This window comes from Streptomyces hypolithicus, from assembly GCF_052934925.1.
In genome coordinates this window covers 3,745,083-3,802,753 of record NZ_CM128811.1, presented here as the reverse complement: position 1 = coordinate 3,802,753, position 57,671 = coordinate 3,745,083, and the positions used below count along the sequence as shown (strand labels likewise).

General features: G+C 69.5%; 40 protein-coding genes, 3 rRNA genes and 2 pseudogenes (2 of these 45 cut by a window edge). 18 read left to right on the top strand and 27 right to left on the bottom strand.

The genetic code is table 11. The annotated features are described in order from the left end of the window. Positions 1–297: the 3' portion of a carbohydrate ABC transporter permease gene (locus ACU6WZ_RS17930; RefSeq protein ID WP_447029051.1), read on the top strand. The gene continues 1,077 nt to the left of window position 1, outside the view; the window shows 297 of its 1,374 coding nt (coding positions 1,078–1,374); its start codon lies off the left edge, out of view; the stop codon is at positions 295–297. Then, on the top strand, positions 294–1,187 hold the full coding sequence (locus ACU6WZ_RS17925) for a carbohydrate ABC transporter permease (protein ID WP_447029050.1): 894 nt from the start codon (positions 294–296) through the stop codon (positions 1,185–1,187). The genes ACU6WZ_RS17930 and ACU6WZ_RS17925 overlap by 4 nt, the downstream gene beginning before the upstream one ends. A 44-nt stretch (positions 1,188–1,231) precedes the next feature. Here the strand turns inward: ACU6WZ_RS17925 and ACU6WZ_RS17920 are convergent. Then, positions 1,232–1,342: pseudogene (locus ACU6WZ_RS17920) on the bottom strand (TetR family transcriptional regulator); the annotation flags it as partial. A 106-nt stretch (positions 1,343–1,448) separates the two neighbouring features. Between ACU6WZ_RS17920 and ACU6WZ_RS17915 the strand changes: the two are divergent. Beyond that, positions 1,449–2,696 carry a glycosyltransferase 87 family protein gene (locus ACU6WZ_RS17915; protein WP_447029049.1) on the top strand — a complete coding sequence of 416 codons (1,248 nt, stop codon included), beginning with the start codon at positions 1,449–1,451 and terminating at the stop codon, positions 2,694–2,696. A gap of 122 nt (positions 2,697–2,818) precedes the next feature. On the opposite strand, the gene ACU6WZ_RS17910 is transcribed toward ACU6WZ_RS17915, so the two are convergent. From ACU6WZ_RS17910 to ACU6WZ_RS17900, 3 genes are all read right to left on the bottom strand, one after another. Then, positions 2,819–7,777: an NAD-glutamate dehydrogenase gene (locus ACU6WZ_RS17910; protein ID WP_447029048.1), complete on the bottom strand. Its 4,959-nt coding sequence runs from the start codon at positions 7,775–7,777 to the stop codon at positions 2,819–2,821. Positions 7,778–8,148: 371 nt separating this feature from the next. After that, positions 8,149–8,826, bottom strand: coding sequence for an HAD family hydrolase (locus ACU6WZ_RS17905; protein WP_447034107.1), 678 nt, complete (start codon positions 8,824–8,826; stop codon positions 8,149–8,151). 74 nt (positions 8,827–8,900) lie between these two features. Continuing rightward, the gene (locus ACU6WZ_RS17900) at positions 8,901–9,407 is read right to left on the bottom strand and encodes a DUF6912 family protein (protein ID WP_447029047.1); all 507 of its coding nucleotides are present in this window, start codon (positions 9,405–9,407) and stop codon (positions 8,901–8,903) included. Positions 9,408–9,686: 279 nt separating this feature from the next. On the opposite strand from ACU6WZ_RS17900, the gene ACU6WZ_RS17895 reads away from it, so the two are divergent. Beyond that, complete coding sequence (locus tag ACU6WZ_RS17895) at positions 9,687–10,139, top strand: Rv3235 family protein (protein WP_447029046.1); 453 nt, start codon at positions 9,687–9,689, stop codon at positions 10,137–10,139. A gap of 221 nt (positions 10,140–10,360) precedes the next feature. Here the strand turns inward: ACU6WZ_RS17895 and secA are convergent, their stop codons facing one another. Continuing rightward, a complete protein-coding gene (gene secA, locus ACU6WZ_RS17890) occupies positions 10,361–13,201 on the bottom strand; it encodes a preprotein translocase subunit SecA (RefSeq protein WP_447029045.1) in 2,841 nt (946 codons plus the stop codon). A gap of 239 nt (positions 13,202–13,440) precedes the next feature. Here secA and ACU6WZ_RS17885 point away from each other — a divergent pair, with 239 nt between their 5' ends. Beyond that, positions 13,441–14,052 carry a GNAT family N-acetyltransferase gene (locus ACU6WZ_RS17885; RefSeq protein ID WP_447029044.1) on the top strand — a complete coding sequence of 204 codons (612 nt, stop codon included), beginning with the start codon at positions 13,441–13,443 and terminating at the stop codon, positions 14,050–14,052. Between the two features lie 50 nt (positions 14,053–14,102). Then, on the top strand, positions 14,103–15,275 hold the full coding sequence (locus ACU6WZ_RS17880; RefSeq protein ID WP_447029043.1) for a winged helix-turn-helix domain-containing protein: 1,173 nt from the start codon (positions 14,103–14,105) through the stop codon (positions 15,273–15,275). A gap of 21 nt (positions 15,276–15,296) precedes the next feature. Here the strand turns inward: ACU6WZ_RS17880 and ACU6WZ_RS17875 are convergent, their stop codons facing one another. The 7 genes from ACU6WZ_RS17875 to mtnA all read right to left on the bottom strand — a co-directional run bounded on the left by ACU6WZ_RS17875 (position 15,297) and on the right by mtnA (position 23,905). Further along, positions 15,297–16,052 carry a response regulator gene (locus ACU6WZ_RS17875; protein WP_447029042.1) on the bottom strand — a complete coding sequence of 252 codons (756 nt, stop codon included), beginning with the start codon at positions 16,050–16,052 and terminating at the stop codon, positions 15,297–15,299. A 221-nt stretch (positions 16,053–16,273) separates the two neighbouring features. Continuing rightward, positions 16,274–16,966 (bottom strand): ribosome hibernation-promoting factor, HPF/YfiA family, encoded by a 693-nt coding sequence (gene hpf, locus ACU6WZ_RS17870; RefSeq protein WP_447029041.1) that lies wholly within the window; start codon positions 16,964–16,966, stop codon positions 16,274–16,276. Positions 16,967–17,320: 354 nt separating this feature from the next. Then, complete coding sequence (locus tag ACU6WZ_RS17865) at positions 17,321–18,049, bottom strand: ComF family protein (protein WP_447029040.1); 729 nt, start codon at positions 18,047–18,049, stop codon at positions 17,321–17,323. Positions 18,050–18,133: 84 nt separating this feature from the next. After that, complete coding sequence (locus ACU6WZ_RS17860) at positions 18,134–19,930, bottom strand: LpqB family beta-propeller domain-containing protein (protein WP_447029039.1); 1,797 nt, start codon at positions 19,928–19,930, stop codon at positions 18,134–18,136. A gap of 115 nt (positions 19,931–20,045) precedes the next feature. Beyond that, complete coding sequence (gene mtrB, locus ACU6WZ_RS17855; RefSeq protein ID WP_447029038.1) at positions 20,046–22,055, bottom strand: MtrAB system histidine kinase MtrB; 2,010 nt, start codon at positions 22,053–22,055, stop codon at positions 20,046–20,048. A 1-nt stretch (position 22,056) separates the two neighbouring features. Continuing rightward, on the bottom strand, positions 22,057–22,746 hold the full coding sequence (mtrA, locus tag ACU6WZ_RS17850; RefSeq protein ID WP_187281934.1) for a two-component system response regulator MtrA: 690 nt from the start codon (positions 22,744–22,746) through the stop codon (positions 22,057–22,059). 4 nt (positions 22,747–22,750) lie between these two features. After that, a complete protein-coding gene (gene mtnA, locus ACU6WZ_RS17845; RefSeq protein ID WP_447029037.1) occupies positions 22,751–23,905 on the bottom strand; it encodes an S-methyl-5-thioribose-1-phosphate isomerase in 1,155 nt (384 codons plus the stop codon). A gap of 140 nt (positions 23,906–24,045) precedes the next feature. Between mtnA and ACU6WZ_RS17840 the strand changes: the two genes are divergently transcribed. From ACU6WZ_RS17840 to ACU6WZ_RS17820, 5 genes are read left to right on the top strand one after another with little or no spacing between them, the layout of a single operon-like run. Further along, positions 24,046–25,305 (top strand): DUF7847 domain-containing protein, encoded by a 1,260-nt coding sequence (locus ACU6WZ_RS17840; protein ID WP_447029036.1) that lies wholly within the window; start codon positions 24,046–24,048, stop codon positions 25,303–25,305. A gap of 4 nt (positions 25,306–25,309) precedes the next feature. Beyond that, a complete protein-coding gene (locus tag ACU6WZ_RS17835) occupies positions 25,310–25,999 on the top strand; it encodes a DUF4129 domain-containing protein (protein WP_447029035.1) in 690 nt (229 codons plus the stop codon). Next, positions 25,996–27,186: a DUF4350 domain-containing protein gene (locus ACU6WZ_RS17830; protein ID WP_447029034.1), complete on the top strand. Its 1,191-nt coding sequence runs from the start codon at positions 25,996–25,998 to the stop codon at positions 27,184–27,186. Before ACU6WZ_RS17835 ends, ACU6WZ_RS17830 begins: the two co-directional genes overlap by 4 nt. Then, on the top strand, positions 27,183–28,157 hold the full coding sequence (locus ACU6WZ_RS17825; RefSeq protein ID WP_447029033.1) for an AAA family ATPase: 975 nt from the start codon (positions 27,183–27,185) through the stop codon (positions 28,155–28,157). Before ACU6WZ_RS17830 ends, ACU6WZ_RS17825 begins: the two co-directional genes overlap by 4 nt. Positions 28,158–28,167: 10 nt before the next feature. Further along, complete coding sequence (locus ACU6WZ_RS17820) at positions 28,168–29,478, top strand: DUF58 domain-containing protein (protein WP_447034105.1); 1,311 nt, start codon at positions 28,168–28,170, stop codon at positions 29,476–29,478. Positions 29,479–29,587: 109 nt separating this feature from the next. On the opposite strand, the gene rrf is transcribed toward ACU6WZ_RS17820, so the two are convergent. The 4 genes from rrf to ACU6WZ_RS17800 all read right to left on the bottom strand — a co-directional run bounded on the left by rrf (position 29,588) and on the right by ACU6WZ_RS17800 (position 36,347). After that, positions 29,588–29,704, bottom strand: a 5S ribosomal RNA gene (gene rrf, locus ACU6WZ_RS17815). A 74-nt stretch (positions 29,705–29,778) separates the two neighbouring features. Continuing rightward, positions 29,779–32,902: ribosomal RNA gene (locus ACU6WZ_RS17810) — 23S ribosomal RNA — on the bottom strand. Between the two features lie 301 nt (positions 32,903–33,203). Then, positions 33,204–34,743, bottom strand: a 16S ribosomal RNA gene (locus tag ACU6WZ_RS17805). The 16S, 23S and 5S rRNA genes sit together here, the layout of an rRNA operon. Before the next feature lie 596 nt (positions 34,744–35,339). Then, positions 35,340–36,347 (bottom strand): stage II sporulation protein M, encoded by a 1,008-nt coding sequence (locus ACU6WZ_RS17800; RefSeq protein WP_447029032.1) that lies wholly within the window; start codon positions 36,345–36,347, stop codon positions 35,340–35,342. Between the two features lie 121 nt (positions 36,348–36,468). Between ACU6WZ_RS17800 and ACU6WZ_RS17795 the strand changes: the two genes are divergently transcribed. After that, on the top strand, positions 36,469–37,419 hold the full coding sequence (locus ACU6WZ_RS17795; RefSeq protein WP_447029031.1) for an RDD family protein: 951 nt from the start codon (positions 36,469–36,471) through the stop codon (positions 37,417–37,419). 322 nt (positions 37,420–37,741) lie between these two features. Here ACU6WZ_RS17795 and ACU6WZ_RS17790 read toward each other — a convergent pair whose 3' ends face one another. Continuing rightward, on the bottom strand, positions 37,742–38,356 hold the full coding sequence (locus ACU6WZ_RS17790; RefSeq protein WP_447029030.1) for a hypothetical protein: 615 nt from the start codon (positions 38,354–38,356) through the stop codon (positions 37,742–37,744). A 96-nt stretch (positions 38,357–38,452) separates the two neighbouring features. Beyond that, positions 38,453–39,910, bottom strand: coding sequence for an adenosylhomocysteinase (gene ahcY / locus ACU6WZ_RS17785; RefSeq protein ID WP_447029029.1), 1,458 nt, complete (start codon positions 39,908–39,910; stop codon positions 38,453–38,455). 447 nt (positions 39,911–40,357) lie between these two features. Between ahcY and ACU6WZ_RS17780 the strand changes: the two are divergent. Beyond that, positions 40,358–40,519, top strand: a pseudogene (locus ACU6WZ_RS17780) (PTS fructose transporter subunit IIB); the annotation flags it as partial. After that, the gene (locus tag ACU6WZ_RS17775) at positions 40,443–40,886 is read left to right on the top strand and encodes a S26 family signal peptidase (protein WP_447029028.1); all 444 of its coding nucleotides are present in this window, start codon (positions 40,443–40,445) and stop codon (positions 40,884–40,886) included. The pseudogene ACU6WZ_RS17780 and the gene ACU6WZ_RS17775, both read left to right, overlap by 77 nt. 73 nt (positions 40,887–40,959) lie before the next feature. Here the strand turns inward: ACU6WZ_RS17775 and ACU6WZ_RS17770 are convergent, their stop codons facing one another. The 6 genes from ACU6WZ_RS17770 to ACU6WZ_RS17745 form a co-directional block, all read right to left on the bottom strand. Beyond that, positions 40,960–41,928 (bottom strand): cation diffusion facilitator family transporter, encoded by a 969-nt coding sequence (locus tag ACU6WZ_RS17770; protein WP_447029027.1) that lies wholly within the window; start codon positions 41,926–41,928, stop codon positions 40,960–40,962. A 109-nt stretch (positions 41,929–42,037) separates the two neighbouring features. Beyond that, positions 42,038–43,213, bottom strand: a complete 1,176-nt coding sequence (manA, locus tag ACU6WZ_RS17765; protein ID WP_447029026.1) for a mannose-6-phosphate isomerase, class I — start codon at positions 43,211–43,213, stop codon at positions 42,038–42,040. 96 nt (positions 43,214–43,309) lie between these two features. After that, on the bottom strand, positions 43,310–44,443 hold the full coding sequence (locus ACU6WZ_RS17760) for an SIS domain-containing protein (protein ID WP_447029025.1): 1,134 nt from the start codon (positions 44,441–44,443) through the stop codon (positions 43,310–43,312). A 76-nt stretch (positions 44,444–44,519) separates the two neighbouring features. Beyond that, a complete protein-coding gene (locus tag ACU6WZ_RS17755) occupies positions 44,520–44,702 on the bottom strand; it encodes a Trm112 family protein (RefSeq protein WP_447029024.1) in 183 nt (60 codons plus the stop codon). A gap of 399 nt (positions 44,703–45,101) precedes the next feature. Next, the gene (locus ACU6WZ_RS17750) at positions 45,102–46,472 is read right to left on the bottom strand and encodes a phosphomannomutase/phosphoglucomutase (RefSeq protein WP_447029023.1); all 1,371 of its coding nucleotides are present in this window, start codon (positions 46,470–46,472) and stop codon (positions 45,102–45,104) included. A gap of 290 nt (positions 46,473–46,762) precedes the next feature. Further along, a complete protein-coding gene (locus ACU6WZ_RS17745; protein ID WP_447034104.1) occupies positions 46,763–47,206 on the bottom strand; it encodes a DUF3499 domain-containing protein in 444 nt (147 codons plus the stop codon). A gap of 262 nt (positions 47,207–47,468) precedes the next feature. On the opposite strand from ACU6WZ_RS17745, the gene ACU6WZ_RS17740 reads away from it, so the two are divergent. Then, positions 47,469–47,927, top strand: coding sequence for a metallopeptidase family protein (locus ACU6WZ_RS17740; protein ID WP_447034102.1), 459 nt, complete (start codon positions 47,469–47,471; stop codon positions 47,925–47,927). A 37-nt stretch (positions 47,928–47,964) separates the two neighbouring features. Here the strand turns inward: ACU6WZ_RS17740 and ACU6WZ_RS17735 are convergent, their stop codons facing one another. The 3 genes from ACU6WZ_RS17735 to ACU6WZ_RS17725 all read right to left on the bottom strand — a co-directional run bounded on the left by ACU6WZ_RS17735 (position 47,965) and on the right by ACU6WZ_RS17725 (position 54,242). Next, positions 47,965–49,521: a DUF5719 family protein gene (locus ACU6WZ_RS17735; protein WP_447029022.1), complete on the bottom strand. Its 1,557-nt coding sequence runs from the start codon at positions 49,519–49,521 to the stop codon at positions 47,965–47,967. After that, complete coding sequence (locus ACU6WZ_RS17730) at positions 49,518–53,315, bottom strand: glycosyltransferase (RefSeq protein WP_447029021.1); 3,798 nt, start codon at positions 53,313–53,315, stop codon at positions 49,518–49,520. The genes ACU6WZ_RS17735 and ACU6WZ_RS17730 overlap by 4 nt, the downstream gene beginning before the upstream one ends. A gap of 663 nt (positions 53,316–53,978) precedes the next feature. Next, the gene (locus ACU6WZ_RS17725) at positions 53,979–54,242 is read right to left on the bottom strand and encodes a WhiB family transcriptional regulator (RefSeq protein WP_447029020.1); all 264 of its coding nucleotides are present in this window, start codon (positions 54,240–54,242) and stop codon (positions 53,979–53,981) included. A gap of 650 nt (positions 54,243–54,892) precedes the next feature. Between ACU6WZ_RS17725 and ACU6WZ_RS17720 the strand changes: the two genes are divergently transcribed. The 3 genes from ACU6WZ_RS17720 to ACU6WZ_RS17710 form a co-directional block, all read left to right on the top strand. Continuing rightward, a complete protein-coding gene (locus ACU6WZ_RS17720) occupies positions 54,893–55,411 on the top strand; it encodes a cysteine dioxygenase (protein ID WP_447029019.1) in 519 nt (172 codons plus the stop codon). Between the two features lie 65 nt (positions 55,412–55,476). Continuing rightward, the gene (gene cofD / locus ACU6WZ_RS17715) at positions 55,477–56,433 is read left to right on the top strand and encodes a 2-phospho-L-lactate transferase (protein ID WP_447029018.1); all 957 of its coding nucleotides are present in this window, start codon (positions 55,477–55,479) and stop codon (positions 56,431–56,433) included. Beyond that, positions 56,430–57,671, top strand: partial view of a coenzyme F420-0:L-glutamate ligase gene (locus tag ACU6WZ_RS17710; RefSeq protein ID WP_447029017.1) — the 5' portion only. It continues 129 nt past the right edge of the window; only the first 1,242 of its 1,371 coding nucleotides appear in the window; the start codon lies at positions 56,430–56,432; its stop codon lies off the right edge, out of view. The genes cofD and ACU6WZ_RS17710 overlap by 4 nt, the downstream gene beginning before the upstream one ends.

The following is a 57,671-nucleotide window of genomic DNA, read 5'->3' as shown; positions in this document are numbered from 1 at the left end:
GCCAACGAGTGGCAGGTCTTCCGCCGCATCACGGTGCCGCTGCTGGCCCCCGTACTCTCGGTGGTCATGGTCACGCTGATGATCAACGTCCTGAAGATCTTCGACCTGGTGTTCATCATCGCGCCGGGCTCGTCCCAGGACGACGCGAACGTCCTGGCACTCCAGCTCTACCGATCGTCGTTCGGTACGGACGCGGACCTCGGCGTGGGGAGCGCCATCGCCGTGCTCCTGCTGCTGCTCGTCGTCCCGGTGATGCTCTTCAACATTCGCCGGATGCGACGGGAGGCCCGCCGATGACCACCACGAGCACCACGGGCGGAGACGGGGTCAAGGCGAAGCAGTCGCTTCCCGCACGGATCGCGGCATTCGCGGGCGGCGGTGCGATGCGGGTCTTCCTGATCCTGGTCGCGCTGTTCTGGCTGATGCCGACGGTGGGGCTGCTGTTCTCGTCGCTGCGCAGTGCCACCGACATCGCCGAGAGCGGCTGGTGGGAGATCTTCTCGGCGCCCTCCCAGCTCACCTTCGACAACTACGCGAGCCTTCTCGACAACGGCACGATCGTCGACTCCCTGCTCAGCACCATCATGATCACGGTCCCGGCGACCGTGCTGGTCGTGGTGATCGGCTCGCTGGCCGGGTACGCCTTCGCCTGGATGGACTTCCCGGGCCGCGACTGGTGGTTCCTGGTCGTCGTCGGCCTGCTGGTGGTCCCGGTGCAGGTCGCCCTGGTCCCGGTGTCCGAACTCTTCGGCAAGATCGGCATCTTCGAGACGACGGCGGGCGTGGTGCTCTTCCACGTCGCCTTCGGCCTGCCCTTCGCGATCTTCCTGCTCCGCAACTTCTTCGCGGAGATCCCCAAGGAGCTCCTGGAGGCGGCGCGGCTCGACGGGGCCGGCGAGATCCGGCTGTTCACAAGGGTCGCGATGCCACTGGGCGGACCGGCCATCGCCTCGCTCGGCATCTTCCAGTTCCTCTGGGTCTGGAACGACATGCTGGTTGCGCTGATCTTCGCCGACTCGGCGAACCCGCCGATCACGGTGGCGTTGCAGCGTCAGGTCCGGCAGTTCGGCAACAACATCGACATCCTGGCTCCCGGCGCCTTCATCTCGATGATCATCCCGCTGATCGTGTTCTTCGCGTTCCAGCGGCAGTTCGTGTCCGGCGTCATGGCGGGCGCCGTCAAGTAGACCGGCCGGCCCCGTGGCGCGCACAGCTGTGCACGCCACGGGGTTTGCTGTCCGTCGAGCAGCGCCGACTTGATCGCGTCGGCGATCTCGGGGTGCCGGGCTGCCTCGACCAGCAGATCGGGTACGGCCCGCGAGGCGACGGGGTGACTCAGGGCGGGCCCGCTAAAGACGTCGTCGATGCCTACGAGTCCGATGAGTCGCACGCGGCGGGGGGGCGCCAAAGGGAATAAATGGCACAAAAAGCGGCTACAGAAGACGGCGATGACAACCCACCAGATCGCGGCCGCCGACGCGAACACCGCCCCGGCCGTCCGCTCCGCGACCACCGCGCGCCGCCGTCTCCTCACGCTCGGCGGCGCCTGGCTGGCCACCCGCCTGGCCATGCTCGCCCTGCTCACGCTGCCCCTCGGCCGCATGTTCGACCAGTCGGACATCGGCCGGGAGGTCCACCGGCTGTACTTCGGCTGGTACGAGCAGCTCACCCGGGGCGCCTTCCCGCTCGACGACCCCACCTGGCAGTACCCGCCCGGCGCCGCACTGGTGATCCTGGCGCCGGGCGCCCTGCCCTGGGTCACCTACTTCCAGGCGTTCCTGGGGCTCACCCTCGTCGCTGACGCCCTCGCCACCTGGGCTCTCGCCCGCGCCGGGTCGCGTCCCGGCCGCAGCCGGGCCGGGACCTGGCTCTGGGTGGGCGGGCTGCCGCTGCTCCTGCATCTGCCCCTGGTCCGTTACGACGTCCAGGTCACCGCACTCGCCGTCCTCGCCCTGCTCGCCCTGCGCTCCCGCCCCCGCCTGGGCGGCGCCCTCGCCGGCGTCGGCGCGATGGTGAAGGTCTGGCCGGCCCTCACCCTGCTGGGCGCCCCTCGCGGACGTACCACCCGCGATGCCTGGACAGCCGCCGCCGGGAGCGCCGGCGTCCTGCTCGCCGTCCTCGCCCTGGCCTTCTCGCACCCGTTCGGCTTCCTGAGGCAGCAGGGCGAGCGGGGTGTCCAGATCGAATCGACGGCCGGCACCGCGCTGTCGCTCGCGCGGCTCGCGGGCTGGCCGGGCAGGGTCGAGTACCGGTACGGCGCCATGGAGTTCACCGGCCCGTACGTGACGCCCCTCGCCCACGCCTCGCTCGTCCTGACGGCCGCCGCCTTCTGCTGGCTGCTGCTCTGGCGGATCCGGGCCCGCCGCTGGACGGCCGCCACCCCCTTCGACGCCGCACTGGGGGCCGTGCTCCTCTTCACCGTCACCAGCCGTGTGATCAGCCCGCAGTATCTGGTCTGGCTCCTGGGCCTGGCCGCCGTCTGCCTCACCTCGCGCGCCACCACCCAGCGCCCGGTCGCCATGCTCCTGGTTCCCGCGGCGGTGCTCAGCGCGCTCGCCTATCCGGTGCTGTACGGGGACGTGGTGACGGGCACGCCGCTGGGCTGCGCCCTGATGGCCGCACGCAACACCCTGCTCGTCGCCGCCGCCCTGCTGTCCTGCCGCCGGCTCTGGACCACCTCGGTGCGGCGCACGTGAAGGGGCGTCCCGCACGTGAGGGAGGGCGTCCCGAACGTGAAGGGGGCATCGTCCGGCATGTGAAGGGGGGCGCCGCGCACCGGATCCGGTGCGGGACGCCCCCCTTCACGTACTGATCAGTTTCAGACGCGCGTACGCAGCATCGTCCGCATCGTCCGCATCGCGACCGACAGGTTCGCCAGGTCGAAGGCGTCCGAACCCTGGATTTCCTCCAGCGTGGTCCGCGCACGGGTGAGGATCGCCGCGTTCTTCTCCTCCCACGCCTTGAACCGCTCCTCCGGCGTGGAACTCCCGTTGCCGACGGACAGCACGTCCTGGGTCAGGCCGGCGTGCGCCGCGTACAGGTCCTCGCGGATGGACGCACGGGCCATGGACTGCCAGCGGTCGGCCCGCGGCAGCTCGATGATCCGGTCCATCAGCCCGGTGATGGAGAGCCGGTCGGCGAGGTCGTAGTACACCTCGGCGACATCCATGGCGGGCTTCGAGGTCCGCTCGGCGATCGCGACGATGTCGAGCGTCGGGAACGCCGACGAGAACCCGGCGACCCGCAGGGCGAGCTCCTCCGGGACGCCCTCCCCGGTCAGCTCGTCCAGGATGCCCTGGTACCACTCCAGGTCCGCGCCGCGCAGCAGCTTCGGCAGCTCGCCCCAGACCCCCGCGACACCCTCTCTGAAGAACGCGATGGTCTCCGTCAGCTCCAGCGGCTGCGGCCGGTTGCCGAGCAGCCAGCGCGTGCCGCGCTCGACGAGACGGCGCGAGTGCAGCCGAATCCGGGTCTGGACACCGGCCGCGACCTGGTTGTCCAGCGCCTCGACGGCGTCCCAGACGTCGCTGAGCCCGAAGATCGCGCGGGCCGCGAACTGCGCCCGTACGATCTCCTCGATCGACGCCCCGGTCTCCTCCCGCAGGCGGTGCAGGAAGGTCGAACCGCCGGTGTTGACCGTGTCGTTCACGAGCACCGTGGTGATGATCTCGCGGCGCAGGGCGTGCGCGTCGATCTGGTCGGCGAACTGCTCGCGCAGCGGCTCGGGGAAGTACGCGTGCAGCAGGCCCCGCAGGTGCGGGTCGTCCGGCAGGCCGGTGTGGATCAGCTCCTCCGCCACCGTGATCTTGGTGTAGGCCAGCAGGACGGCCAGCTCGGGCTGGCTCAGACCCCGGCCGTTGCTCAGCAGCTCGCGGATCTGCCGGTCGGTGGGCAGGAACTCCAGCGGGCGGTCCAGGTGCCCGTCACGGCCCAGGCGGCGCATGAAGCGCTGGTGGGCGTGGAGCAGCGACGGCGCCTGGACCACAGCGTTGGCCAGGGCCGTGTTCTGCGCGTAGTTGTTGCGCAGAACCAGGGTGCCGACCTCGTCGGTCATGGTGGCCAGCAGCTGGTTGCGCTGCTTGACCGTCATGTCGCCCTCCGTCACGAGGGAGTTGAGCAGAATCTTGATGTTCACCTCGTGGTCGGAGGTGTCCACGCCCGCGCTGTTGTCGATGGCGTCGGTGTTGATGCTTCCGCCCTCGCCACCGGCGCCGCGCCGGGCGAACTCGATGCGGCCGAGCTGGGTCGCGCCCAGGTTGCCGCCCTCGCCGACGACCTTGACCCGCAGGTCCTCGCCGTTGACCCGGATGGCGTCGTTGGCCTTGTCGCCGACGTCGGCGTTCGACTCAGCCGAGGACTTGACGTACGTACCGATGCCGCCGTTCCACAGCAGGTCCACCGGCGCCTTGAGGATGGCCTGCATCAGGTCGGCCGGGGTCATCTTGGTGACGCCCCGCTCGATGCCGAGGGCCTCCCGGACGTGCGCGTTGACGGTGATCGCCTTGGCGCTGCGCGGGTGGATGCCGCCGCCGGCCGACAGCAGCTCGGTGTTGTAGTCGGCCCACGAGGAGCGCGGCAGGTCGAAGAGCCGACGGCGCTCCGCGTACGAGGTGGCCGCGTCCGGAGTGGGATCGAGGAAGATGTGCCGGTGGTCGAAGGCCGCGACCAGGCGGATGTGCTCGGAGAGCAGCATGCCGTTGCCGAAGACGTCGCCGGACATGTCGCCGACGCCGACGACGGTGAAGTCCTCGTTCTGGGTGTCGTGGCCCAGCTCGCGGAAGTGCCGCTTGACGGACTCCCAGGCGCCCCGGGCCGTGATGCCCATGCCCTTGTGGTCGTAGCCGACGGAGCCACCGGATGCGAAGGCGTCGCCGAGCCAGAAGTCGTACGCGACGGCGATCTCGTTGGCGATGTCGGAGAACGTCGCGGTGCCCTTGTCCGCGGCGACGACGAGGTAGGTGTCGTCCTCGTCGTGACGCACGACGTCCTTCGGCGGCACGACCTCGCCCGCCACCATGTTGTCTGTGATGTCGAGGAGCGCCGAGATGAAGGTCTTGTACGAGGCGATGCCCTCGGCCATCCACGCGTCACGGTCGACGGAGGGGTCGGGGAGGTTCTTCGCGACGAAGCCGCCCTTGGCGCCGACCGGCACGATCACCGTGTTCTTGACCATCTGCGCCTTGACCAGGCCGAGCACCTCCGTACGGAAGTCCTCCCGCCGGTCGGACCAGCGCAGACCGCCACGGGCGACCTTGCCGAAACGCAGGTGAACGCCCTCGACACGCGGCGAGTACACCCAGATCTCGTACGCCGGGCGGGGCGCCGGGAGGTCCGGGATGGCCTGCGGGTCGAACTTCATCGAGACGTAGGAGTGCGGCTCGCCGGTCTTCGTCTTCTGGAAGAAACCGGTGCGCAGCGTCGCCTTGATGACCGTCAGGAAGGACCGCAGGATCCGGTCCTCGTCGAGGGAGGCGACCTGGTCGAGCGCGCTGTCGAGCTCTTCGAGCAGCGCGTCGGTCAGCTCGGTGCCCGCGACCTGGCGCTCGGGCGACATGCGCGCCTCGAAGAGCGAGATCAGCAGCCGGGTGGTGTGGACGTTGTTGCGGAGGGTGTCCTCCATGTAGTCCTGGCTGAACGTCGAACCGGCCTGGCGCAGGTACTTCGCGTACGCGCGCAGCACCATCGCCTGCCGCCAGTTCAGGCCGGCGCTCAGGACGAGGGCGTTGAAGCCGTCGTTCTCGGCCTGCCCGGTCCACACGGCGGCGAACGCGTCCTGGAAGCGCTGGCGGGCGTCGTCGGCGAGGTAGTCGCCGTTGCCGTTCGACTTGGGCATGCGCAGACCGAAGTCGTAGATCCACGCGTGCGTACGGTCGGGGCAGCGCAGCTCGTAGGGGCGCTCGTCGACGACCTCGACGCCGAGGCGGGTGAGCACCGGCAGGACGGCGGAGAGCGAGACCTGCTCGCCGATCCGGTAGATCTTGAAGCGTCGCTCGCCGGGCCCGGCGCCCACCGGCTCGTACAGCGAGAGCGCGAAGTCCTTGCGGCCGTGCGTCAGCTGCTCCAGGTTGACCAGGTCGGCGACGGCGGAGCGCGGGGAGTGGTCGGCCTTGTATCCCTCGGGGAAGGCGTGACCGTACGTGCGCAGCAGTTCGGCGGCGCGCTCCTCGCCGAGCTCGGCGGTCATGGCGTCGGAGAAACCGTCGGCCCAGGAGCGGGCGGCATCGACGAGCCGGCCCTCGATGCGCTCGGTGTCGGCGTCCGTGAGGTCGGGCAGTTCGGTGCCGACGGGAACGCGGACGACGAAGTGCAGGCGCGAGAGGATCGACTCGGTGTTCCAGGCGGTGAAGTCGACGCTGATGCCGCCGAGCTCCTCCTTGAGGATGTCGATGAGGCGCAGCCGGACGCCGGTGGTGTAGCGGTCGCGGGGCAGGTAGACGATCGCCGAGTAGTAGCGGCCGTACTCGTCCTGGCGCAGGTACAGGCGCAGGCGGCGGCGCTCCTGGAGGTAGAGCACGCTCGTCACGATCGACTGGAGCTGGTCGACGGGCGTCTGGAAGAGCTCGTCGCGCGGGTACGTCTCCAGGATCTGGAGCAGGTCGCGGCCGTCGTGGCTGTTGGGCGAGAAACCCGCGCCGTCGAGGACCTCTGCCACCTTGCGTCGGATGACGGGGACCCGGCGTACGGACTCGGTGTACGCGGCGGAGGAGAAGAGCCCGAGGAAGCGGCGCTCACCGACGACGTTGCCCGAGGCGTCGAACTTCTTCACGCCGATGTAGTCGAGGTAGCTCGGCCGGTGCACGGTCGAGCGGCTGTTGGCCTTCGTCAGCACGAGCAGCTTGTGCTCGCGGGCCTTGGCGCGGGCATCGGCGGGGAGCCGGCTGAAGGTCGGGCTGACGGGGTGGTCCTCGTCGTCGCTGTGGTGCGGGTCGGAGCGCAGGATGCCGAGGCCGGTGCCGGGGACGGCGGCGAGAGCGTCGCCCTCGGTCAGCTCGTACTCGCGGTACCCGAGGAAGGTGAAGTGGTCGGCGGCGAGCCAGCGCAGCAGCTCGCGGGCCTCCTCGACCTCCTGGTCGCGCAGGTCGTCGGCGGCGGGCTCACCCGGCAGTTCGTCGGCGATGCGCAGCGCCGAGTCGCGCATCTTCTCCCAGTCCTCGACCGACTCGCGGACGTCGGACAGGACGCGCAGCAGGTCGGCGTTGATCTGCTTGAGGTCCGAACGGTCGGTCTCGCGGTCGATCTCTACGTGAATCCAAGACTCGACGAACGCGTCGTGCGGCAGCTTCTCCGTCCGGCCGCGCAGGCCGTCGGTGGGCAGCACCTCGATGAGCCTGCCGGTGACATCGCGCCGGACCGTGACCTGCGGGTGGATCACGACGTGGATGCCGCGGCCCTGGCGGGACAACTCGTTGGTGACCGAGTCCACGAGGAAGGGCATGTCGTCCGTGACCACTTCGACGACGGAGTGGCTGCAGGTCCAGCCGTTCTCCTCGACCGTGGGGGTGTGCACCCGGACGTTGGCGGTGCCCTGCGGGCGGTTTTCCGCCAGCCGGTAGTGCGAGAGAGCAGCGCCGAACACGTCGACCGGGTCTCGGTCGGCAAGGTCTTCGGGGGCCGTGTGCAGGTAGTAGCGCTGGAGGTACGCGAGGAGCGTTTCCCTGTCGGGAGTGCCTTCGCTCGTGGACCCAGTCGAAGGTTGCCCCCCGGCCGGGCTGTTCTCAGCTACCCGGGCCGCCCGTACGAGCAGCTCGGCTTTGGCTTCGTCCAGCTTGGTCTGCATGTCCTCTGGCTCCTGTCGCGCGCCATTGCGTGACGTAGATGAAGAAGGAGACACAACGCCACGACGCGGGGTATCCGGTCGGAGTCGACGTTATGCCGCGGTGAGAGATGCCCGTGACGTTATTGGCCATTTTTGACGGCCGGTCCGGGTTTCGGGGACCAGCGATCACCCGGGCACGGTGGTGCTCCGGGCGCATGCCGGGGGCGTCGCTGCCCCCGAGGGCTATCGCGCTGATCACGGCACCAGGCTATCGCCCTGCACCGGGGGGCCGTCATGTCCGGTGGATGTACAAAACCGTCCCCGAAGTTCGCCACTGTGGACATCTGCAGCCCCCGGCCCGCTCGCACCCTTACCCCGCGGCTACCCCGCCGCTACCCCGCTATGCGCTCCGCGACCGCGACCGCCTCGGTCAGGGTGTCCACCACCGGTACGCCCGCCGGCTCCAGGCTGGCCCTGCTGTGCGAGCCTCCCGTGTAGAGCACCGCCCGCGCCCCCACGTGCGCCGCAGCCACCGCGTCGTCGACCGCGTCGCCGATCACGACCACCCGCTCCGGCGCGACGCCGCCCAGCGCGCCCACATGACGGGCCATGTGGGCGGCCTTGCTGCCCCCGGACGGCCCGGTCCGCCCGTCGACCCGCACGAAGTGCCGCTCGATTCCGTAGCCCCGCACCACCGGAAGCAGCTGCTCGTGCCCGTACATGCTCAGCAGCGACTGGCTGCGGCTGCCTCCGGCCGACCACTGCACCAGCAGCTCCTCGACGCCCCGGGTGAGCGCGCACACCACCCGCAACTCGGTGTAGTGCCGGTGGAAGGCCTCGTCCATGACCAGCCACTCGGCCTCCGTGGGCAGTCGTCCCATCATCCGCTCGTAGAAGAGCGGAATGGGGACGCAGTACAGCTCCCGGTATCGCTCCAGCGTGATCGGCGCGATACCGATCTCCGCGAACGCGGCGTTCGTCGCCCCGATGACCGCGGTGATGTCGTCGAGCAGCGTGCCGTTCCAGTCCCAGACGAGATGTGTCGTCGTGTGCTTCGTCGTCGTGTGCATCCCCATGAAAAGACGGTACCCACCGGGTCTGACAACGCAGACACCCCGGTCAACGGGGAATCGGGCCCTCCGGATCAGCCGATGAGCCCCGGGATCTCCTGCACCCCGAACCACAGCAGTTCGTGGTCCTCGGCCCCGTCCACCGTGAACCGCGCGTCGTCGTCCCCGTGGTCCGCCGCACCCAGCGCCGCGGCCGCCGCCATCACGTCCGCCTCCGCGTCGTCCGCGTCGACATGCACAGCGGCCGCCTTCGCCAGCGGCACCGCGGCGGCGATCCGCACCTCGCCGATGGCCTCCGTGTCCAGGCCCCGGTCCGGGTCGGCGACCGCGTCCCCGTCCGGTACGTCGACGGCCACGACGACCCGGCGCCGCGCCGCTCCGGGATCACCCGCGAGCAGGCGCAGTGACGCGGCCGCGGCCCGGTTCAGGGCGGCGTACTCGAGCTCCTCGATGTCGTCCGAGACGTACCACTCGCGCAGGCCGGGCGTTACGGCGTACGCGGCCAGCGGGCCGGGCCCCAGCTCGCCCGCCTTGTGCGCCTCGGCGAGGCCAGGGAGGGTCAGGGGGACGTAGACGCGCATGGCAGGCCGCTTTCGTAGTCGGAGGAACGGACCCAAGGATACGTATCAGTGTCCCCTTTCGGGGTGCACCTGAGGGCCCGGGAAACGTCCACCCCGCAGGGGCGCACACATCCCGGAGCCCTTGTCCCGCCTGGCCCTCATCACCCGGATAGGTGAACCTGCCGCACGGCGGCACCAGGGTCCGACGCGCCTTGCAGCCGCCGCCCCGCCCCCCGTAGAAGATCACCAACAGAAGTTACTGCCCGGTATCAACCGGGCCGCCAGAGCGGGGGCACAGAGATGAGCAACGACAGGACCCGGCCGCAGGACCGTCGCGACCAGCGCAGGCCCGGCGCACCCACCACCACGCGCACGGCCCCGCCGTCCGTCCGGCATCACCACCGCAGGCCCACCCCGCACGAGCAGTTCGCGGAGCGCCTGCTGGCCGTACTCAGCGGCCGGCGCCCCGTGCACTGGATGCTCGGCCACACCATCGGGGAGGCGTACGAGCAACTGGTCCAGCTCGCGCCCCGCACCCCCTTGCGCACCCGGGGCACCGTCCCCGTCGTACGGAGCTGCGGCGGCTTCCACCCGCGCCCCGGCGTCGTCGAGGCGTTCGCGAGCATCGCAGCCGGTGAGCAGGTACGGGCCATGGCGTTCCGGCTGGAGCAGGGCCCCGACCTGCGCTGGCGGTGCGCCGCGGTGGAACTGGGCGGCGAACCGACGACGGCGGCCGCGCACGCGCCCGCATGACGCGGGCGCATCACGTCGTCCCGTACGACGGCGGCCGCGCACGCCCGGCATAAGGGCCCGCAGGGGGCCTCAGCAGCCTGAGGTAGCCCCGCACGGGGCCCCGCGGGCGCCGCAAACCCACGGCAGGGGGCCCGCAGCACGACGCAGGCCGCCGCGCAAAGCGCGGCCGGGGCCGGGCACCCCTCGGTGCCCGGCCCCGGCCGCGAAGCCCGTCACGACGCCTACTTCTTGCGGCGCCGCCCACCGGTCTTCTGCGCCTTGCGCCGCTCCGCCCGGGTCATGCCGTCCGACTCGGACCGCGCGGGCCCGTCACCGTTGTCGAAGTCGCCCTCAACGACACCGCCCTCACCGTCCACGCTCGGCGCGGAGAAGTGCAGCCGGTCCGGCCGCTGCGGCGCGTCCAGGCCCTTCGCCCGAATCTCCGGACGGCCGCCACCCGCCCCGCGCGTTTGAGCCGCTGCGGCGGGGGCGCCCTGCTTGGCCAGCGAGGGGCGCTCGGCCGAGTCCTGCACCGGAACCTCCTCGACCTGCTGCTCGACCTGGACCTCCAGATTGAACAGATAGCCGACGGACTCCTCCTTGATGCCGTCCATCATGGCGTTGAACATGTCGAAGCCCTCCCGCTGGTACTCGACCAGCGGGTCCTTCTGGGCCATCGCGCGCAGGCCGATGCCCTCCTGGAGGTAGTCCATCTCGTAGAGGTGCTCGCGCCACTTGCGGTCCAGGACCGACAGCACTACGCGCCGCTCCAGCTCACGCATGATGTCGGAGCCGAGCTGCGCCTCACGCTCGGCGTACTGCTCGTAGATGTCGTCCTTGATCGACTCACCGATGAACTCGGCGGTGATGCCGGCGCGGTCGCCCGCCGCGTCCTCCAGCTCCTCGACAGTGACCTTCACCGGGTAGAGCTGCTTGAACGCGCCCCACAGTCGGTCCAGGTCCCACTCCTCGGCGAAGCCCTCGACGGTCTCCGCCTGGATGTACGCGTCGATGGTGTCGTCCATGAAGTGACGCACCTGGTCCTGCAGGTCCTCGCCCTTCAGGACCCGGCGGCGCTCCCCGTAGATGACCTGACGCTGCCGGTTGAGCACCTCGTCGTACTTCAGGACGTTCTTGCGCGACTCGAAGTTCTGCTGCTCGACCTGCGACTGCGCGGAGGCGATCGCACGCGTCACCATCTTGTTCTCGATCGGTACGTCGTCGGGCACATTGGCCATCGCCATGACCCGCTCGACCATCGCCGCCTTGAACAGACGCATCAGGTCGTCGCCCAGCGACAGGTAGAACCGCGACTCGCCCGGGTCGCCCTGACGGCCGGAGCGGCCGCGCAGCTGGTTGTCGATACGCCGCGACTCGTGCCGCTCGGTGCCGAGCACGTAGAGGCCGCCGAGCTCCTTGACCTCTTCGAACTCGGCCTTGACGGCCTGCTCGGCCTTCACCATGGCCGCCGGCAGCGCCGCCGCCCACTCCTCGATGTGCTCCTCGGGGTCGAGGCCGCGCTGGCGCAGCTCCGCCTCCGCGAGGTCGTCCGGGTTTCCGCCGAGCTTGATGTCCGTACCGCGGCCGGCCATGTTCGTGGCGACGGTCACGGCGCCCTTGCGGCCTGCCTGGGCGATGATCGGCGCCTCACGGTCGTGTTGCTTGGCGTTGAGGACCTCGTGCTGGACACCGCGCTTGGACAGCTGCTGCGAGAGGTACTCGGACTTCTCGACCGAGGTGGTGCCGACCAGGATCGGCTGGCCCTTCTCGTGCTTCTCCGCGATGTCGTCGACGACCGCGGCGAACTTCGCGACCTCGGTGCGGTAGATCAGGTCCGACTGGTCGGCGCGGACCATCGGCCGGTTCGTCGGAATCGGCACGACGCCCAGCTTGTAGATCTGGTGGAACTCGGCGGCCTCGGTCATGGCCGTACCGGTCATGCCGGAAAGCTTGTCGTAGAGGCGGAAGAAGTTCTGCAGGGTGATCGTGGCGAGGGTCTGGTTCTCGTCCTTGATGTCCACCCCTTCCTTCGCCTCGATCGCCTGGTGCATGCCCTCGTTGTAGCGGCGGCCGGCGAGGATACGGCCCGTGTGCTCGTCGACGATCATGACTTCGCCGTCGATGACGACGTAGTCCTTGTCGTTCTTGAAGAGCTCCTTGGCCTTGATGGCGTTGTTCAGATAGCCGACGAGGGGGGTGTTCACCGACTCGTAGAGGTTGTCGATGCCCAGCCAGTCCTCGACCTTGGCGACACCCGACTCGTGGATGGCGACGGTGCGCTTCTTCTCGTCGACCTCGTAGTCGCCGGTCTCCTCGATGCCCTTGAGCGGGTTGCCGGGCTCGCCCCTCTTCAGGCGGACGACCAGCTTGGCGAAGTCGGCGTACCACTTGGTCGCCTGGTCGGCCGGGCCCGAAATGATCAGCGGCGTACGGGCCTCGTCGACCAGGATCGAGTCGACCTCGTCGACAATCGCGAAGTTGTGGCCGCGCTGGACGAGTTCGTCCTGGGACCACGCCATGTTGTCGCGCAGATAGTCGAAACCGAATTCGTTGTTCGTGCCGTACGTGATGTCGCAGCGGTACATCTCACGGCGCTGCGCGGGCGACATGTTCGAGAGAATGCAGCCGACGTCGAGGCCGAGGAATTTGTGCACCCGGCCCATCATCTCGGAGTCGCGCTCGGCCAGGTAGTCGTTCACCGTGATCAGGTGGACGCCCTTGCCGGACAGCGCGTTCAGATAGGCGGGCAGCGTGCCGACGAGGGTCTTGCCCTCACCGGTCTTCATCTCGGCGACATAACCGAGATGCAGGGCGGCGCCACCCATCATCTGTACGTCGTAGTGGCGCTGACCGAGCACGCGCTTCGCGGCCTCACGGACCGTCGCGAACGCCTCGGGGAGCAGGTCGTCCAGGCTCTCGCCGTCGACGTACCGTTCCTTGTACTCATCGGTGAGCGCCCGCAACTCGGCGTCGGAGAGGTCGACGAAGTCCTCTTCGATGGAGTTGACCTGGTCCGCGATGCGGTGCAGTTTGCGCAGGATCTTACCTTCGCCTGCACGCATGAGCTTGTTGAAGACGGACACTGAGGCTGGTCTCCTTGCCGGTCGGGCCTGTGCACTGGGTCGTTTACGGACGCTGGCGCGGGCACGGCAGGTGGTCCCCACCGCAACGGCCATCGTAAGCGAGGACCCCGCCGCGCCGGGAAGTCCGCCCGCAGAAGGCCTGCCACCACCCGCAAAGAGAACGGACAGGGGGCCCGGAAGGTGCCGGGCCATCCCGAAAAGGTCTGGCGCCCGTACCGCGCCCCGCCGAGAATCGGCAGATGGAGCCCACCACCCTGACCACGGAGCGCCTGCTGCTCAGGCCGTTCGAACCGGCCGACGCGAAGGCCGTCTTCCTGGCCTGCCAGGACCCCGACATCCAGCGCTGGACGGCCGTCCCCGCGCCGTACGAACGTCAGCACGCCGAGGACTTCGTCAGCAAGATCGTCCCGGACGGCTGGCGCCACGACACGGGGTACGTGTTCGCGGTACTGACCCGAGGCGACCAGGAGCTGGTGGCGTTGATAGGCACGATCACGCGCGGCGACGGCGCGGCCGAGATCGGCTACTGGGCGGCGAAGCCCCACCGCGGCCGCGGATACGTCACGGAGGCCGCGAAGGCGCTTGCCCACTGGGCGTTCACCGCGGCGGGCATCGAACGCCTCGAATGGCGTGCGGAGGTCGGCAACCACGCGTCGCGAGCGGTCGCGGAGAAGACCGGTTTCGTCCTGGAGGGCACCGAACGCTCCGGCCTGGCGAACAACGGGGTACGCCGGGACGGCTGGCTCGCTGCCCTGCTCCCCTCCGACCTCGGCCTGCCGACCACCCACCCCTACCTGCCGACCGGCACCGGGACCCGCCAGAGACCGGCCGGCAGTTGCGGGGCGGCCTGAATCACCGCAGTTCAGGGCCCGTTGTCAGCGGCGCCGCTTAGGGTGCGGCCATGACGAGTCTGCTGTCGCCCACGGCCTCCCTGTCCGCCGACGAAGCCCGCAGGATCGCCCTGCGCGCCCAGGGTTTCCTGGGCGCTGCGGACCGGCGGGGCGGGGTTCGGGGTGTCCTGCGCCATCTGGGAGCGGTGCAGCTCGACACCATCTCGGTGCTGGCCCGGTCGCACGAGCTGATTCCGTACGCGCGCCTGGGCGCGGTGGGCCGCCAGACTGTCGACGCCGCGTACTGGACCGGCACGCACGCCTTCGAGTACTGGTCGCACGCCGCGTGCATCCTGCCGATCGAGGAGTGGCCACACTTCGCGTTCCGCCGCCGCGCCTACCGCAACCGCCCGCACTGGCATCACGACCTGCCGGACGGCGCGTACGAAGCGGTGATCAAGCAGTTGCGCACCGAAGGCCCCTTGACGGCAACCGAATTGGGCGGCGCGAAGAACGGCGGCGAGTGGTGGGACTGGTCGGGATCGAAGGTCGCCGTCGAGCGGGCGCTGATGTACGGCGAGGTGGTGTGCGCCGAGCGGCGCGGCTGGAAGCGGGTCTACGACCTCGCCGAGCGCGCCGTCCCTGACGCCGTCCACCACGACGACCTGGACGACACCGAGTGCCTTCGCCGCCTGGTGGGGCTGGCCGGGCAGGCCCTGGGCGTCGGCACGCGGGCCGACATCGCGGACTACCACCGGCTCAAGGGCGAGCAGGTCGAGTCGGTGATCGCCGAGTCGGGGCTGGTCCCGGTGGAGGTCGAGGGCTGGGCCAAGCCCGCCTGGGCGGACCCCCAGGCGCTGGCGAGCGCCCCCCGCGGCCGCCACCGGACGACCCTGCTGTCGCCGTTCGACTCACTGATCTGGGACCGTCCGCGCACGGAGCGCATCTTCGGCTTCACGCACCGCCTGGAGGCGTATGTCCCCAAGCCGAAGCGTGTGAACGGGTACTTCGCGATGCCCCTGCTGGCAGGCGGTCGGCTGCTCGGCCGGGTCGACCCGGCCCGCGAGGGGAAAACGCTGGTGGCGCGGCAGGTGTCGCTGGACAACGGCAAGGCGGTCCGGCCCATGGCCGAGGCGCTGGTCGAAGCGGCGAAGTGGGTCGGCTGCACGAACGTACGGCTGGAGCGGGTCGCGGCACCGGAGCTGCGTGACCCCCTGGCCGCCGAACTGGCGCTTCTGACCTGAGGCGTCCCGCCCGGCTCCCGCTCAGCCGATCTCGAGGATCTTCTCCCGCATCGCGTAGACCACGGCCTCCATCCGGGAGTGCAGCTGCAGCTTCTCCAGGATGTTCCGCACATGGTTCTTCACGGTGTTCTCCGAGATGAACAACTCCTTGGCGATGTCACGGTTGTTCATACCGGTCGCGACCAGCTTGAGCACTTCCAGCTCTCGCTCGGTCAGCCGGGGAGCGGGCACCAGCCGGCGCTCGTCGGTGCGCTGGATCATCGACTTGAACTCGGTGAGGAGTTTCGACGCCATGGACGGGCTGATCTGGGACTGGCCGTCGGCCACCGCCCGGATCGCCGTCGCCACCTCGTCCGTGGAGATCTCCTTGAGGAGATATCCGGTGGCTCCCGCCTTGATCGCGTCGTAGAGGTCCGCCTCCTCGTCGCTGATCGTCAGCATGATGATCTTTGTGCTGGGGGCCACCTCCTTGATCGAGGTGCACGCCTCGATGCCGCCGCGCTTGGGCATCCGTACGTCCATCAGCACGATGTCGGGGAGCAGGTCGGCGGCCTTGTCGACCGCTTCGGCGCCGTCCGCGGCCTCACCGACGACCTGGATGTCCTCCTCCTGGGCGAGGACGATCTCCAGCCCCCTGCGGAACAACGCGTGATCGTCGACGACCAGCACCCTGATGGGCTCCTTGCGCGAACCGCCGCTCTCCTCGCCGAAACCGCACTCGCCGTCGGCGTCCGTCGTGCCGGACTGGTGGTACACCGGACCGAAGCTGTCCGCCATCGTTCCTCCCCCTGAAGGCCGTGGCCCACAATTCATGAGCTGCCCCAACCGCACTGCGCGGAGCGCCGATTGGCTTGCGAGGCCATGATTTCATGCCCGGCCCAAGGAGCGGTGATCCCGCGGGTCGCACGGTGGTGCCCCTGGAGCGCACAGACACTCCAGGGGCACCACCCACAGAGGGGTACGGCGCGCCGCACGCTGTCGTTCAGCGCGCCCGGCGATCACCCGCCGAGTGCACCGCCGGCGCCGGCCGCATCGGGTTCGGCGAGGGGGTCGGTCGTCAGGTGGATGACACCGTAGTCGTAGGCGTGCCGCCGGTAGACGACACTGGGCTCCTTCGTCTCGGAGTCGACGAAGAGGTAGAAGTCGTGCCCGACGAGCTCCATCTCGTAGAGCGCCTGGTCGAGCGTCATCGCAGCCGCGATGTGCGTCTTCTCGCGGACCACCAGCGGCCCATCGCCCTGCACTTCGAGCGGTCCGATCCTGGTGGTGGGGATGGTTGCCGGCGGCGCCTCTTCGGCGACCAGCACCCCGTTCCCGTTGATCTCAGCGGCGCCCGGCACGGTCGAACCGACATCGGCGGCCGAGAGCCGACCGGTACCACGGCGCGTGTGGCGCTTGTCGTGCTGCTTCCTCAGCCGCGCCTCGAGCTTGCCCGTGGCCAGGTCCAGCGCGGCGTACGGGTCGCCTGCCGAGGCCTCGGCACGGATCACCGGTCCTCGCGAGTGAAGCGTGATCTCCACACGGTCGGAACGGTCGGCCTGCCGCGGGTTGGGCTCCTTGGACACCTCGACGTCCAGACTGATCACCTTGCCGTCGAGCTTCTGGATCTTGTCCAGCTTCAGCTTCTCGGCCACGTGCTTGCGGAACCTCTCGGGCACCTCGGTCTTGCGGCCCTTGACGACGATGTCCACGCAGAACTCCGTTCCCGGATAGCCCCGCTCAGCGGCGGAGCATCTCCCTTTCGCACCAGGTCCCGGTGGTCACCGGAACCTCGGACTTGGTGACTTTCACCTCCTCCTCCCCAGTCGACAAGGTCCCCACCCCATCGATTTCGGGTGAAGGCTCATCGATTCCGGGTGAAGGCCCCATCCATTTCGGATGAGGAAAAACCCGAAGCGCAGCAGTCCAGAAAGTGAGGCACAGGGTCTGCTTTTCCTCACAACCGAACATAGCTCGCCCGGGCCCATGTCGGCACCTGCTACCGGCGCGTACCTCCGAACAGGTGCTTTTCCATGCTCACCACCTGCAACGATCCGTGTACCCCATCAGTTCCAGTTTATTTCGAATGCGAGCGCGGGAGCCGCGACTACTGCCGCTTTCAACTGTCCGGAATCGCAAAGCATCCGGCCTTGTGCGGCACGCAGTGCACGAGCCGCCTCGGCGAGCGAAGCACCCGTGGTCATGAGGTCGTCCACGAGTACGGCCCTGCCGCTCTCCAGGAGCCGTTCGCCCCCGGCCATGACATCCAGGGCCCCCGTCAGGTTCGCCGCCCTCTGCCGGGCGCTCAAGCCCGACTGGTCGCTCACCGCACGCCGCTGCCGGAGCACGGCGAGCATCTGGGCCGGTCTGCCGGAGCGGCGCAGTTCGCCCGCGGCGGCCCTGGCGATCCGGCGCGCAGGATCGTGCCCACGGGCTCTGACGGCGTTGCGCGCGGACGGCACGGGCACAAGCAGCAAAGGTCCGGCTCTCGCGGGCGGAGCACCGGCCACGGCGGCACGTACAGCGCCGGCGAGCGCGACACCCAGTGCCCCCGCCATGCCCAGCGCACCACGCTCCTTGTGCCCGAGCAGTACGGCCCGTACGGCGTCCTCGTACGGGGCGGCGGCGTGCACGGCGGGGAGCCCGGGGGGTTCCGGGACAGGGCGCACCCTGCGGGCTCCGGCGCCGTACAACGCCTGGGCGCAGTTGGCGCACAGCGGCGTTCTCGGAGTGCCGCAGCCGCCACATGCGACCGGCAGCACCAGACCTGCGACTTCCCGCCACCATCCGTGCATGGCATCAACTGTGCCCACAGTCACGCGATGCAACCACCCCTGTGGAAAACCCGATCGCGGCTCCCCGGCACCGAGGGGCGGGGGCTACCCCGGGTAGACCGGGGAGGATCCCTTGCTGACCACGGCCTTCCAGTTGGCGCCGGGCGGCAGCCGCACGATTCCGTCTTCCAGTGAGTGCGCCAGCAGCGGCAGTCGGTTGTCGTCCGCCGACGCGACCGCGGTCACCCGGTTCGCGCCGGGCACCGACTGTGCGTCCGACGTCGAACCGTCCGTCTGCAGATAGCGAAGCTGCTGCACCCCGCCGGATTCGCGGCCGACCACCACCAGACGGCTGCGGCCGGCCCAGGACACCGCGGTCACTTCCTCCATCTGCGGGGCGATGGACCGCAGGTCGGCGACCGACACCTCCTGCCTGCCGCCCTCCTCCGCGGGCTCACGCCGCTCGACCCGGCCGAGCTTGAGCGTCGTCCGGCCGTCCTGCGAGACCAGCAACGCGATCCGTACGCCGTCCGCGGACACCTTCAGGGCCTCGATGCGGGCCCCGTCCAGACCGTCGACGATCCTGACCTCGGCAGGCTTGCCCTCGCCGCCCGCCAGCCGCAGCAGCCGGGGGTCACGTGGGTCACGGTCTGCCACCCACAGGTCGCCCCGGCCGTCCCAGCTCGGAGTGGTCAGGCGGTCCTTCCCGTCCTTGGCACTGCTGGTCAGCACGGGCTCCCCGGGCTCGCTGTCGCTGACGGCGGACGCCACGTACAGCGCCCGCGCGTCCCGGGAGACTCCCGCGGCACGCCGTTCGTCGCGCGCCACGGCAACGGCGCCCAGCCGTCGCTCGCCACTGCCGAACGGTCCCGGCACAAGGTCCGTCTCCGCTTCGACCTCGGCACTCTCGGTGCTCGCGACCATCCGCGCGAGCCGCTGCTTGGCATCGAGGAAGTACTGGTAATCGGGGCTGCCGGAGGCACGTTCCGGAGCGAAATCCTGCGCCTGGTCGCCGCCGAGCACGCACAGCGTCGAGCTGTCCGCGCGCTGCAACTCCACCTGGCTGACCCGGTAGGACGTCAGGTCCCGCAGCGTGAAGAGCAGTTGCGCGGCCATCTCCCTGCACCGCTTCTGACCGACGTTCGAGGCCTTGTCATTGAGCGGCACCGTGAGGGCGTTGCTGTCATCGAACGCCAGCGACTTGGTGCCCCCCTTCAGTTTCAGCTCCGTACCGGTGGGGAAGCTCGAACCGACCACTGGCTTCAGCCGGTTGGTCGGCCCGCTGAGCAGCGCCTCGACCGTCTGCGTCACCGGGTCCATCTGCGTCTGCGGGTCCATGCGCTTACGCACGTAGACAGGGTCGGCGACCAGCCACGGACGAGCACCAGTCCGCTCGGACGACATACCGGACGCGAAGTAGTACTTATTAACAGAGCTGTAGATCCGCTCGAAGTCCGACTCCCCGAGCACCAGCCCCTGCGGCAGACCGTCGATGCGCCACTGCTGGCCGTCCGGACCGCTCTGCCGGCTGAGGTGGACAGCCCCGTGGTACTCGCGGTCGACCGGCCGGTAGGCCCGCTGCGCGTCCACCTCGGCGACCTGCGTGCCGGTCAGCTTGTAGGTGTACGCCCCGCCCTCGCGGTCGTTGGTCCGCTGGTCCTGGGCCACCGGGCCGTTGTCCAGCACCGTGACGCGGCTCGGGTCCCACTTCTGGGACGCCTTCTTCGTCAGGTACTTACGGGCCGTGGCGAACTCGGGGTCGTCACCCGTCATCGCCTCCAGGAAGCCCTCGATGATCTCGTTGGGCTGTGCGCCGTCGCGCGGCGCCATCCCGTACACGCGCACCTGCGAGTCGCCGCGCGGCGACGCCTCCACGGCCTCCACGTCGCCGCTGTCCGGCATGGACGCACAGCCTGCCAGCAGCAGGCCGCTGCACCCCAGCAACACCGGCGTGCGCAGGACCCGCGGGCGGCTGCCGCCTCCGCTCCCTGATCCGGCCCGACCCGGGAGGAGGAACCTAGCGCCCACTGGTGATGTCCTTCCGCTCCGCCTGCGATGAACTGTCGCTCTCGGCCGTCGGCCGCGCGACCACCCGAGCCCCGCTGCCCGGCAGCGCCGTCGGATCCGCGGTGGGCGCCGCACGCACCGACGTGGGCAGCGGTGAACGGTCTGCGCCTGGCTGCGCGGGCACACTCGCGAGCCGGTACGCACCGCCGTCCTGCCCGTCGCCCAGCCTGCTGTCCGCCTCCGCGTGCTCACGGCCGCGCCGGGAGTCCTCGGGCTCCAGCGGAATCGGCGAGCCCCGCAGCGATTCGTCCGCGGTACGCGGCAGCGTCAGCCGGAACTGCGATCCGCCGCCGGGCTCGCCCCACGCTTGCAGCCACCCGCCATGCAGGCGGGCGTCCTCGACGGCGATGGAGAGGCCGAGCCCCGTACCGCCGGTGGTGCGCGCCCTTGCGGGATCGGCCCGCCAGAACCGGTTGAAGACCCGGGTCGCCTCGCCGGGCTTGAGGCCCACCCCGTAGTCACGGACCGCCACGGCGACGGCCCCGCCCGCGGCGCCCAGGCGCACCACCACTTCGCGGCCCTCACCGTGCTCGACGGCGTTGACCACCAGGTTGCGCAGCACGCGCTCCACGCGCCGGGGGTCGGCCTCCGCCACGACGGGCTGCTCGTCGCCGGTCACCCGGATGTGGGTGCCCTTGCGCTCAGCCAGCGGCTCGGCGCCCTCGATGACCCGGCGTACGACCTCGCGCAGATCTATCGGCTCCGCCTCCAGCGCCGCCGCACCGGCGTCGAAGCGGCTGATTTCCAGCAGATCGGCGAGCAGCGACTCGAAGCGGTCCAGCTGGCCCGCGAGCAGCTCCGCGGACCGGGCGGGCACCGGATCGAAGTCGGCGCGTGCCTCGTGAATGACGTCGGCGGCCATCCGCACGGTCGTCAGGGGCGTGCGCAACTCGTGGGAGACGTCAGAGACGAAGCGCCGCTGCAGCCGGGACAGCTCCTCCATCTGCTGAATCTTGACCTGCAGGCTCTGTGCCATCTTGTTGAAGGCCTCACCGAGGCGGGCGATGTCGTCCTCACCGGTGACCTTCATACGTTCCTGGAGCCGGCCGGCGGACAGCCGCTCGGCGACCCCGGCGGCCATCCGCACGGGAGTGACGACCTGGCGCACCACGAGCCACGCGATGCCGCCGAGGAGGACGACGACGAACACGCCCGCGGTGGCCAGCGTGGTCTGCACCAGGCTCAGCGACTCCTCCTCCTGCGTGAGCGGGAAGAGGTAGTAGAGCTGGTAGGGCTGCCCGCTGTTGTCGTTGAGCTGCCTGCCGATGACCAGGCCGGCCTCCGGCGTCTGCTCGTCGGTGTAGGAGATCCGGACGAATGCCTTGTGCGCCTGGCCTGCGCCCTCGTCGACAGCGTCCCGCAGCTCCTGCGGCACGCTCGCCGCCTGGTTCACGCCGCCCGACGCACGCGGCCCGCGATTGATCGAGTCCTCGTCGTCGGAGTTGGCACTGAGCACCACCACGTGAAAGGCCTGCCGGCCACCGCTGGCCAGCTGCTCCACGAGGTCGGTCCGCCAGTTGGTGGCGTTGCGGGCGGCGGCCCTGGCCTCCGCCCCGTCCCCGGCGCCCGTGGTCCCCGCGACCGCACGGGCTTTCTCCTCCGCCACGTCGAACCCGCCGGCCGCCTGGCTCTGGGCGGCCTCCTGCTTCGCGTCGAGCAGACCGTTGCGGACCTGCCACATGACGACGAAACCGAGCAGCAGCACCACGCCGAGCGACATCACCAGCGAGCCGACGACCACCCGCAGCTGGATGTTGCGCCGCCACAGCCGCAGCGTGGGCAGCAGCGGCCGGCGCACCCAGCGCGCGAAAAGCCTCAGGGCGGGTCCACCCTGCAGAAAGCGGCCGCCCCTCGCCGTGAGGGACGCCGACGGCGTCGAGGACCGTCGCTGAGGACCGGCAGCCCGCTCCGTACGGACTCCCGGCTCCCCGGGCCTCGGAGCAGCGCTGCCTCGGGTCATATCAGCTCGGTCCGGCCTTGTAGCCGACACCGCGGACGGTCACCACGATCTCGGGTCGCTCGGGGTCCTTCTCGACCTTCGAGCGCAGCCGCTGGACATGGACGTTGACCAGCCGGGTGTCCGCGGCGTGGCGGTAGCCCCACACCTGCTCCAGCAGCACCTCGCGGGTGAACACCTGCCAGGGTTTGCGGGCGAGCGCGACCAGCAGGTCGAACTCGAGCGGCGTCAGGGCGATGGACTGCCCCTCTCGCTTAACGGAATGCCCGGCCACGTCGATGACCAGATCCCCGATCGCCAGCTGCTCCGGCGCCGGCTCCTCCGACCTCCTCAGTCGCGCCCTGATACGGGCGACGAGCTCCTTGGGCTTGAACGGCTTGACGATGTAGTCGTCGGCACCGGACTCCAGCCCCACGACCACGTCTACGGTGTCGCTCTTGGCGGTGAGCATGACGATCGGCACCCCGGACTCGGCCCGGATCAGCCGGCAGACTTCGATGCCGTCCCGTCCGGGCAGCATGAGATCCAGCAGCACCAGGTCAGGCTTGGCCTCCCTGAATGCGGCCAGTGCCTTGTCGCCATCCGCTACGAACGACGGCTCAAAACCTTCACCACGCAGCACAATGCCGAGCATCTCGGCGAGTGCGGTGTCGTCGTCGACGACAAGGACGCGTCCCTTCATAAACGACATCATCCCATTAGCTAATCGTTACCTGGCGTGAGCTGGCACACAGCGCCGCCAGTGCGGCCCCCGTGACCGGGGAAATTGCACCCTGCTCCGTGACGATCGCGGTCACCAGTTCCGGTGGCGTGACGTCGAAGGCCGGGTTGTACGCCTGTGTTCCCAACGGCGCCACAGGCATCCCGGCCCCGATCCCGGCATCAGATCCAGCCACCGGAATCAACGGCACGGTGAACTCTGTCACCTCCTGGCCCGACCGCTGCTCCACCTCGATGGATCCCCCGTCCGGGGTGCCGGGATCCACGGTGGTCACGGGCGCCACCACGATGAACGGCACATGGTGATACTTGGCCAGTACAGCCAGCGGGTAGCTCCCCACCTTGTTCGCCACCGAGCCGTCGGCGGCGATCCGGTCCGCCCCGATGAGTACGGCGTCCACTTCACCGGCGGCGAAGAGCGAACCCGCAGCGTTGTCCGTGAGCAGCGTGTAGGGCATCCCGTTGCGCGCCGCCTCGTACGTCGTGAGCCTGGCCCCCTGCAGCAGAGGGCGCGTCTCGTCGACCCACAGGCGCCGCAGCGCCCCCTTGCGGTGCGCGGCGAGGGCCACCGCGAATGCCGTGCCCTCCCCGCCCGAGACCAGCGCGCCGCTGTTGCAGTGGGTGAGGATGCGGTGGCCGCCTCCCGGCAGCAGCTCGTCCAGCAGAGCCAGCCCGTGCTCCGCCATGCGCGCACTGGCTTCGGCGTCGGCCCGGTGCAGCTCCCGCGCGGCGGCCAGCGCCGCCGCAGCCGCCTGCCCGGCGTCCGCCTCGCTCGCGACGGCCTGCCGGTACGCCGCTGCCGCGTGCCGCACCCCGTGTCCGAGGTTCACCGCGGTGGGCCGCGCCCGCTGGAGCAGGGCCACCGCCTCATCCACGTCGTAGCCCCGCGCCGCGGCCAGCGCCACCCCGTAGGCCCCGGCGAGGCCGAGCAGTGGCGCACCGCGGACAGCGAGCGTCTGTATCGCGTGCACCAGCGCCGGCACGTCCGTACAGACCAGCTCGACCTCTTCCGCGGGCAGCCGGGTCTGGTCGAGCAGCACCAGTACCGGCCCCTCGGGAGGCTCGTGCCAGCGCAGCACGGGGAGAGCGGGCGGCTTGGCGCCCACGGAGGATTGCGCGTCCTGATCAGCCATCCGTCCAGTCTGCACGGTGAGGCACCGACAATTGAAGGTGCAAAGGAGATATGGGGCCCAGTCCGCCGCCGGACGCCCCATGACACGATGGCTGCCAACCTGCTGCCGCGAACGCGGTCGGGCACCGTGAAGGAGCGACAATGAACGACTCTCCGGGCTGGGCCTCGCCCGGATCGGCGCCCTCCGACGACCGGCAGCCGGGCGTCCCCCGGCCCGCTGGGCCCAGCGAGCCCACCGTGCCCGCCGGGCCCAGCGAGCCCACCGACCAGAGCGACTCCGCGTCGAAGTGGTCCAAGGCGCAGCCGCCCGCCGGACAGTGGTCACCGCCCGGCACTCCCGGCGGGAACCGCGCACCGCAGCAACCCGCACCCCAGTGGGGCCCCGGCCTCCAGGGCGGCGGCTGGGGCGGGCCTCCCCCAGCTGCGAAGCCCGGCGTCATCCCGCTGCGCCCGCTCGGCGTCGGCGAGATCCTCGACGGAGCGGTGTCGACGCTGCGCGCCCACTGGCGCACAGTCCTCGGCATCACGGTCACCGTCTCTGTGATCACGCAGATCTGCGACATCCTGATCCAGCGCTATCTGCTTCCCGAACCGGCCCAGGTCGACCCGGAGGCGACGCGATCCGAGGCCCTGCGCCAGTCCGCCGACGCGATGCAGAGCACATTGATCAACTCCTCCCCCGCGTTCGCGATCACTCTCATCGGCACGCTGTTCAGCACGGCCCTGCTCACCGTGGTGATCAGCCGCTCCGTGATCGGCCGCCCGGTGACCCTGTCCGACGCCTGGCGCGAGGCCAAGCCCAGGCTCCCGCAACTGCTCGGCCTGACCTTGCTGCTCCCTCTCATGGCAGTCGCGATCATGACCGTCGGCATCCTCCCCGGTCTCCTGGTGGGGTCCGGTACGGGCGTCGCTCTCGCCCTGATCGGCGGACTCGCGGCGTTCGTCGTCACGCTGTGGCTGATGATCCGCTTCAGTCTCGCCTCCCCCGCCCTGATGCTCGAACGGCAGAGCATCGTGAAGTCGCTGGCCCGCTCCGCCAAACTGGTCAGCGGCACCTGGTGGCGGATCTTCGGCATCCTGTCCCTCACGATGCTGCTGCTCTTCATCCTCTCCATGATCATCGCTGTGCCGTTCGGCCTCATCGCCGCCGCCGCGGACGGTGGCCTGGGTGAACTGTTCAGCGGCACGGCTCCCGAGTTCGGCTGGCCCTTCCTGATCATCACCGGCATCGGCGCCGTGCTCGCCTCGTCGATCAGCTACCCCATCTCCGCCGGCGTCACGGTCCTGCTCTACGTCGACCAACGCATCCGCCGCGAGGCCCTCGACCTCGACCTCGCCCGCGTCGCCGGCGTCACCGACTACGACTCTCCGCAGTCCGCCGACCACACACCCGGGAGCTGATGCGGTGTCCACAGCGGGGGGCAGGACAACTGCGCGCCTCTGGGCGCGCACCAATGACGACGTACCGGTGGACACTCCGCGCATCCCGGCCCGGGAGGCCGCCGAGCGCGAACTGTCCGAACCGAAGTACCACGAGAACGACCCCAATCTCCTGGAGCGGGCGCTGGACCGCTTCTGGGAATGGGTGGGCGGCCTGTTCGACGCGGCCTCGGAAGCCACGCCCGGAGGTGCGGTCGGAGTCGTGGCCGTCGTCGTGCTCGTGGTACTCCTCGCCGTCGCCGTGTGGCTGCGGCTGGGCACCCCGCAGCGCAGCCCTTCCGCGGGGGACGCTCTTTTCGCCGCATCCCCGCGCAGTGCTGCCGAACACCGGGCGGTAGCCGAAGCGCACGCCGACCGGCACCGCTGGAGCCAAGCCGTCCAAGAGCGGATGCGCGCCATCGTTCGCGCCTTGGAGGAACGCGCACTCCTCGACCCCCGCCCCGGCCGCACCGCTGACGAGGCCGCCGAGGAGGGTGGACGGTCCCTCCCCGTCCACGCGCCCCGGCTGCGCGCCGCCGCTCGCGAGTTCGACGACGTCACATACGGAGGCCGAACCGCCGACGAGCAGTCGTACCAGCGCCTGAGCGCGCTGGACTCGGACCTCTCAACCACGAAGCCGGTGCTCGACGGAGCGGCCGAAGGAGTCGGCACATGAGCGAAGCCGCCGCCGCCCCCTCCACGTCGACCGGCCTCACCGCCCGTCAGATATGGCAGCGCTCCCGCGGCCTGTTGCTGGGCTTGGCCATCGTCCTGGTCGCCGGGATCGTCATGGCCGCACTGCGCTCCGGAGACCACCACGGCAGGCTCGACCCCCGCTCCTCGGATCCTCAGGGCAGCCTCGCCGTCGCCGAACTCCTGAAGGACCGTGGCGTCACCACACAGGTGGTCACCACCCTCGACAGCGCCGCCGCGGCGGTCGGCCGCCCCGGCACCACCCTGCTCGTAACCACCCCCGATCTGCTGACGGCCCGGCAGCAGAGAGACCTGCGCGCGGCCACGGAGAGGACCTCCTCCCGCACCGTCCTCGTCGCCCCCGGAGCCCCGTCCGTCTCCACACTCGCCCCCGGGGTACGGGCGGGAAGGCGCACGGCCGTGTCGCCCCGCTCCCCGCAGTGTTCGCTGCCCGCCGCTCTCCGTGCCGTTGACGTCGAGTCCGGCGGACTGCGCTACACCACCGATGTCCCAGGCGCCGACGCCTGCTACCGCAGCAACGGTCAGCCCACTGTGCTCCGCCTCCCTGCTCCGGCGGGCGGCGACACCGTGGTGCTGGGCGCGCCCGACATCCTCCACAACGACCGCCTCGACAAGCAGGGCAACGCCTCGCTCGCCCTTCAACTGCTCGGCTCCCGGCCCCATCTCGTCTGGTACCTCCCCTCTCTCACCGATGCCTCGGCCACCGAAGGCGGCGAAAGCAGCTTCGTGGACCTGGTGCCTCCCGGCTGGCTTTGGGCAACGCTGCAACTCGCTCTCGCCGCCGGCCTCGCAGCCGTCTGGCGCGCCCGTCGACTGGGCCCCCTCGTGACCGAGCACCTCCCCGTCGCCGTCCGTGCCTCCGAAACCACCGAGGGCCGAGCGCGCCTCTACCGACGGGCCAACGCCCGCGAGCGCGCGTCTTCAGCCCTGCGCTCGGCCACCCGCATCCGCCTCGCCCCCCTCCTCGGCGTACCCGCCTACCGGGCTCACGCCTCCGACGCCCTGCTCCCAGCCGTCTCCACCCATCTGCCGATGACCAGCCGTGATTTCTCGGCTCTCCTCTTCGGCACCGCCCCCTCGGACGACGCCGGCCTCATCCGCCTGGCGGACGAACTCGACGCCCTCGAAAGAGAGGTACGCGCTTCATGAGCGCCCAGCCCGCAGAGACCCCAGACAGCGCCCGAGCCTCCCTCGAAGCCCTGCGCACCGAGATCGCGAAGGCGGTGGTCGGCCAGGACCCCGCCGTCACCGGACTCGTCGTAGCTCTTCTCTGCCGCGGTCATGTCCTGCTCGAGGGTGTCCCCGGGGTCGCCAAGACACTGCTGGTCCGCGCCCTCGCGGCCTCCCTCGAACTCGACACGAAGCGCGTCCAGTTCACACCTGACCTGATGCCGAGCGACGTTACCGGCTCACTTGTCTACGACGCCCGCACCTCCGAATTCTCCTTCCAGCCCGGCCCCGTCTTCACGAATCTGCTGCTTGCTGACGAGATCAACCGCACACCGCCGAAAACCCAGGCGTCCCTTCTGGAAGCGATGGAGGAGCGTCAGGTCACCGTCGACGGCACGCCCCGTGCTCTACCGGACCCCTTCCTGGTAGCAGCGACCCAGAACCCGGTCGAGTACGAGGGCACCTACCCCCTCCCCGAGGCACAGCTGGACCGGTTTCTCCTCAAGCTCACCGTCCCGCTCCCCTCCCGCGAGGACGAGATCGGCGTCCTGACCCGCCACGCCGACGGCTTCAACCCGCGCGACCTGCATGCAGCAGGGCTGCGCCCGGCCGCAGGCGCCGCCGATCTGGAGGCGGCCCGCGCCGCCGTGGCCAAGACCTCGGTGTCCGCCGAGATCACCGGCTATGTCGTCGATATCTGCCGTGCCACCCGTGAATCCCCCTCGCTCACTCTCGGCGTCTCTCCCCGAGGCGCCACCGCACTGCTCTCCACCGCTCGCGCCTGGGCCTGGCTCACCGGCCGGGACTATGTCATCCCCGACGACGTGAAGGCCCTGGCGCTGCCGACGCTCCGTCACCGCCTCCAACTCCGGCCCGAAGCCGAAATGGAGGGGGTCACCGCAGACTCCGTCATCACCTCGATCCTCGCCCACGTCCCCGTCCCCCGCTGAGGCGATGACCGTGGCCCTCACCGGACGAACCGCCCTGCTCGCCGCTCTCGGCTCGATCCCCATCGGCATCCTTGCGCCGAACTGGACCGGGGTTCTCGCCGTGAACGCTCCCCTCACGCTCGCAATTCTGTGCGACTACGCCCTGGCCGCGCCAGTGCGAAAGCTCCGTTTCACCCGAAGTGGTGATACGTCAGTTCGCTTGGGTGACAGCGCCGAAGCCCACCTCACCATCACGAATCCATCGAGCCGCCCCTTGCGCGCCCTCGTCAGAGACGCCTGGCCGCCCAGCAGTTGGGCTGCCGGGACCGAACAGGCCGCTGCACGCCACAAGTTGATCGTCCCCGCCGGGGAGCGCGGCCGGCTCACCACCGTGCTGCTGCCCACCCGACGCGGAGACCGCCATGCCGAACGGATCACCGTCCGCTCCTACGGGCCGCTCGGCCTGGCCGCCCGCCAGGGCAGCCACCGAGTTCCGTGGACAGTCCGCGTGCTGCCTCCCTTCGCCAGCCGGAAGCATCTGCCGTCCAAGCTGGCACGCCTGCGCGAACTCGACGGCCGCACCAGCGCACTGACCCGCGGTGAGGGCACCGAGTTCGACAGTCTCCGCGAGTACGTCCCCGGCGACGACACCCGCTCCATCGACTGGCGGGCCACCGCCCGCCGGAACACCGTGGCCGTACGCACCTGGCGGCCCGAACGGGACCGACACATCCTGATCGTCCTCGACACCGGCCGCACCTCGGCCGGCCGCGTCGGTGACGTACCGCGCCTTGACGCCTCGATGGACGCCGCCCTGCTCCTTGCCGCGCTCGCATCCCGGGCGGGCGACCGCGTGGATTTGCTGGCCTACGACCGCCGCACCCGTGCCCAGGTCCAAGGCCGCGCCGCAGGCGAACTTCTGCCCGCCCTGGTGAACGCCCTGGCCCCGCTGGAGCCCACGCTGGTGGAGACCGACGCCCGAGGCCTGAGCGCCACGGCGCTCGCGAACGCCCCGCGCCGCTCCCTGGTGGTGCTGCTGACGGGCCTGGACGCCACTCCGGTCGAAGAGGGCATTCTCCCCGTACTTCCACAGCTCACCCAGCGGCACACCGTCCTCCTGGCTTCGGTGGCCGACCCCCGTATCGAGCAGATGACGAAGGGCCGCGGCACAGTGGACGCGGTCTACGAGGCCGCCGCCGGCACCCAGGATCAAGAGCAGCGTCGGCGCACGGCGGAAAAGCTGAGCCGCCACAACGTGACGGTCGTCAACACCACCCCGGAGAATTTGGCACCAGCCCTCGCGGATGCCTACCTCGCGCTGAAGGCAGCGGGGCGCCTATAAGCCGCAGCCGGTCTGTGTCGGCGGGGTGCGGCTGGGGAACTTCGCTTTCGGAAGCCGTGAACGCAGAAAAGCCCCGCACCATAAGGTGCGGGGCTTTCCCACAATGATTGTTCGGCGGCGTCCTACTCTCCCACAGGGTCCCCCCTGCAGTACCATCGGCGCTGAAAGGCTTAGCTTCCGGGTTCGAAATGTAACCGGGCGTTTCCCTAACGCTATGACCACCGAAACACTATGAAGTTGCACAAACCGGTGACAGCACAGTTCGTTACTTCAGAACTAACACAGTGGACGCGAGCAACTGAGGACAAGCCCTCGGCCTATTAGTACCAGTCAGCTCCACCCGTTACCGGGCTTCCACATCTGGCCTATCAACCCAGTCGTCTACTGGGAGCCTTAACCAATCTAGTTGGTGGGAATACTCATCTCGAAGCAGGCTTCCCGCTTAGATGCTTTCAGCGGTTATCCTTTCCGAACGTAGCCAACCAGCCATGCCCTTGGCAGGACAACTGGCACACCAGAGGTTCGTCCGTCCCGGTCCTCTCGTACTAGGGACAGCCCTTCTCAATATTCCTACGCGCGCAGAGGATAGGGACCGAACTGTCTCACGACGTTCTAAACCCAGCTCGCGTACCGCTTTAATGGGCGAACAGCCCAACCCTTGGGACCGACTCCAGCCCCAGGATGCGACGAGCCGACATCGAGGTGCCAAACCATCCCGTCGATATGGACTCTTGGGGAAGATCAGCCTGTTATCCCCGGGGTACCTTTTATCCGTTGAGCGACAGCGCTTCCACAAGCCACTGCCGGATCACTAGTCCCGACTTTCGTCCCTGCTCGACCCGTCGGTCTCACAGTCAAGCTCCCTTGTGCACTTACACTCAACACCTGATTGCCAACCAGGCTGAGGGAACCTTTGGGCGCCTCCGTTACTCTTTAGGAGGCAACCGCCCCAGTTAAACTACCCATCAGACACTGTCCCTGATCCGGATCACGGACCGAGGTTAGACATCCAGCACGACCAGAGTGGTATTTCAAGATTGACTCCACACACACTGGCGTGCATGCTTCACAGTCTCCCACCTATCCTACACAAGCCGAACCGAACACCAATATCAAACTGTAGTAAAGGTCCCGGGGTCTTTCCGTCCTTCTGCGCGAAACGAGCATCTTTACTCGTAGTGCAATTTCACCGGGCCTATGGTTGAGACAGTCGAGAAGTCGTTACGCCATTCGTGCAGGTCGGAACTTACCCGACAAGGAATTTCGCTACCTTAGGATGGTTATAGTTACCACCGCCGTTTACTGGCGCTTAAGTTCTCAGCTTCGCCATGACGAATCATGACTAACCGGTCCCCTTAACGTTCCAGCACCGGGCAGGCGTCAGTCCGTATACATCGCCTTACGGCTTCGCACGGACCTGTGTTTTTAGTAAACAGTCGCTTCTCGCTGGTCTCTGCGGCCACCCCCAGCTCACGGAGTAAATCCGATCACCAGTGATGGCCCCCCTTCTCCCGAAGTTACGGGGGCATTTTGCCGAGTTCCTTAACCATAGTTCACCCGAACGCCTCGGTATTCTCTACCTGACCACCTGAGTCGGTTTAGGGTACGGGCCGCCATGAAACTCGCTAGAGGCTTTTCTCGACAGCATAGGATCATCCACTTCACCACAATCGGCTCGGCATCAGGTCTCAGACTATATGCACGACGGATTTACCTACCGTGCGTCCTACACCCTTACCCCGGGACAACCACCGCCCGGGCTGGACTACCTTCCTGCGTCACCCCATCGCTTACCTACTACCGCATTGGGCCGGCGGCTCCACCACTCCCCTTTGCCCGAAGGCTCCAGGGCGGCTTCACGGCCTTAGCATCAACGGATTCGATACTGGGCGTTTCAAAGCGGGTACCGGAATATCAACCGGTTGTCCATCGACTACGCCTGTCGGCCTCGCCTTAGGTCCCGACTTACCCTGGGCAGATCAGCTTGACCCAGGAACCCTTAGTCAATCGGCGCACACGTTTCTCACGTGTGTATCGCTACTCATGCCTGCATTCTCACTCGTGAACCGTCCACAACTCGCTTCCGCGGCTGCTTCACCCGGCACACGACGCTCCCCTACCCATCCACACTCCCGTTGGGGATATATGTGTGAATGACACGACTTCGGCGGTACGCTTGAGCCCCGCTACATTGTCGGCGCGGAATCACTTGACCAGTGAGCTATTACGCACTCTTTCAAGGGTGGCTGCTTCTAAGCCAACCTCCTGGTTGTCTCTGCGACTCCACATCCTTTCCCACTTAGCGTACGCTTAGGGGCCTTAGTCGATGCTCTGGGCTGTTTCCCTCTCGACCATGGAGCTTATCCCCCACAGTCTCACTGCCGCGCTCTCACTTACCGGCATTCGGAGTTTGGCTAAGGTCAGTAACCCGGTAGGGCCCATCGCCTATCCAGTGCTCTACCTCCGGCAAGAAACACACGACGCTGCACCTAAATGCATTTCGGGGAGAACCAGCTATCACGGAGTTTGATTGGCCTTTCACCCCTAACCACAGGTCATCCCCCAGGTTTTCAACCCTGGTGGGTTCGGTCCTCCACGAAGTCTTACCTCCGCTTCAACCTGCCCATGGCTAGATCACTCCGCTTCGGGTCTAGAGCGTGCAACTCATGCGCCCTATTCGGACTCGCTTTCGCTACGGCTTCCCCACACGGGTTAACCTCGCTACACACCGCTAACTCGCAGGCTCATTCTTCAAAAGGCACGCAGTCACGACGCACTGAGTAAACTCAATGCGCGACGCTCCCACGGCTTGTAGGCACACGGTTTCAGGTACTATTTCACTCCGCTCCCGCGGTACTTTTCACCATTCCCTCACGGTACTATCCGCTATCGGTCACCAGGGAATATTTAGGCTTAACGGGTGGTCCCGCCAGATTCACACGGGATTTCTCGGGCCCCGTGCTACTTGGGTGTTGCACAAGCAAGCCGTTGATGTTTCAGCTACGGGGGTCTTACCCTCTACGCCGGACCTTTCGCATGTCCTTCGCCTACACCAACGGTTTCTGACTCGCCCAACAGCCGGCAGACTGTTGAAGTGCAATCCCACAACCCCGTATGCGCAACCCCTGCCGGGTATCACACGCATACGGTTTGGCCTCATCCGGTTTCGCTCGCCACTACTCCCGGAATCACGGTTGTTTTCTCTTCCTGCGGGTACTGAGATGTTTCACTTCCCCGCGTTCCCTCCACATACCCTATGTGTTCAGGTATGGGTGACAGCCCATGACGACTGCCGGGTTTCCCCATTCGGAAACCCCCGGATCAAAGCCTGGTTGACGGCTCCCCGGGGACTATCGTGGCCTCCCACGTCCTTCATCGGTTCCTGGTGCCAAGGCATCCACCGTGCGCCCTTAAAAACTTGCCCACAGATGCTCGCGTCCACTGTGCAGTTCTCAAGCAACGACCAGCCACCCATCACCCCGCTCCGAAGAACGAGTGCACTGGGGCCGGCATCGCGAAGATAAGGACCGAAGTCCGTACCCTCAGATACCCAACAGCGTGCCCGACCCGGCCAATCCAGACTGTGTTCCACGCCGAAGCAGTACTAACAGTCCCAACCAACCGTGCCGAATAGTCAACGTTCCACCCATGAGCAACCAGCACCGGACGTTCGCCGATGAACTGGCCTCTGACCAAACCGAAGCCTGGTAAGAAGTGCTCCTTAGAAAGGAGGTGATCCAGCCGCACCTTCCGGTACGGCTACCTTGTTACGACTTCGTCCCAATCGCCAGTCCCACCTTCGACAGCTCCCTCCCACAAGGGGTTGGGCCACCGGCTTCGGGTGTTACCGACTTTCGTGACGTGACGGGCGGTGTGTACAAGGCCCGGGAACGTATTCACCGCAGCAATGCTGATCTGCGATTACTAGCAACTCCGACTTCATGGGGTCGAGTTGCAGACCCCAATCCGAACTGAGACCGGCTTTTTGAGATTCGCTCCGCCTCACGGCATCGCAGCTCATTGTACCGGCCATTGTAGCACGTGTGCAGCCCAAGACATAAGGGGCATGATGACTTGACGTCGTCCCCACCTTCCTCCGAGTTGACCCCGGCGGTCTCCTGTGAGTCCCCATCACCCCGAAGGGCATGCTGGCAACACAGGACAAGGGTTGCGCTCGTTGCGGGACTTAACCCAACATCTCACGACACGAGCTGACGACAGCCATGCACCACCTGTATACCGACCACAAGGGGGCACCTATCTCTAGGTGTTTCCGGTATATGTCAAGCCTTGGTAAGGTTCTTCGCGTTGCGTCGAATTAAGCCACATGCTCCGCTGCTTGTGCGGGCCCCCGTCAATTCCTTTGAGTTTTAGCCTTGCGGCCGTACTCCCCAGGCGGGGAACTTAATGCGTTAGCTGCGGCACCGACGACGTGGAATGTCGCCAACACCTAGTTCCCAACGTTTACGGCGTGGACTACCAGGGTATCTAATCCTGTTCGCTCCCCACGCTTTCGCTCCTCAGCGTCAGTAATGGCCCAGAGATCCGCCTTCGCCACCGGTGTTCCTCCTGATATCTGCGCATTTCACCGCTACACCAGGAATTCCGATCTCCCCTACCACACTCTAGCCTGCCCGTATCGAATGCAGACCCGGGGTTAAGCCCCGGGCTTTCACATCCGACGTGACAAGCCGCCTACGAGCTCTTTACGCCCAATAATTCCGGACAACGCTTGCGCCCTACGTATTACCGCGGCTGCTGGCACGTAGTTAGCCGGCGCTTCTTCTGCAGGTACCGTCACGTCCGGGAAAACCCAGTCGCTTCTTCCCTGCTGAAAGAGGTTTACAACCCGAAGGCCGTCATCCCTCACGCGGCGTCGCTGCATCAGGCTTTCGCCCATTGTGCAATATTCCCCACTGCTGCCTCCCGTAGGAGTCTGGGCCGTGTCTCAGTCCCAGTGTGGCCGGTCGCCCTCTCAGGCCGGCTACCCGTCGTCGCCTTGGTAGGCCATTACCCCACCAACAAGCTGATAGGCCGCGGGCTCATCCTTCACCGCCGGAGCTTTTAACCCCTCCCCATGCAGGGAAGAGTGTTATCCGGTATTAGACCCCGTTTCCAGGGCTTGTCCCAGAGTGAAGGGCAGATTGCCCACGTGTTACTCACCCGTTCGCCACTAATCCACCCCGAAGGGCTTCATCGTTCGACTTGCATGTGTTAAGCACGCCGCCAGCGTTCGTCCTGAGCCAGGATCAAACTCTCCATGAATGTTTGCTCGTAATCGAGCTCACACACACTTAGAGCGGAACAGATCGGGCCGGAATATGGCCCGCTGTCCTCAGCGTCCTCGCTGTGTTCGCCTGACCACCACAAGGGCGGCCAGGACTTTTCAAAGGAACCACCAACCCACCAGAGGTGGGCCGGGGTATCAACATATCTGGCGTTGACTTTTGGCACGCTGTTGAGTTCTCAAGGAACGGACGCTTCCTTTGTACTCACCCTCGCGGGCTTTCCTCCGGGCGGCTATCGTTCGGTACTTCGTGTTTCCAACCCTACCAGATCCGTTTTCCGTTCCGTTTCCGGTTCGTTTTGTTTCTGGTGGCCGATTGGAGTGGCCTTTGCCTTTCGGCTTGCCCCGACTTTATCAGAAGCATTTCGGCCGAGCTAATCGGCTTCGTGGTTCGAATGTGAATCGAGAGGCTCTCAGGAACGCAATTTCCTCGAGAGCGAGATAGACACTAACCGTTGCTGAGCGATCATGTCCAACTCGTGCAACCGTTTAAATCTACTGCCCCGCAGCGCCTGTGTCAACAGTCTTTGGGGGGCGGACAGGACAGTACCAGGTCAGCGGGTGTGGGCGCACATCACGCTGCGGTGGGCAGCTCCGCGCTCCGGTCGAGCTGTTCGACGTCTCCTCGGTCTCCGGCTCGGGCTGCCCGGGCGCCCAGGACGTAGACGTAGGCGAGGAATGCGAGCTCAGCGAGAACGCCGATGGTGATGCGGGCCCAAGTGGCCAGGCCGGAGGGCGTGACGAAGCCTTCGATCAGGCCGGAGACGAAGAGGACCAGTGCCAGGCCTATAGCCATGCCGATGGCGGCGCGCCCCTCTTCGGCGAGCGCTGCTCGGCGCGTGCGCGGGCCGGGGTCGATGAGGGTCCAGCCGAGGCGCAGGCCCGTACCTGCTGCGACGAACACCGCGGTGAGTTCGAGCAGGCCGTGAGGGATGACCAGGCCCAGGAAGGTGTCCAGGCGGCCGGCTGAGGACATCAGCCCGATGCCGACGCCGAGGTTCAGCATGTTGAGGAAGAGGATCCAGATCACCGGGAAGCAGAGGAACGCGCCCAGGACCAGGCACATGGCCGCGGCCTGGGCGTTGTTCGTCCAGACCTGGGCCGCGAAGGAAGCGGCGGGGTTGCTGGAGTAGTACGTCTCGTACTGACCACCGGGGCGGGTCATTTCTCGGAGTTCGGCGGGGGCGGCGATCGCCGACTGAACTTCGGGGTGGGTGGAGATCCACCAGCCGATGAGGACGGCGACGGCAGTGGAAAGCAGGGCTGTGGGGACCCACCAGTGGCGCGAGCGGTAGACCGCGGCGGGAAAGCCGGCGGTGAGGAAGCGTGCCGCGTCGCGCCAGGACGCCCGGCGGGTGCCTGTCACGGTGGCGCGGGCACGGGCTACCAGCTGGGTGAGGCGCGCCGCGAGCGTGGGGTCGGGGGCGCTGGACTGGATCAAGGAGAGATGGGTGGCCGTGCGCTGGTAGAGAGCGACGAGTTCGTCGGCTTCGGCGCCGGTCAGACGGCGGCCACGGCGCAGGAGATGGTCCAGTCTGTCCCACTCTGCGTGGTGCGCGGTCACGAAGACGTCGAGGTCCATGGTCGGCTGCTGCTCCAGGCACTGGGTCCGTACGGTCCGTACTGCGCGGCGCGCGCTGCGGGCCAGCTTGGCAGACTGGGGATCCAGGGGGCAGGGAAGGGCGGCGGAGGGTGGGATTCCGGTGACTGAGCTTGTTACGGGGGACGCGGTAGTACTGGCGCTGCGGCCGGCGAGGCTGCCGAGTCGGGCGCTTGCTCTGGTCATCGACATGGCGGTGGTCTGGGCGGCGTATCTCGCGGTGTCGATCGGGCTTGCGATAGCCACCGCCTCGTTGGACGAGGCGGCCGGGATGGCCATCGCCGTGGCGTCGTTCCTGCTGGTGCTGGTAGGTGCGCCGATAGCGGTGGAGACGCTGACGCACGGTCGGTCGCTGGGGAAGATGGCGTGCGGGCTGCGGGTGGTGCGGGACGACGGAGGGCCGATCCGGTTCCGCCATGCGCTGGTGCGGGGGGCGGTGGGGGTGGTGGAGATCCTGATGACGTTCGGAGTCGTTGCGTGCCTCGCCTCGCTGGTGTCGGAGCGGGGGCGGCGAGTGGGGGACGTGTTCGCCGGGACGCTTGTCGTACGGGAGAGGGTGTCGGCGGGTCGGGTGGCTGCGGTGCCGCCGCCCCCGCCCTGGCTTGTGGGGCGGTTCGCCGGGCTCGATCTGTCCGGGGTGCCGGACGGGCTGTGGCTCGCGGTGCGGCAGTACCTGACGCGCTTGGGGCAGCTGGACGCGCAGGTGAGCGCGTCCATGGCACAGCGGCTGGCGGGGGACATGGCGGCGCGTACGGGGGCGCCGGTGCCGGAGGGGGTGCCCGCGGCGGCGTACTTGGCGGCGGTCGTCAGTGAGCGGCAGGGGCGGGATGTGCAGCGGGCGTTCGGAGGGGTGGCGAGGGTGGGTGCGGCCGCGGGTCCTGGGCCTGGGGCCCGTCCGGGCGTTAGCCCTCGGCTTGGTCCTGGACCCGGCACTGGCCCTGGGCAGGATGCCGGTGCGCGGACTGGTGGGGCAGCGGGCCCCGGTAGCCGATCGAGTGCGGATACGCCGGAGCGGGGTGCGTCGGCCGGGACCGGGTTTGCGCCGCCTGCTTGAGGTGGAACCGAGGGGTCTTACCCCGCCCCTTCCCGTAACTGGGGCGAGCCCCAGACCCCGGAAGGGCTTGAGTGCCGCGACTGGAGCTGCACGGCGCGGCCGGTCCACCGGGACCGGACCCCGGAGCAGCTGGAGTTCGGCGAATACGGCCGCCCAATTCCGGGCTGCATGCGTGCGGGCTCCGCCTCACCAAGCCCGCCCTGTCCCGGGCCGCTTGACCTGCCGGGCTTCGTCCATGCTGCGTGCAGCGACGCCGGATCTTCGCGCTACCCGGCTCGCGGCTTGAGTTGCTGGGCCGCCCGGGCATGGGGCCGACACTCGGTCAGGGTCGGGGAGACGGTGGGGTTTCGAGGTGTTCCAGTTCCAGGCCGGGGGCTGAGAGGACCACGTCGCCCGCGATGTGGATCTGGTGCTGCTCGCCGGTGTCCAGGGCGTTGACCTGGTACTCGTCCACGATCAGAAGGCCATTGTCAGTGGCATGCGCTTCACTCTTCAGCAAGGCCCAGGACTGGTCGATCGTGCGGGGAGCCAGGACGGGGTCGGTGAGGGCGACGAGGCGGACACGAGTGGCGGGGGAAGAGGGGGTGAGGCGCAGCAGACGAGTCGTGGCAACCAGGAATGCGGGGGAGGTGCCGGTGAAGGCATGGGCGGAGGCATTGCCTTCAGTGGCGTGAACGCCGGTGGGGTCGGTGCGGACCCAGGTGACGCCGTCGATGGCGGCGCCGCGCACCTGCCAGCTCGCGGCGTGCAGTTCCAGGCGGATGGGGCGGCCGAGTTCGTCGATGGCCAGGTCGACGGAGCCGGCGTGGTCGCCGGAGGGAGTGGTGATCTGGGAGACGTAGCGCCAGCCGGAGGGGCCGGGGGCGCAGTGGAAGTGTTCTTCTCCGAGAGGGGTGTGGTCATGGGGGTCGTGGAGCGAATAGCGGCCGCGGGGCATGAGCTGGCGTCCTTCGGGGTCCGACACGGGGCAGGCCCCCGGCACGGGGGTGCGGGGGCCTGCCGGAAAACTGCTGCCTACTGCTGAGCTTGTGGCTCAGTAGCGGTAGTGGTCGGGCTTGTAGGGGCCTTCGACCTCGACGCCGATGTAGGCGGCCTGCTCGGGGCGCAGCGTGGTGAGTTTGACGCCGAGGGCGTCGAGGTGGAGGCGGGCGACCTTCTCGTCGAGGTGCTTGGGCAGCACGTAGACGTCGGTCGGGTACTCCTGGGGCTTCGTGAACAGCTCGATCTGGGCCAGGGTCTGGTCCGCGAAGGAGTTGGACATGACGAACGAGGGGTGGCCGGTGGCGTTGCCCAGGTTCAGCAGGCGTCCCTCGGAGAGGAGGATGAGGACCTTGCCGTCGGGGAAGGTCCAGGTGTGAACCTGCGGCTTGACCTCGTCCTTGACGATGCCGGGGACGGCGGCGAGGCCGGCCATGTCGATCTCGTTGTCGAAGTGACCGATGTTGCCGACGATGGCCTGGTGCTTCATCTTGGCCATGTCCGCGGCCATGACGATGTCCTTGTTGCCGGTCGTGGTGATGAAGATGTCGGCGATGGCGATCACGTCGTCGAGCGTCGCCACCTGGTAGCCGTCCATGGCCGCCTGCAGCGCGCAGATCGGGTCGATCTCGGTGACGATGACGCGGGCGCCCTGGCCTCGCAGCGACTCCGCGCAGCCCTTGCCGACATCGCCGTAACCACAGACGACGGCGACCTTGCCGCCGATCAGCACGTCGGTGGCGCGGTTGATGCCGTCGATCAGGGAGTGGCGGCAGCCGTACTTGTTGTCGAACTTCGACTTCGTCACGGCGTCGTTCACGTTGATCGCCGGGAAGAGGAGGGTGCCGTCACGGTGCATCTCGTAAAGACGGTGGACACCCGTCGTCGTCTCCTCGGTGACGCCGCGGATCTCGGAGGCGAGCTGGGTCCACTTCTGCGGGCTCTCGCCGAGGGTGCGGTTCAGGAGGCGCAGGATGTGGGCGTACTCCTCGCTGTCCGCGGTGGCCGGGTCCGGGGCGGAGCCGGCCTTCTCGAACTCGACGCCCTTGTGGACCAGGAGGGTGGCGTCACCACCGTCGTCGAGGATCATGTTCGGGCCGCCGGTGGGCGTGTTCGGCCAGGTCAGGGCCTGCTCCGTGCACCACCAGTACTCCTCCAGGCTCTCGCCCTTCCAAGCGAAGACCGGGACGCCGGCCGGGGCGTCGGGGGTGCCGTTCGGGCCGACCGCGATGGCGGCGGCGGCGTGGTCCTGGGTGGAGAAGATGTTGCAGGAAGCCCAGCGGACATCGGCGCCCAGCGCGACCAGCGTCTCGATGAGAACGGCGGTCTGCACCGTCATGTGCAGGGAGCCGGTGATGCGGGCGCCGGCGAGCGGCTGGGTGGCGGCGTACTCCCTGCGGATCGACATCAGGCCGGGCATCTCGTGCTCGGCGAGCGTGATCTCCTTGCGGCCGAAAACGGCAAGGGAGAGGTCGGCGACCTTGAAGTCCTGGCCGGTGGCGACAGTCGTCATGCGAGCTGCTCCTCGTGGATTGGTTCGAGGTGGGTACGGCTGACTCTGCGGCGGCGGGCATACGAGTGCCCGGGCGCTCGCAGCGCAGTCCGTCGGAGGCCCTCTCTCCCTCGGCCGGTCACTGACCGCCCGACCGCCATCAGCAGCGACGTCTGGCTAGGTCACGAATCTACACCGATCAGTCCAGTCGGCCCCAGCCGCCCTGGTCAGGAGTGGGGCCGAGGGGGTGGGGGCCGGGCGAGCGGCAGGGGCTGCCTGATGGACTTTCGTCCTGGCGGGGTGGTGTTGCACCATGCCTGGGCAGCCAGAACACGGGAACGCACGCGCGACAAGGAGATATCACGTGACGAGTACGTCCGGCCCCCAGGGAGGCGGAGAGGTGAGCGGGCGTAAGCAGCTCAGGTTGCTCGCGGTCACCGCCTGCCCACCGACATCGCTCATACGTACATGGCGGCGGAGAAGCTGACGCAGGCCGCCGAGCGTCTCGGCGCGGAGATGAAGGTGGAGACGCAAGGATCCATCGGCGCTGAGAATGTGCTCTCTGACAACGATGTCAAGCATGCCGACGGGATCGTCGCCGCGGCCGACAAGGATGTTGATCTCAGTCGGTTCGTGGGCAAGAAGGTGCTGGTCGTGGGGGTGGCCGACGGGATTCGTCAGCCCGAGCGGCAGTCCGGGCGGCGGAGGGTTCAGGTTCGACGTCACGGTGCCCGGGGGGCGGATGTTCGTGCTGGGGGACAACCGCGGAAATTCCGTGGATTCGCGCTCCTTCCTCTCGGAACAGTCCGGCACGGTGGCGGTCGGGGCGGTGCGGAGCCGGGTACTGGACGACTGGATGGTGCCGGTTCTGCTCATCGGCGCCGCGGCGACCGGCGTCGTCCTGGGGCTGACCGGGGCGGGGCCAGCGGTGGCGTTCCTGGTCGTACGGCGCCGATCCGCCCGCCCAGCGTCTGTACCTGTGCCGGTACAGACGTAGCGCGCAGGCCCCCGCCGATGTGGTCGGCGGGGGCCTGCGGACGGGGTGCTCGGGGTGTGCCGGGGTGCGGCAGTCAGTGGGGGGCCGGGCCGCCCGGGGTTGTGGCCGGGTTGTCGCCTGCCGCGGCTGTCGTCTCGCTGTAGATGTCCGGCTCCAGGTAGATCACCCGGGCGATCGGGACCGCCACCCGGATCCGCTCCTCGGCCGCGTTGATCGCGTGGGCGACCTCCGTCGCCGTGTTGTCGTGCCGGACCGCGATCTTGGCGGCCACCAGCAGCTCCTCCGGGCCGAGGTGAAGCGTACGCATGTGGATGAGGCGGGTGACGGTGTCGCCGTCGACGACCGCCGCCTGGATCTTGTCCACGTCCTCGGTGCCCGCGGCCTCGCCCAGGAGCAGCGACTTGGTCTCGGCCGCCAGGATGACCGCGATGATGATCAGCAGGACACCGATGCAGAGGGTGCCGATGCCGTCCCAGACGCCGTCACCGGTGGCCAGGGCGAGGCTCACACCGGCAAGAGCCAGGATCAGGCCGACCAGTGCGCCGAGGTCCTCCAGGAGGATGACCGGCAGCTCGGGGGCCTTCGCGCGGCGGACGAACTCCTTCCAGGACAGCTTGCCCCGTACGGCGTTGGACTCCTGGATGGCCGTACGGAAGGAGAACGACTCCGCGATGATCGCGAAGATGAGGACGCCGACCGGCCAGTACCAGGCCTCGATCGCGTGCGGGTCCTTGATCTTCTCGTAGCCCTCGTAGATGGCGAACATGCCACCGACGGAGAAGAGCACGATGGAGACCAGGAAGGCATAGATGTATCGCTCGCGCCCGTAGCCGAAGGGGTGCTGGGGGGTCGCCTCGCGCTTGGCCTTCTTGCCGCCGAGCAGCAGCAGGCCCTGGTTGCCCGAGTCGGCGAGCGAGTGCACGCTCTCCGCGAGCATCGAGGACGAGCCACTGAAGAGGAACGCCACGAACTTGGCTACTGCGATCGCGAGGTTGGCGGCGAGTGCCGCCACAATCGCCTTGGTTCCGCCTGACGCACTCATGGGTGCAGGGTGTCCCTTCCTTGGTGCCGCGGCCCTGGCGCCGCCGTACGGCCGCACATTGTTGCAGCTTGCCTGCGTGGCCCGTGCGGTCGGTGTGCGCGTGGATACGTCAGACCACCACTGTGGCCCGGAAGACCATGCCCGTACCGGACAAATCGACGACCTCCCCGGCGGGTACGAAGGCCGACTCCCCCGGAGCGAGATCGAGTTCACCCGCGCGGACCCTGCCCGCCGTGCAGAGCAGGATCTGCGGGGTCGCGGACGGCAGGGTGCTCGGCGCGGCGCCTTCGGCCAGGACGTGGCGGGAGAGCCGGAACTCGTCGATCGGGGTGGCGTAGAGCTCCTCGCCGTCGGGGGCCGCCTCGGGGCGCAGGACACGGGGATCGCTCGCCTCGAAGCGCACGATGCGCAGCAGCTCGGGGACGTCGACGTGCTTGGGGGTCAGGCCGCAGCGCAGGACGTTGTCGGAGTTCGCCATGATCTCCACGCCGAGGCCGCTGAGGTAGGCGTGCGGCACCCCGGCTCCGAGGAAAAGGGCCTCCCCCGGCTGGAGTTGTACGTGGTTGAGCAGCATCGCGGCGATGACGCCGGGGTCGCCCGGGTAGTGGTGCGCGAGTACGGCGTACGGGGCGTACGCGCCGCCTAGGCGCTCGGCAGCGGTCGCGGCTGCCGTGACGGTCTCGGCCATCTCGGTGCGGTCCGCGGTCAGTACGGCGGTGAGGACCTCGCGCAGCGCGGCCTCCTCGGGGTGGGCGTGCAGCAGGTCGACGTACGGCTTCAGGGAGTCGACTTCGAGTGCGGCGAGCGCTTCGGCCGCCTCATCGGGTGCGCGGAAGCCGCACAGGCCCTCGAAGGGGGTGAGCGCGCAGACCAGTTCGGGCTTGTGGTTGGCGTCCTTGTAGTTGCGGTGCGGGGCGTCGATCGGCACGCCGGCGCTCTCCTCGGCGGCGTATCCCTCCTGCGCCTGGGACAGGTCCGGGTGGACCTGGAGGGACAGGGGGGCGCCGGCCGCGAGGAGTTTGAGGAGGAAGGGGAGGCGCGGCCCGAACTTGGCCACGGTGGCGGCGCCCAGTTCCTGGTCCGGGTCCGCCGCGATGACGTCGGAGAGGGCGGTCTGTGGCGCTGCCGATCCGGCGCCGCGCGTGATGCGCGAGGGGGCTCCCGGGTGGGCGCCCATCCACATCTCGGCCTGCGGTTCGCCGGTGGGGGCGGTGCCGAGCAGGGCCGGGATGGCGGTCGTGGAGCCCCAGGCGTAGGGGCGCACGGTGTTCGAGAGGCGGTCCATGGGGGTCCCCTGCGTGTGGTGATGTGGTGACGGTGCCCGCGTGACAGTGCTGTGCCGGCGTGACGGTGCCTGAGGGGGCTCAGGCGGTGCTGGACCTCATGATCGCCTTGTGGAAGCGAGCGCCAGGTAAACGGCGGCGAAATCCGTGATGGCGAGCAGTTCTGCGAGGTTCTCCAGCTCGCCGCCCTCCTCCGGTTCCAGCTCGCTGATGGCCGTGTCGTGGCTCAGCGCGAGCTCGCGGGCGGCCGGCGCCGCGGAGATCCCGCCGGTGGGCCGGTCGCGGAGGAGCACCACGCGGGCGTGCAGGGCCTGCTGCTCGTCGACCCGGTCACGGAAGAAGTCCTCCGGGTCGGAGCCCGCCGCGAAGGTCCCCGCGAGCAGTACGCCGTGGGCGGGCAGCGCCTCGGGCAGCTCGGCGGCCAGGGCGGGACGGCCGGCCAGCTCCGCCAGTACGGCGGCGAACCGGCGGCCCGCGGGACCCGCGTACGCCCCCTCGGCCCAGATGAGCGGGAGCGAGTCCGCGAGCTCGGCGGCGAGCGTCTTGGCCGGGTTGCCGTACGTCGCGATGGCCGGCCCGCAGCGTTCCGCGGTGCGGTCGAGGCGGTCGGCGACGAGCCGCAGGGTGTCCGGAGGCGCGGTGATCACGCCGACGCGGTCGCACAGGACCAGCAGCGGTGTCAGCAGGGCCCAGAGCGCGCCCGGGCCGGTGGCGGCGCCCTCGTCGTACTCCTCGTACGGCGCGGTCGCCATCGGTACGACGAGGCCGTGTACGCCGTTGACGGACTCGCTCAGCGGTGAACGCTCCGGGGCCACGGCGACGACCGTGCAGCCGCGCCGGTACGCCTGCTCGGCGAGAAGGGCGAGGCCGGGCTCGGCGCCGTCCGTGGTGACGAGGAGGAGAAGGTCCACGGAGCCCGCCCAGCCGGGGAGCGCCCAGCGCAGGGCGCCGGCGGCGGCGGCGACGCCGGTGGAGTGCAGTCGAGTGACGGGGCAGGCGGGGGCGGCGAGCGCGGTGAGCAGGTCGGCGACGCCGGCTGCGGCGGTGCCTGGGCCGGCGATCAGTACGGCTCGGGGGCGGCCCTCCGGCTGGATCTCGGCCAGGCCGGCCTCGGCGGCGTGGCGGGCGGCGGTACGTACGCGGGCGCCTGCTTCGGCGGCGACGCGCAGCAGGCCGCGACGGTCGGCGCGGGCCAGGGACTCCGGGTCGTCCAGCAACGACTCGTCGAGCATGGTGCGGGCCTCCGATCGCCTGGCGCGCGGCGTGTGGCCGTGCGCGGGGGTGGTGGGGGTGGGTACGCGGGCCTGGTCAGGCGGGGCGGCGGGCCTCGTCCACGAGGAGTACCGGAATGCCGTCCCGTACCGGGTAGGCCAGACCGCAGTCCTTGCTGGTGCAGATCAGCTCGGGCGTGTCCGCGGTGGACGCGTCGCTCAGCGGCGCGTGGCAGGCGGGGCAGGCGAGGATCTCCAGGAGGCCGGCTTCGAGCGGCATGGGGTGGGTCCCTTCGAGCAATGCGGGTGCGGGTGCGGGTGCGGGTGCGGGTGCGGGTGCGGGGTGCGGACGGCCGCCGTACGGATTGGGCCACGTCAGCGTACCGCTGGGTGGGGGGGCGGTGCGGTGTGACGGGGCGGGCGGGGGCGGGGCGGAGCGGGGTGAGGCGGGCGGGGTGGCGCTGCGCGGACTGTTCCCCTCCCCGCCCCTTCCCGAAACTGGGGCTCCGCCCCAGACCCCGGTCCTCAAACGCCGGACGGGCTGGAAGTGCCGGGGTGGTGGAAGTACCGGACGGGGGGGACGTGCCGGACGGGCTGGAAGTACCGGAGGTGGTGGAAGTACCGGACGGGGGGAGTGCCGGACGCGGTGGAAGTGACGGAAGTGCCGGGCGGGGTGGGGTTATGCCCGGATCAAGGTCAGGGCCTCGTCCCTCGTCTTGGCCATCGTGGGCTCGTCCCTCGCCTCCACGTTCAGGCGCAGCAGCGGCTCCGTGTTGGAGGGGCGGAGGTTGAACCACCAGTCGGCGGCTGTGATCGTCAGGCCGTCGAGTTCGTCGATGGTGATGCCCTCGCGGCCCTCGTACGCCGCCCTGACCGCCGCCAGGCGGCCCATCTGGTCGTCGACGGTGGAGTTGATCTCGCCGGAGGACGCGTAGCGGTCGTACTGGGCGACGAGGCCGGACAGGGTGCCCTGCTGGCCTCCGAGGGCGGCGAGGACGTGGAGGGCCGCCAGCATGCCGGTGTCGGCGTTCCAGAAGTCGCGGAAGTAGTAGTGCGCCGAGTGCTCGCCGCCGAAGATCGCGCCGGTGCGCGCCATCTCCTCCTTGATGAACGAGTGGCCGACGCGGGTACGGACCGCGGTGCCGCCGTTCTCCTTGACGACCTCCGGGACCGACCACGAGGTGATCAGGTTGTGGATGACGATGCCCTTGCCGCCGTTGCGGGCCAGCTCGCGCGCGGCGACCAGCGCCGTGATCGCGGACGGCGAAATGCCCTCGCCCCGCTCGTCCACGACGAAGCAGCGGTCGGCGTCGCCGTCGAAGGCAAGGCCCAGGTCGGCGCCGCTCTCGCGGACCTTCGCCTGGAGGTCGACGATGTTCTTCGGGTCGAGCGGGTTCGCCTCGTGGTTCGGGAAGGTGCCGTCGAGCTCGAAGTAGAGGGGGATCAGGGTGAGGGGCAGGGACTCGAAGACCGTGGGGACCGTGTGGCCGCCCATGCCGTTGCCCGCGTCGACCACGACCTTCAGGGGGCGCATCGAGGTGAGGTCGACCAGGGAGAGGAGATGGGCCGCGTAGTCGGTCAACGTGTCGCGCTGCGTGAGAGTTCCTGGTACGCCGGCGATCGTGTCCGCCGGGACACCGGTCCGCGACCACTCCTCCACCAGCGCGCGGATGTCCGCCAGCCCCGTGTCCTGGCCCACCGGGGCCGCACCGGCCCGGCACATCTTGATGCCGTTGTACTGCGCGGGGTTGTGCGACGCCGTGAACATCGCGCCCGGCAGACCGAGTTGGCCGGAGGCGAAGTACAGCTGGTCGGTGGAGCAGAGCCCGATCTCGGTGACGTCCACGCCGCGCGCGGCCGCCCCGCGGGCGAACGCCCGCGAGAGGCCGGGCGACGAGGGCCGCATGTCATGACCGGTGACGATCGCGGTGGCGCCCGTCACCTGCGCGAAGGCGGCTCCGAAGAGCTCGGCCAGCGACTCGTCCCACTGATCGGGGACCACTCCGCGCACGTCGTACGCCTTGACGATCTGCGACAGATCAGCAGCCACGGCCAACCCTCCTGAAAAGTTCGTCCTGCCCGGTCCCCGGCAACGCTACCCGCTGGGGCTCAGAAGCTGTTGTCCAAGTCCCGCTGGATCGGCTCGGGGCGTCTGGTGCGGTCGATCGCAAGGCGCCGGAGTGTTTTCAGGTGGGGTCTCCCCTGCTCGAACGGAGTTGAGAGCTTGGGGAAGGAGCCATTAGGGCATTTCGGCAACGCAGCGAGCGGCCGTGCCAGGCGTCCCGAGCCCAGCGGGAGTTGGACAACAGCTGCTCAGGGGGCGGGGCGGGAGTCCGGACTTCAGGGCTCGGGAGAGCGCAGGACCCGCAGGTGACCGCGGCGCGCGACCTCCATCGGGTCCGCGGTGCGCGCCCGGCCGGCCGCTGGAGCCGGGCCGGCCGCGCGCTCATGGGGCCTGGCGGCCTCACGTACGGCGTTGGCGAGCGCCTCAAGGTCGTCGCCGCTGGGGCGCGAGGGGGCCGACCCGTCGACGAGCCGGAGGACTTCCCAGCCGCGTGGGGCGGTCAGCCGATCCGAGTGCTCGGCGCACAGGTCGTAACAGTGGGGCTCGGCGTAGGTGGCGAGCGGACCGAGGACTGCGGTCGAGTCCGCGTAGACGTACGTCAGTGTCGCGACAGCAGGGCGGCCGCACGCGGTGCGCGAACAGCGACGTACAGGGCTCACGATGTTGGACGCTACCGCACTCTTGAGCGGGCCGCGACGACTCTCCCCGGCGTCACTCAGCCGTGTCGTGGCGTGCGCTGCGGCCGGGCGCCCTTCCGGGCAACTGACCTGACCTGCGCGGAGACCGGGCGGCACGGGGGGGTGATCGAGTGCTACCCGGTCGCCACTTGGGGCAAATGCCTTCAACCCGCGCGAGATCGACGGTCACCTATGGGCGTGAAATCGAGCCCAATCTTGGCTGGAATGCTCAATATGCGACATGCGGTGGCGGGGTCCTCCGCCGTGATCCGTCCGCCCTGATGAGAGCTACCCTGCGTCAGTGATGGACAGTCCCGTACCTCCCAGCCCCGCAGGACCGGGGCCCCGCCGGCGCGACCGCCACGGCCGGGGCATGCGCGGCCCGGTCGCCCCGCCCCAGGTGCCCCTCTCGACGAGCAGGGCCGCCGCTTTCGGCGACCTCGTGCAGGACTCGGTGGAGCGCCTGGAACGACGCTGGCCGCAGCTCGCGGAAGTCGACTTCCTGGTGCTGGACGTGCCGCCTACCGCGGGCGACGAGGCCGGCTCGGGGAGCTGGCCCGGCGAGTCGGTGCCGCTGGGGGGCGTGACGCCCGCGACGAGCGCCCACCCGGCGCGGATCGTGGTCTACCGGCGCCCGGTGGAGATCCGTACCAAGAGCCGGGACGACCGCGCCCTGTTCGTCCACGAGATCGTCGTGGAACAGGTCGCGGAATTGCTCGGCCTGGCGCCGGAGTCGGTCGATCCGCGGTACGGACAAGACTGAGGCAGCAGCCAGGAGGCAGGGGGCCGGCCCTGGTCGCTCAGTCGTCGAGTACGGACAGGTCCTGTTCGGCTTCCGGCACCGCGACCGTCCCGCGGTCGTCCGGCATCGTCTGCACGGTGAACATCGGGATGCCGTCCTCGGGCAGTTCCAGCGAGCGTGAGGCGTGCACCGAACCTCCCGACTGCGGTTCGACGGTCAGCGCGTACGAGCCCCTCAGCCCGGACGGCACCGGCGGCTTGCCGATCGCGAGCGTCGTGCCCGCCTTGACGGTGTACGTCTCGGTCACCGGCTCGCCGCCCTCGCTACCGGCCGACGCCGTGACCTTCACCTTGGCCGTCGCGCCGGGCGCGGTCAGTGACAGCACCGACCCCTTGGCCCGGTTGTCGGCCGCTGTCGCCCGCTCCGTCACCGCGCCGGTCGCGGGAATGAACGCGACCTCCCGGGACGCGCCCTTGCCGCGCACCACACGCAGGGCGGCCACCACCGGGGCCGAGCGGTCCTGCGCCGGGCTCAGCAGCAGCGATCCCGCCTCGCCCCTGGTGACGTCCCGGAGGTCGACCGCCGCCGTCATCCCCGCCTTGACGTGCAGCGTCTCGTTGCCCGCGGGTGTGATCGATCCGCTGGCGCCAGCCAGCCGCAACGACAGGTCGGCGTCGTCCTCACCGGGTGCGAACACCACCAGGCGCACGTCTGCGGCGTCCGCCGGGATGCCCGGCAGCACCGCGGTCCCCGAGGCCTCGGCGGAGGCGGCCAGCCAGTCGCTGCCGCTCTCCTCGTCGGTGGCCTGGACCACGGCGCCGACGCGGCCGGTGCGGGTGGTGACGTGGACGGTCGCGTTCTCGGCGCGCTCGGCGCTGAGCGTCGACAGCAGCACGGGCACGGTCGACCTGGCGGGCACGGTGATGCCCTCCCCCGCCTCCGACTTGAGGGCGCCGTCCTTGCCGAACAGCTCGATGTCGGCGACGGCGGCGGTGTCGTCCGGGTTGGTGAGATGGACGTAGTCCTGCCGCTTCCCGCCGGTGCTCGCACCGGGGAACCAGAAGCTGGTGTCCGGCGGCGTACAGCCGACACCGAGCAGTCCGCGGCCGTTGCCCGCGGTGACCTTGGTGGTCTGCTGGACGCTCCAGCCGGGGGCCAGACGGCCGTCGGCCGAACCGACGAGGGCCGGTGCGTCGGCGCTGGCTGCCTCGGCGGTCGCGGGCTTTCCGGGCTCCTTCAGGGAGAGGACCGGCTTGTCCGGCCCGGCGTCCTGCTGCTTCCCCTCGTCGTCCTCGGCCTCCTTGCCGTCGTCGGTGGCCGCCAGGGTCGCGGCAGTCGGCACCAGTTCGGCGGAGCCGGCCTTCGCGTCCGGGGCCGCCTTGCCCGCGGGGGTGAAGGACGTGTACGTCGTCTCGGCGAGGTCCGAGGGGCTGGGCGCCGGGCAGAGCAGGCTGGAGCGCTCGACGGGCAGCCGCGCCGCGGTCTTCGCGGCGGAGGCGGAGGCGGGCCCGGTGGCCCGGCCTGCGCTGCCGCCGGGGGCGGAGAACGCGGCGAAGCCGGTGACCGCGGCGAGCGCGGTGACAGCGGCGATCAGGGAGAGGGTGGTGCGGTTCATCGGTCGGTGCTCCCGTCGGGGCGCTGCTCGGGCTCGGTGCCTTCGGCGTAGGGGGGCTGTGGCTGCTGCTGTCCGTAGTCGTAGGACGGGTCGTAGGAGTCGTACGGGCCGTAGCGGCCTTCCTGGTAGGGGTCGGCCTGGTACTGCTGCTCCCCCTCGTACCGCTGCTCCCCTGCGCCGTACTGCCCAGCCTGGTACGGGTCGGCGGGGGCGGCGTACGGATCGGCCTGACCGGCGCCGTAGCCCTGCTGCCCCTGACCCTGCTGCTCCTGCCCGTACTGGTCCTGCCCGTACTGGTCCTGCCCGTACGGCTGCTGTACGTACTCGGCGCCGGCGTACGCCTGCGTGTCCCACTCGGCGTACGCCTGCTGCTGGGGCACCGCCGCGTACGCCGCCGGTTCCTGCTCCGGGGGCAGCGCGGCCTCCGGGACCGGAGCGGCGTACGGATCGGCGGCGGGCGGCGCGGGGGACTCCAGCGGCGCCGGGGCGTCCGCACCGGGGGCGTGCGCGGCCTCGGCCTGCGCCGCCGCGCGCAGCCTGCGCGCCCTGCGGCCCTCGCCCGCCACCGGCTGCGCGGGCACCTCCGCCTCCACCTCCGGCAGGTCGTCGTCGACGTGGCGGCGCCGGCCGGGCAGCGCGAGCACGAGCAGGACCAGGGCCAGGCCGGCCTGGGTCCAGATCCATGCGGTGTGCGACGCGGAGGTCTCGTAGGTGAGGTCGAGCGTGCCACCCTGCGCGGGCAGGACGAAGCCCTGCGCCCAGCCGTCGACGGTCTTCTTCTCCAGCACGCGCCCGTCCAGCGTGGCCTGCCAGCCCTCGGCGGCGTTGTCCGCGATCCGCAGAACGCGACCGGTCCCGCCGGCCTCGCCCGCCGGGATCCTCGTGTGCGCCTCGACCGGTCCTGAGGCGACGGACAGCGGCTCGCCGCCCTGCTCACCGGAGCCGCCGGGGACGATGGTGGCCCGCGCCACCTGCCGGTCGACGCGCCACAGCGCGCTGCCGTCGAGCTGGCTCAGCCGGCTCAGGCCGGGTGTGGAGTCGAGGACGCGGCTGGTCGCACGGGGCGCCCCGTCGCGCACGAGGACGTAGCGCACGGCGTATCCGCCGAGCTGGTCGGCCTGGTCGGCGCCGGAGCCCGCGACCAGACTGGAGACGACCTTGTCGAGCAGCGGGCTGGTGCCCGCCGACTCGGCGAGTTCACCGTCGCCCAGCCGGGCGCCGGATCCGCGCACGAGCGAGTACGAGACCTTCGCGGCCGAGCCGCCGCCCAGGACGAGCGTGCGCGCCTGGTCGCGGGTGCCGCTCTCCTCGGCGACGAACGCCGGCACCTGCACCGGGTCCCGCCGCCCCAGCGGTCCGGCGGCCCCGCCGATCATCCACCCGGCGGCCGCCAGCAGCGGCCCTGCGGCGGCGGCGAAGGCGATGAGCACGGCGACGGGCTGGCGCCAGCCGAAGCTCTGGGTGGCGACGCGCACGCGTGCGCCGTCCGCGCCGAGCACGGTGGCGCCGATGAGCGCCAGGCCGTAGACGAGGGTGGCCGGTCCCGCCCAGCCGGAGCGGTTCACGAAGACGGCGAAGAGCAGCGACACGAGCGCGACGACCCAGGCGGCGCGGATGGCGTAGGTGCGCTGTTCGCGCAGCAGGGCCGCCAGCGCGCCGAGGACGATGCCGACGAGCAGCAGCCCGCCGGCCGCCTTGGGGCCGCCGGGGCTCGCGCCGAGCAGGTCGAGTGGGCCGGCCGCGCCCGTACCGAATGCGAGGCCCGCCTCGCGGAAGAGGGACGCGGGGCGGGTCAGCAGCGACAGCGACCAGGGGGCCAGCATCAGCAGGGGTGTGCCCACGGCGGCCAGGAAGCGCAGTCCGTACGCCACGATGTCGTCGCGCCGCAGCACCAGTCCTGCGACGCCGAGCACCACGGCGATCGGCCAGACGACGGGGGTGAAGGCCATCGCGACGGTCAGCAGCAGCCCGTACGCCCAGACGGCGCGCCAGCCGGAGCGCGCGCCCGGGGCGCGCAGGCCGCTCGCGGAGATGGCACACCGGGCGATCAGCGGCAGCAGGACAGCGAGGACGGCCGTTCCGAGGCGGCCGGTCGCCAGCGCGCCGGTGGCGGCGGGCAGGAAGGCGTAGGCGGCGCTCGCCCAGGCGCGCAGCAGCCGGGATTCGACCAGGGGCCGGGAGGCGAAGTACGCGGTGAGGCCGGCCAGCGGCACCGAGCAGACCAGCAGCACGGTGAGGGCGAGCCCGGTGGAGCCGAGGAAGACGGCGGACAGGGCGGCGAGGACGCCGAGGTAGGGCGGCGCGGTCTGGGTGCCGCCGGTGCCGATGGGGTGCCAGACGTCGGCGTACCTCGACCAGAGGCCGGACACGTCGTCGGGCGCGGGCAGCAGTGCGCCGCCGGCGAGCGAGCCGCCGCCGAGGAGGCCGCGGCAGGCCACGAGGGAGACCAGAAGGAGCAGGACGAAGAGCACCGGGCCCGGCTTGCGGGCGATCCGCTTCAGCCGCGCGAACTGCTCGATCTCCATGAAGTCGGCGTCGTCGCCGCCGGGGCCCGACTCAACCACACCGTGCCGCGAACCGGAGTCGGGCTCGGAGCGGCTACTGCCGAAGCTGCCGGCGACCTGTTCGACGGTGGCCCGGACGGTGGCGCCTGGGGGCGGGAAGAGGGGGCGCAGCTCGCTCGCGTCGACCGACCCCTTTCCGCGCCGCTTTCTCGCCGCGAGGATCTTTCCGGGGCGCAGCAGTGTGCCGAAGAGGCCGGTGACTTCGTCGACCGCCTGCCCGGGGGCCTTGCCGACGAGGTAGGCGAGGGTGCGCAGCAGCGTGCCGACGACCAGGCGGAGCATGACGTACGGGAGGGCGGGGCCGCGGGCGTTGACCAGCATCGTGTAGACGGCGCCGGCCTTGTCGACGCGGTGCGGGTCGGCCACCGAGCGGCCGGCGCAGTCGATGGGCCGGCGCTCGCGGGCGGAGGCCTCGGCGTGGCGCAGTACGGCGTCGGGGGCGACGAGGACTCGGTGGCCCGCGGCGTGCGCGCGCCAGCACAGGTCGACGTCGTCGCGCATGAGGGGCAGCCGGCGGTCGAAGCCGCCGAGCTGTTCCCACACGTCACGGCGGATGAGCATGCCGGCGGTGGACACGGACAGCACTGAGCGGACCTGGTCGTGCTGGCCCTGGTCCTGTTCGCGGCGGTCGAGGCCGGTCCAGCGGCGGCCGCTGTTGGCGATGGAGACGCCGACTTCGAGGAGTTGCTTCCTGTCGTACCAGCCGCGGAGTTTGGGGCCGACGATGGCGGCGTGGGCGTCGGAGTCGGCGACGCGCAGCAGTTCGGCGAGGGCGTCGGGCTCGGGCGCGCAGTCGTCGTGCAGCAGCCACAGCCACTGGACGGGTTCGCCGTGCGGCAGTTCCGGCAGGTCGTAGGTGTCGTCGCGCCAAGTCCTGCTGACCGGGTCCCAGCCGCTGGGCCGCTTCAGGTAGGGCAGGTCCTCGGGCGTGAGCACCTGGGTACTGCGGACGGCCTCGTCGACGGCGGTGCCGAACCCGGAGCGACGGGCGAGGTGGAGCACGCGTTCCGCGCCGAAGGCCTGGGTGACCAGTTCGGCCGAGTCATCCGCGCTGCCGGTGTCGGCGGCGACGACGCTCTGCACCGGACGCTCCTGGCCCAGGAGCCCGGCGAGCGCGTCGGGCAGCCAGCGCGCACCGTCGTGGGAGACGAGCACGGCGGTGACGACATGCCGGGGGAACTCGGGCTCGGCCGCCGCGTACGGCGCCGACGTTTGGCTGTGCACGGACATCGGGTACGGGCCCTCCGGCCGGGGTCCGGGGGTCGCCCCCCGGAAGGCTGCTGTCTGACTGCGTCGACGCGCGCGACCTGTGGGGGCGTTGATGCGTCTCGGACAGCGCCCCACACTAACGGCTGAGCAACACAACGGTCCGCCGCCTGCGGCCAAGGGCAGGACGACGGACCGGTCGGTACGTACGGCTTGTGTTGTTTACGGCCTGGTGCGCGATAGCCGGCGTCGCGGGCCCGTCCCCTATCGCGCACCAGGCCGTTAGGAGCGCTCCCCGTTTGCCGGGCGCTCTAACGACCTCCCCCACGATAGGGAGTGGATCAGCGAGCGGCGTCATGCGGCTTCGATTGCAAGGCGGAGGAGGGAGGTGACGCGGAGCGTCGTTGACCGACGACAACGCCGCCCTGGGGACTGCTCGGTTCGAGCCAGTGGGAGGTTTGGCCCGCACTGCGGCTGGCATCGGTCGGCGGCGCGGCCGGGACCGGTCGCGGCGATGATCTCGGGAACCCCCGCCACGCTCGCCCGGGTGGCCGCGACCCACCGCATCCCCAGAGCACTGAGCTGTTGCTGTCGACCGCCGACACCGATCAAGCGGAGTCGCAGGGCGTCGGGAGCCCGCTCCCTATCGTGGGGGAGGTCGTAAGTCGTGCGGCGGCAGTCGGCTGGTCAGACGGCGGCCTTCTTCAGTCGTCTGCGTTCACGCTCGGACAGGCCGCCCCAGATGCCGAACCGCTCGTCGTTGGAGAGTGCGTATTCGAGGCACTCGGAGCGGACCTCGCAGGCGAGACAGACCTTCTTGGCCTCGCGGGTGGAACCGCCCTTCTCGGGAAAGAAGGACTCGGGGTCGGTCTGGGCGCACAACGCGCGCTCCTGCCAGCCGATTTCGTCGTCCGCGTCCTCAACCAGCAGCTCCTGGAACAGCTCGGTCATGTGCGCCCCTCGTCTGTCTTTGCTTCCCCGCGGTGCGGTCGCTGTCGTTTTCGGCCAAACCACGGCCGAACGACACGAGTGAAATTACAAGTGCGCGGATCCGGGGCAGTCAAGCCGAGATCTGCTATTGGGCCCGTTATTCACTCTGCGGAACCAAGGCTAGGCAGAAAGTGTTGATATCGCCAAAAACTGTGACACATGCCACCGGCTCATTCCGGCCCCTCTTCAGGGCAGGACGCGGCGGGTTCGGATCTTGTTGCGGTCGACCCGCGGAAGCGATCCGGATCACAGTCCGGTCGCGGCGCCTGAACGACGTTTGCTTGCGCGGTTGATGCGCCACATCTCCGGGCCATCGACTGCACAAACCTTTCTCCGCTTTCATTAACCGGATGAGGTGAAACATTACCCCCAAATCGGTCATGAGGTTGACACCGGGTGAGCAACCCGGTCTCCTTGGACCCATGCCAGCGACCGCAGTGCTGCCCCGGACTCACACACGTGGGTTCCGTTGCGCTGTCCAGGCTCGCTGTTGCCCCTGTTGCTGTTCCAGCTGTTGAGCCCACGCGCTCCAGCCACGACTCAGCGTCTTACGTAGCCCTCCGCTACCCCCGCTCGTGCTCTCCATGCACTCATGCCGAGGACCCCGCACCATGAACAGCGACAGCGACCTCCAGATCGCCGGCGACATCCTCGCCGTCCAGCACCTGCTCCAGCCCGCCCGCGAGCACCCGGCGACCGTCGCCGAGTTCGCCGGACTCGCCCGCTCCATCGCCACTGACCGTACGCAGTGGGAGCACCTCGTCGCGTACGACGCCACCTCGCGCTGGTACCACCGGCTGCGCACCGGCCCCGGATACGAGGTCTGGCTGCTCAGCTGGGTGCCGGGGCAGGGCAGCGACCGGCACGGTCACGGGCCCTCCTCCGGCGTGCTCACCGTCCTCGACGGCGAGTTGACGGAGCGTACGGAGAACGGGCGGCGGACGCTCGGGGCCGGCGCGCAGCGGGTGTTCGCGCCCGGTTACGTCCACGAGGTGGTCAATGACGCGCTGGAGCCGGCGGTCAGCCTGCACGTCTACTTCCCCGGCCTGACCGAGATGCCGATGCAGGCCCCCCAGTGCTCCCCGGCCGCCCAGCGCCCCCCGGCCGCCCAGCCCGCCGTAACCGCCTGAGACGCCCGCCCGTCGCCCGACCACCACCCCTCAAGGAATCAGCCTGCGGCTGACAGACTGTCGGCATGCGCATTGTGGTTCTGGCAGGCGGTATCGGTGGCGCTCGCTTCCTCCGCGGCCTCAAGTCGGCCGCGCCTGACGCGGACATCACCGTCATCGGCAACACCGCTGACGACATTCATCTGTTCGGGCTCAAGGTCTGCCCCGACCTCGACACCGTGATGTACACCCTCGGCGGTGGCATCAACGAGGAGCAGGGCTGGGGGCGTACGGACGAGACCTTCCAGGTCAAGGGGGAGCTGGCGGCGTACGGTGTGGGGCCCGAGTGGTTCGGGCTCGGCGACCGGGACTTCGCGACGCATATCGTGCGTACGCAGATGCTCGGCGCGGGCTACCCGCTGAGCGCCGTCACCGAGGCGCTGTGCGAGCGGTGGCAGCCCGGAGTGCGGCTGCTGCCGATGTCCGACGACCGGGTCGAGACGCATGTCGCCGTCGAGGTGGACGGCGAGCGCAAGGCGATCCACTTCCAGGAGTACTGGGTGCGGCTGCGTGCCTCCGTGGACGCGCAGGCGGTCGTCCCGGTGGGGGCTGAGCAGGCGAAGCCTGCGCCGGGGGTGCTCGAAGCGATCGCCTCGGCGGACGTCGTGCTCTTCCCGCCGTCCAACCCCGTCGTCAGCGTCGGCACCATCCTGGCCGTGCCCGGCATCCGCGAGGCGATCGCCGACGCGGGCGTGCCGGTGGTCGGGTTGTCCCCGATCGTCGGGGACGCGCCCGTGCGGGGCATGGCGGACAAGATGCTGGCCGCGGTGGGCGTCGAGGCCACGGCCTCCGCGGTGGCGCGGCACTACGGCTCGGGGCTGCTCGACGGGTGGCTGGTCGACACGGTCGACGCGGGAGTCGTGGCGGAGGTGGAGAGCGCGGGCATCCGGTGCCGCGCGGTGCCGCTCATGATGACCGACATCGAGGCGACGGCCACGATGGCCCGCGAGGCGCTGGCGCTGGCCGAGGAGGTACGGGCGTGAGCGGGCCGGGGCCCGGCCCCGCCCCCGGCTACCGGGTGTGGGCGCTGCCGGGGCTGCCGGAGGTGCGGGCCGGGGACGACCTCGCGAAGCTGATCGCGGCGGCGGAACCCGGGCTGGCCGACGGCGACGTACTCCTCGTCACCTCGAAGATCGTCAGCAAGGCGGAGGGCCGCGTCCTGGAGGCGGCAGACCGCGAGGCGGCGATCGACGCGGAGACGGTTCGGGTGGTGGCGCGGCGCGGGACGCTTCGCATCGTCGAGAACCGGCAGGGGCTCGTGATGGCCGCGGCCGGCGTCGACGCGTCCAACACGGCTCCCGGGACGGTGCTGCTGCTGCCGGAGGACCCCGACGCGTCGGCGCGTGCGATCCGGGACGGGCTGCGGGACACGCTCGGCGTCGAGGTGGGTGTGCTGGTCACGGACACCTTCGGCCGGCCCTGGCGCAACGGTCTGACGGACGTGGCGATCGGAGCGGCCGGGGTACGTGTCCTCGACGACCTCCGGGGCGACACCGACGCGTACGGCAATCCGCTGGCCGCGACGGTGGTCGCCGTGGCCGACGAACTGGCGGGGGCGGGCGACCTGGTGAAGGGCAAGGCCCACGGGCTACCGGTCGCGGTGGTGCGGGGCCTCGGACATGTGGTGGCGGGGGGTGTGGCCGGGCAGCCCGCCGGGGCCGGGGAGCCCGCCGGGGGTCCGGACGCCGTCGACGCGGGTGCCCGGGCATTGGTGCGGAGCGCCGCGGACGACATGTTCCGGCTCGGCACGTCGGAGGCCGTGCGGGAAGCGGTGACACTGCGGCGGACGGTGCGGGAGTTCACGGACGAGCCGGTGGATCCCGGTGCGGTACGTCGCGCGGTCGCGGCGGCGGTCACGGCGCCCGCCCCGCACCACACGACGCCGTGGCGCTTCGTACTCCTGGAGTCGCAGGCGTCACGGGTGGCGCTGCTGGACGCGATGCGGGACGCGTGGATCGCTGACCTGCGGGCCGACGGCAAGTCGCAGGAGTCCATCGCGAAGCGGGTGCGGCGCGGGGACGTGCTGCGCGCAGCGCCGTACCTGGTGGTGCCGTGCCTGGTGACGGACGGCGCGCACGTGTACGGGGATGCCCGCAGGGATGCGGCGGAGCGCGAGATGTTCGTGGTCGCGGCCGGCGCCGGCGTGCAGAACTTCCTGGTGGCGCTGGCGGGCGAGCGGCTGGGGTCGGCATGGGTGTCTTCGACGTTGTTCTGCCGCGAT

Bases quoted from the DNA above. Each gene is read 5' to 3' on its own strand.
- ACU6WZ_RS17925 (WP_447029050.1), top strand. From the start codon at position 294: ATGACCACCACGAGCACCACGGGCGGAGACGGGGTCAAGGCGAAGCAG.
- ACU6WZ_RS17915 (WP_447029049.1), top strand. From the start codon at position 1,449: ATGACAACCCACCAGATCGCGGCCGCCGACGCGAACACCGCCCCGGCC.
- ACU6WZ_RS17910 (WP_447029048.1), bottom strand. From the start codon at position 7,777: ATGCAGACCAAGCTGGACGAAGCCAAAGCCGAGCTGCTCGTACGGGCG.
- ACU6WZ_RS17905 (WP_447034107.1), bottom strand. From the start codon at position 8,826: ATGCACACGACGACGAAGCACACGACGACACATCTCGTCTGGGACTGG.
- ACU6WZ_RS17900 (WP_447029047.1), bottom strand. From the start codon at position 9,407: ATGCGCGTCTACGTCCCCCTGACCCTCCCTGGCCTCGCCGAGGCGCAC.
- ACU6WZ_RS17895 (WP_447029046.1), top strand. From the start codon at position 9,687: ATGAGCAACGACAGGACCCGGCCGCAGGACCGTCGCGACCAGCGCAGG.
- ACU6WZ_RS17885 (WP_447029044.1), top strand. From the start codon at position 13,441: ATGGAGCCCACCACCCTGACCACGGAGCGCCTGCTGCTCAGGCCGTTC.
- ACU6WZ_RS17880 (WP_447029043.1), top strand. From the start codon at position 14,103: ATGACGAGTCTGCTGTCGCCCACGGCCTCCCTGTCCGCCGACGAAGCC.
- ACU6WZ_RS17875 (WP_447029042.1), bottom strand. From the start codon at position 16,052: ATGGCGGACAGCTTCGGTCCGGTGTACCACCAGTCCGGCACGACGGAC.
- ACU6WZ_RS17865 (WP_447029040.1), bottom strand. From the start codon at position 18,049: ATGCACGGATGGTGGCGGGAAGTCGCAGGTCTGGTGCTGCCGGTCGCA.
- ACU6WZ_RS17860 (WP_447029039.1), bottom strand. From the start codon at position 19,930: ATGCCGGACAGCGGCGACGTGGAGGCCGTGGAGGCGTCGCCGCGCGGC.
- mtrB (WP_447029038.1), bottom strand. From the start codon at position 22,055: ATGACCCGAGGCAGCGCTGCTCCGAGGCCCGGGGAGCCGGGAGTCCGT.
- mtrA (WP_187281934.1), bottom strand. From the start codon at position 22,746: ATGATGTCGTTTATGAAGGGACGCGTCCTTGTCGTCGACGACGACACC.
- mtnA (WP_447029037.1), bottom strand. From the start codon at position 23,905: ATGGCTGATCAGGACGCGCAATCCTCCGTGGGCGCCAAGCCGCCCGCT.
- ACU6WZ_RS17840 (WP_447029036.1), top strand. From the start codon at position 24,046: ATGAACGACTCTCCGGGCTGGGCCTCGCCCGGATCGGCGCCCTCCGAC.
- ACU6WZ_RS17830 (WP_447029034.1), top strand. From the start codon at position 25,996: ATGAGCGAAGCCGCCGCCGCCCCCTCCACGTCGACCGGCCTCACCGCC.
- ACU6WZ_RS17825 (WP_447029033.1), top strand. From the start codon at position 27,183: ATGAGCGCCCAGCCCGCAGAGACCCCAGACAGCGCCCGAGCCTCCCTC.
- ACU6WZ_RS17800 (WP_447029032.1), bottom strand. From the start codon at position 36,347: ATGGACCTCGACGTCTTCGTGACCGCGCACCACGCAGAGTGGGACAGA.
- ACU6WZ_RS17790 (WP_447029030.1), bottom strand. From the start codon at position 38,356: ATGCCCCGCGGCCGCTATTCGCTCCACGACCCCCATGACCACACCCCT.
- ahcY (WP_447029029.1), bottom strand. From the start codon at position 39,910: ATGACGACTGTCGCCACCGGCCAGGACTTCAAGGTCGCCGACCTCTCC.
- ACU6WZ_RS17775 (WP_447029028.1), top strand. From the start codon at position 40,443: ATGTGCTCTCTGACAACGATGTCAAGCATGCCGACGGGATCGTCGCCG.
- ACU6WZ_RS17770 (WP_447029027.1), bottom strand. From the start codon at position 41,928: ATGAGTGCGTCAGGCGGAACCAAGGCGATTGTGGCGGCACTCGCCGCC.
- manA (WP_447029026.1), bottom strand. From the start codon at position 43,213: ATGGACCGCCTCTCGAACACCGTGCGCCCCTACGCCTGGGGCTCCACG.
- ACU6WZ_RS17760 (WP_447029025.1), bottom strand. From the start codon at position 44,443: ATGCTCGACGAGTCGTTGCTGGACGACCCGGAGTCCCTGGCCCGCGCC.
- ACU6WZ_RS17755 (WP_447029024.1), bottom strand. From the start codon at position 44,702: ATGCCGCTCGAAGCCGGCCTCCTGGAGATCCTCGCCTGCCCCGCCTGC.
- ACU6WZ_RS17740 (WP_447034102.1), top strand. From the start codon at position 47,469: ATGGACAGTCCCGTACCTCCCAGCCCCGCAGGACCGGGGCCCCGCCGG.
- ACU6WZ_RS17735 (WP_447029022.1), bottom strand. From the start codon at position 49,521: ATGAACCGCACCACCCTCTCCCTGATCGCCGCTGTCACCGCGCTCGCC.
- ACU6WZ_RS17730 (WP_447029021.1), bottom strand. From the start codon at position 53,315: ATGTCCGTGCACAGCCAAACGTCGGCGCCGTACGCGGCGGCCGAGCCC.
- ACU6WZ_RS17725 (WP_447029020.1), bottom strand. From the start codon at position 54,242: ATGACCGAGCTGTTCCAGGAGCTGCTGGTTGAGGACGCGGACGACGAA.
- ACU6WZ_RS17720 (WP_447029019.1), top strand. From the start codon at position 54,893: ATGAACAGCGACAGCGACCTCCAGATCGCCGGCGACATCCTCGCCGTC.
- cofD (WP_447029018.1), top strand. From the start codon at position 55,477: ATGCGCATTGTGGTTCTGGCAGGCGGTATCGGTGGCGCTCGCTTCCTC.